At 67.9% G+C, this 55,534-nt stretch carries 49 protein-coding genes; 17 read left to right on the top strand and 32 right to left on the bottom strand.

All coding sequences use genetic code 11. From position 1 onward, the window contains the following. Positions 1-6: 6 nt before the first annotated feature. The gene (locus L0D17_RS04570) at positions 7-1,326 is read left to right on the top strand and encodes a S41 family peptidase (RefSeq protein WP_243094090.1); all 1,320 of its coding nucleotides are present in this window, start codon (positions 7-9) and stop codon (positions 1,324-1,326) included. A 38-nt stretch (positions 1,327-1,364) separates the two neighbouring features. Here the strand turns inward: L0D17_RS04570 and metG are convergent, their stop codons facing one another. The 4 genes from metG to L0D17_RS04550 form a co-directional block, all read right to left on the bottom strand. After that, the gene (gene metG, locus L0D17_RS04565) at positions 1,365-3,221 is read right to left on the bottom strand and encodes a methionine--tRNA ligase (protein ID WP_243094088.1); all 1,857 of its coding nucleotides are present in this window, start codon (positions 3,219-3,221) and stop codon (positions 1,365-1,367) included. 103 nt (positions 3,222-3,324) lie between these two features. Continuing rightward, positions 3,325-4,008, bottom strand: a complete 684-nt coding sequence (gene rpiA, locus L0D17_RS04560) for a ribose-5-phosphate isomerase RpiA (RefSeq protein ID WP_243094086.1) — start codon at positions 4,006-4,008, stop codon at positions 3,325-3,327. Beyond that, on the bottom strand, positions 4,008-4,481 hold the full coding sequence (gene bcp / locus L0D17_RS04555) for a thioredoxin-dependent thiol peroxidase (RefSeq protein WP_081995758.1): 474 nt from the start codon (positions 4,479-4,481) through the stop codon (positions 4,008-4,010). Before bcp ends, rpiA begins: the two co-directional genes overlap by 1 nt. Continuing rightward, a complete protein-coding gene (locus L0D17_RS04550; protein ID WP_243094085.1) occupies positions 4,481-4,966 on the bottom strand; it encodes an adenosine diphosphatase in 486 nt (161 codons plus the stop codon). The genes bcp and L0D17_RS04550 overlap by 1 nt, the downstream gene beginning before the upstream one ends. 55 nt (positions 4,967-5,021) lie before the next feature. Between L0D17_RS04550 and mqnC the strand changes: the two genes are divergently transcribed. Next, on the top strand, positions 5,022-6,164 hold the full coding sequence (gene mqnC / locus L0D17_RS04545; RefSeq protein WP_243094084.1) for a cyclic dehypoxanthinyl futalosine synthase: 1,143 nt from the start codon (positions 5,022-5,024) through the stop codon (positions 6,162-6,164). Here mqnC and L0D17_RS04540 read toward each other — a convergent pair. The 4 genes from L0D17_RS04540 to trpB all read right to left on the bottom strand — a co-directional run bounded on the left by L0D17_RS04540 (position 6,161) and on the right by trpB (position 9,856). After that, on the bottom strand, positions 6,161-6,988 hold the full coding sequence (locus L0D17_RS04540; RefSeq protein WP_243094083.1) for an ABC transporter permease: 828 nt from the start codon (positions 6,986-6,988) through the stop codon (positions 6,161-6,163). The genes mqnC and L0D17_RS04540 overlap by 4 nt on opposite strands. Next, complete coding sequence (locus tag L0D17_RS04535; protein WP_341474675.1) at positions 6,978-7,796, bottom strand: ABC transporter ATP-binding protein; 819 nt, start codon at positions 7,794-7,796, stop codon at positions 6,978-6,980. The genes L0D17_RS04540 and L0D17_RS04535 overlap by 11 nt, the downstream gene beginning before the upstream one ends. Before the next feature lie 66 nt (positions 7,797-7,862). Continuing rightward, positions 7,863-8,642: a tryptophan synthase subunit alpha gene (gene trpA, locus L0D17_RS04530; protein WP_243094081.1), complete on the bottom strand. Its 780-nt coding sequence runs from the start codon at positions 8,640-8,642 to the stop codon at positions 7,863-7,865. After that, positions 8,639-9,856 (bottom strand): tryptophan synthase subunit beta, encoded by a 1,218-nt coding sequence (gene trpB / locus L0D17_RS04525; protein WP_243094079.1) that lies wholly within the window; start codon positions 9,854-9,856, stop codon positions 8,639-8,641. Before trpB ends, trpA begins: the two co-directional genes overlap by 4 nt. Before the next feature lie 178 nt (positions 9,857-10,034). On the opposite strand from trpB, the gene thyX reads away from it, so the two are divergent. Beyond that, complete coding sequence (gene thyX / locus L0D17_RS04520) at positions 10,035-10,838, top strand: FAD-dependent thymidylate synthase (protein ID WP_039456123.1); 804 nt, start codon at positions 10,035-10,037, stop codon at positions 10,836-10,838. Here the strand turns inward: thyX and ligA are convergent. After that, the gene (gene ligA, locus L0D17_RS04515; RefSeq protein ID WP_039456121.1) at positions 10,835-12,859 is read right to left on the bottom strand and encodes an NAD-dependent DNA ligase LigA; all 2,025 of its coding nucleotides are present in this window, start codon (positions 12,857-12,859) and stop codon (positions 10,835-10,837) included. The two genes, thyX and ligA, sit on opposite strands and share 4 nt — an antisense overlap. Before the next feature lie 60 nt (positions 12,860-12,919). Between ligA and L0D17_RS04510 the strand changes: the two genes are divergently transcribed. Further along, a complete protein-coding gene (locus L0D17_RS04510) occupies positions 12,920-14,044 on the top strand; it encodes a BMP family lipoprotein (RefSeq protein ID WP_039456119.1) in 1,125 nt (374 codons plus the stop codon). A gap of 55 nt (positions 14,045-14,099) precedes the next feature. Continuing rightward, positions 14,100-15,590 (top strand): ABC transporter ATP-binding protein, encoded by a 1,491-nt coding sequence (locus tag L0D17_RS04505; protein WP_243094077.1) that lies wholly within the window; start codon positions 14,100-14,102, stop codon positions 15,588-15,590. Here the strand turns inward: L0D17_RS04505 and L0D17_RS04500 are convergent. Genes L0D17_RS04500 through L0D17_RS04480 form a run of 5 tightly spaced genes read right to left on the bottom strand, consistent with a single transcriptional unit; the run spans position 15,587 to position 19,740 of the window. Beyond that, positions 15,587-16,510 (bottom strand): hypothetical protein, encoded by a 924-nt coding sequence (locus L0D17_RS04500; RefSeq protein ID WP_243094075.1) that lies wholly within the window; start codon positions 16,508-16,510, stop codon positions 15,587-15,589. The genes L0D17_RS04505 and L0D17_RS04500 overlap by 4 nt on opposite strands. Further along, the gene (locus L0D17_RS04495; protein ID WP_243094073.1) at positions 16,510-17,367 is read right to left on the bottom strand and encodes an LptA/OstA family protein; all 858 of its coding nucleotides are present in this window, start codon (positions 17,365-17,367) and stop codon (positions 16,510-16,512) included. Before L0D17_RS04495 ends, L0D17_RS04500 begins: the two co-directional genes overlap by 1 nt. After that, positions 17,364-17,918 (bottom strand): hypothetical protein, encoded by a 555-nt coding sequence (locus tag L0D17_RS04490; protein ID WP_243094072.1) that lies wholly within the window; start codon positions 17,916-17,918, stop codon positions 17,364-17,366. Before L0D17_RS04490 ends, L0D17_RS04495 begins: the two co-directional genes overlap by 4 nt. 46 nt (positions 17,919-17,964) lie before the next feature. Then, positions 17,965-18,987, bottom strand: a complete 1,023-nt coding sequence (locus L0D17_RS04485) for a lipid II:glycine glycyltransferase FemX (protein WP_039456112.1) — start codon at positions 18,985-18,987, stop codon at positions 17,965-17,967. Between the two features lie 3 nt (positions 18,988-18,990). Continuing rightward, positions 18,991-19,740 carry a response regulator gene (locus tag L0D17_RS04480; protein WP_039456110.1) on the bottom strand — a complete coding sequence of 250 codons (750 nt, stop codon included), beginning with the start codon at positions 19,738-19,740 and terminating at the stop codon, positions 18,991-18,993. A gap of 50 nt (positions 19,741-19,790) precedes the next feature. On the opposite strand from L0D17_RS04480, the gene pheA reads away from it, so the two are divergent. Further along, a complete protein-coding gene (gene pheA, locus L0D17_RS04475) occupies positions 19,791-20,612 on the top strand; it encodes a prephenate dehydratase (RefSeq protein WP_039456107.1) in 822 nt (273 codons plus the stop codon). Here the strand turns inward: pheA and L0D17_RS04470 are convergent. Further along, on the bottom strand, positions 20,609-21,241 hold the full coding sequence (locus L0D17_RS04470) for a CBS and ACT domain-containing protein (protein WP_243094071.1): 633 nt from the start codon (positions 21,239-21,241) through the stop codon (positions 20,609-20,611). The genes pheA and L0D17_RS04470 overlap by 4 nt on opposite strands. An 88-nt stretch (positions 21,242-21,329) precedes the next feature. Further along, a complete protein-coding gene (locus L0D17_RS04465) occupies positions 21,330-21,764 on the bottom strand; it encodes a hypothetical protein (protein WP_243094070.1) in 435 nt (144 codons plus the stop codon). A gap of 99 nt (positions 21,765-21,863) precedes the next feature. On the opposite strand from L0D17_RS04465, the gene L0D17_RS04460 reads away from it, so the two are divergent. Continuing rightward, the gene (locus L0D17_RS04460) at positions 21,864-22,355 is read left to right on the top strand and encodes an OmpH family outer membrane protein (protein WP_243094069.1); all 492 of its coding nucleotides are present in this window, start codon (positions 21,864-21,866) and stop codon (positions 22,353-22,355) included. Positions 22,356-22,381: 26 nt separating this feature from the next. Here L0D17_RS04460 and L0D17_RS04455 read toward each other — a convergent pair whose 3' ends face one another. From L0D17_RS04455 to L0D17_RS04405, 11 genes are all read right to left on the bottom strand, one after another. Beyond that, positions 22,382-22,780 (bottom strand): DUF4258 domain-containing protein, encoded by a 399-nt coding sequence (locus L0D17_RS04455; protein ID WP_039456264.1) that lies wholly within the window; start codon positions 22,778-22,780, stop codon positions 22,382-22,384. Between the two features lie 53 nt (positions 22,781-22,833). Further along, entirely contained in the window at positions 22,834-23,448 is a 615-nt protein-coding gene (locus L0D17_RS04450; RefSeq protein WP_243094068.1) for a ComF family protein, read from the bottom strand. After that, positions 23,429-24,421, bottom strand: coding sequence for an S-methyl-5-thioribose-1-phosphate isomerase (gene mtnA, locus L0D17_RS04445; RefSeq protein WP_243094061.1), 993 nt, complete (start codon positions 24,419-24,421; stop codon positions 23,429-23,431). The genes L0D17_RS04450 and mtnA overlap by 20 nt, the downstream gene beginning before the upstream one ends. Positions 24,422-24,430: 9 nt before the next feature. After that, positions 24,431-25,492: a PQQ-dependent sugar dehydrogenase gene (locus L0D17_RS04440; protein ID WP_243094059.1), complete on the bottom strand. Its 1,062-nt coding sequence runs from the start codon at positions 25,490-25,492 to the stop codon at positions 24,431-24,433. Positions 25,493-25,636: 144 nt separating this feature from the next. Beyond that, on the bottom strand, positions 25,637-26,431 hold the full coding sequence (locus L0D17_RS04435; RefSeq protein WP_243094057.1) for a hypothetical protein: 795 nt from the start codon (positions 26,429-26,431) through the stop codon (positions 25,637-25,639). 25 nt (positions 26,432-26,456) lie between these two features. Next, positions 26,457-27,029, bottom strand: a complete 573-nt coding sequence (locus L0D17_RS04430; protein WP_243094055.1) for a hypothetical protein — start codon at positions 27,027-27,029, stop codon at positions 26,457-26,459. A 354-nt stretch (positions 27,030-27,383) separates the two neighbouring features. Beyond that, positions 27,384-29,477, bottom strand: a complete 2,094-nt coding sequence (locus L0D17_RS04425; RefSeq protein ID WP_243094053.1) for a choice-of-anchor U domain-containing protein — start codon at positions 29,475-29,477, stop codon at positions 27,384-27,386. Positions 29,478-29,557: 80 nt separating this feature from the next. Then, positions 29,558-30,850 carry a hypothetical protein gene (locus L0D17_RS04420; protein WP_243094051.1) on the bottom strand — a complete coding sequence of 431 codons (1,293 nt, stop codon included), beginning with the start codon at positions 30,848-30,850 and terminating at the stop codon, positions 29,558-29,560. Next, entirely contained in the window at positions 30,819-33,014 is a 2,196-nt protein-coding gene (locus L0D17_RS04415; RefSeq protein WP_243094048.1) for a COG1470 family protein, read from the bottom strand. Before L0D17_RS04415 ends, L0D17_RS04420 begins: the two co-directional genes overlap by 32 nt. Before the next feature lie 120 nt (positions 33,015-33,134). Continuing rightward, the gene (gene tdh / locus L0D17_RS04410; RefSeq protein WP_243094047.1) at positions 33,135-34,166 is read right to left on the bottom strand and encodes an L-threonine 3-dehydrogenase; all 1,032 of its coding nucleotides are present in this window, start codon (positions 34,164-34,166) and stop codon (positions 33,135-33,137) included. Between the two features lie 12 nt (positions 34,167-34,178). Next, a complete protein-coding gene (locus tag L0D17_RS04405) occupies positions 34,179-42,200 on the bottom strand; it encodes a translocation/assembly module TamB domain-containing protein (RefSeq protein WP_243094045.1) in 8,022 nt (2,673 codons plus the stop codon). Between the two features lie 60 nt (positions 42,201-42,260). On the opposite strand from L0D17_RS04405, the gene L0D17_RS04400 reads away from it, so the two are divergent. Further along, the gene (locus L0D17_RS04400; protein ID WP_039456087.1) at positions 42,261-42,527 is read left to right on the top strand and encodes an acylphosphatase; all 267 of its coding nucleotides are present in this window, start codon (positions 42,261-42,263) and stop codon (positions 42,525-42,527) included. On the opposite strand, the gene hflX is transcribed toward L0D17_RS04400, so the two are convergent. Further along, positions 42,515-44,164 carry a GTPase HflX gene (gene hflX, locus L0D17_RS04395; protein WP_243094043.1) on the bottom strand — a complete coding sequence of 550 codons (1,650 nt, stop codon included), beginning with the start codon at positions 44,162-44,164 and terminating at the stop codon, positions 42,515-42,517. The two genes, L0D17_RS04400 and hflX, sit on opposite strands and share 13 nt — an antisense overlap. A gap of 41 nt (positions 44,165-44,205) precedes the next feature. Between hflX and L0D17_RS04390 the strand changes: the two genes are divergently transcribed. After that, on the top strand, positions 44,206-44,784 hold the full coding sequence (locus tag L0D17_RS04390; protein ID WP_370532205.1) for a YdcF family protein: 579 nt from the start codon (positions 44,206-44,208) through the stop codon (positions 44,782-44,784). On the opposite strand, the gene L0D17_RS04385 is transcribed toward L0D17_RS04390, so the two are convergent. The 3 genes from L0D17_RS04385 to L0D17_RS04375 are packed head-to-tail and all read right to left on the bottom strand — an operon-like array spanning position 44,726 to position 46,638. After that, the gene (locus tag L0D17_RS04385) at positions 44,726-45,178 is read right to left on the bottom strand and encodes a DivIVA domain-containing protein (protein WP_243094038.1); all 453 of its coding nucleotides are present in this window, start codon (positions 45,176-45,178) and stop codon (positions 44,726-44,728) included. The two genes, L0D17_RS04390 and L0D17_RS04385, sit on opposite strands and share 59 nt — an antisense overlap. Positions 45,179-45,184: 6 nt before the next feature. Next, positions 45,185-45,820: a YggS family pyridoxal phosphate-dependent enzyme gene (locus L0D17_RS04380; RefSeq protein ID WP_243094037.1), complete on the bottom strand. Its 636-nt coding sequence runs from the start codon at positions 45,818-45,820 to the stop codon at positions 45,185-45,187. Then, on the bottom strand, positions 45,820-46,638 hold the full coding sequence (locus L0D17_RS04375) for a purine-nucleoside phosphorylase (protein WP_039456257.1): 819 nt from the start codon (positions 46,636-46,638) through the stop codon (positions 45,820-45,822). Before L0D17_RS04375 ends, L0D17_RS04380 begins: the two co-directional genes overlap by 1 nt. Before the next feature lie 54 nt (positions 46,639-46,692). On the opposite strand from L0D17_RS04375, the gene L0D17_RS04370 reads away from it, so the two are divergent. Then, positions 46,693-49,158 (top strand): BamA/OMP85 family outer membrane protein, encoded by a 2,466-nt coding sequence (locus L0D17_RS04370; protein ID WP_243094034.1) that lies wholly within the window; start codon positions 46,693-46,695, stop codon positions 49,156-49,158. Positions 49,159-49,174: 16 nt separating this feature from the next. Continuing rightward, a complete protein-coding gene (locus tag L0D17_RS04365) occupies positions 49,175-49,483 on the top strand; it encodes a DUF503 domain-containing protein (protein WP_039456077.1) in 309 nt (102 codons plus the stop codon). Here the strand turns inward: L0D17_RS04365 and L0D17_RS04360 are convergent. Further along, entirely contained in the window at positions 49,480-50,670 is a 1,191-nt protein-coding gene (locus tag L0D17_RS04360) for a thiolase family protein (RefSeq protein WP_243094032.1), read from the bottom strand. The genes L0D17_RS04365 and L0D17_RS04360 overlap by 4 nt on opposite strands. Positions 50,671-50,735: 65 nt before the next feature. Here L0D17_RS04360 and L0D17_RS04355 point away from each other — a divergent pair, with 65 nt between their 5' ends. The 6 genes from L0D17_RS04355 (at position 50,736) to L0D17_RS13525 (ending at position 55,350) form a co-directional block, all read left to right on the top strand. Further along, positions 50,736-51,206, top strand: coding sequence for a GspH/FimT family protein (locus tag L0D17_RS04355; RefSeq protein ID WP_243094024.1), 471 nt, complete (start codon positions 50,736-50,738; stop codon positions 51,204-51,206). 53 nt (positions 51,207-51,259) lie between these two features. Continuing rightward, entirely contained in the window at positions 51,260-51,733 is a 474-nt protein-coding gene (locus L0D17_RS04350) for a GspH/FimT family pseudopilin (RefSeq protein ID WP_243094023.1), read from the top strand. Then, positions 51,730-52,266 (top strand): type II secretion system protein, encoded by a 537-nt coding sequence (locus tag L0D17_RS04345; RefSeq protein ID WP_279231542.1) that lies wholly within the window; start codon positions 51,730-51,732, stop codon positions 52,264-52,266. Before L0D17_RS04350 ends, L0D17_RS04345 begins: the two co-directional genes overlap by 4 nt. Next, on the top strand, positions 52,263-53,000 hold the full coding sequence (locus L0D17_RS04340; protein WP_243094021.1) for a prepilin-type N-terminal cleavage/methylation domain-containing protein: 738 nt from the start codon (positions 52,263-52,265) through the stop codon (positions 52,998-53,000). The genes L0D17_RS04345 and L0D17_RS04340 overlap by 4 nt, the downstream gene beginning before the upstream one ends. A 9-nt stretch (positions 53,001-53,009) precedes the next feature. Beyond that, positions 53,010-54,761, top strand: coding sequence for a hypothetical protein (locus L0D17_RS04335; protein WP_243094020.1), 1,752 nt, complete (start codon positions 53,010-53,012; stop codon positions 54,759-54,761). A gap of 226 nt (positions 54,762-54,987) precedes the next feature. Beyond that, on the top strand, positions 54,988-55,350 hold the full coding sequence (locus L0D17_RS13525; RefSeq protein WP_279231541.1) for a type II secretion system protein: 363 nt from the start codon (positions 54,988-54,990) through the stop codon (positions 55,348-55,350). Positions 55,351-55,534: the final 184 nt, after the last annotated feature.

The following is a 55,534-nucleotide window of genomic DNA, read 5'->3' as shown; positions in this document are numbered from 1 at the left end:
GAGAAGATGAAACGACGCGCGTGGTTCATCGCCGGGATCGGGGTGCTCCTTGCCCTGGTCTACGCCCAGCTTCCCAGGCCCCAGGCGGAAAGCCTCCTGCAAAACCCCAGCGGCCAGGCCCTCCTGGAGGTCTACCAAAGGATCCAGCAGGACTACCTGGAAACCCTGCCCAAGGAGAAGCTCAACGCCCTCCTGGAGGGGGCCATCGGCGGCATGGTGGCCGCCCTCAAGGACCCCTTCACCAGCTACTCCCCGCCCCAGCGGGCAAGCCTCCGCCAGGAGGACCTCAGGGGCGAGTTCTTCGGCATCGGGGCCACCCTAAGCCCCGCCAACCCCGACGGCACCGGGGCCAAGATTGAAGGGGTCATGAAGGGGCTTCCCGCCCAGCGGGCGGGGATGCGGGCGGGGGATGTGATCCTCGAGGTGGACGGGGAGGATGTGACCGGCCTGCCCCTCCAGGAAGTGGTGGCCAGAATCCGGGGCCGGGAAGGCACCAAGGTCACCATCAAGGTGCGCCGGGAGGGTGTGCCCGCCCCCCTGGTCTTTGAGCTCATCCGGGAAAAGGTGGAGGTCATCTCGGTTTCCACGGGCAGGATCGGGGACGTGGGCTACATCGCCTTGGAAACTTTCGCCAACTTCAAGGTGGAGGACCAGCTGAAGCGGGCCATAGACGAGCTTAAGGCCCAGGGCATAAAGAAGCTCATCTTTGACCTTAGGGATAACGGAGGGGGCCTCCTGGACCAGGGTTGCGCCGTGGCCAGCGCCTTCTTGAAGGAAGGCCCCATCGTCTACACCCGCACCAAGAACCTCACCCGGGTCTGGTGCGAGGCCTCGGGAAGGCCCCTCTGGGACGGCCCCATGGTGGTCCTGGTGAACGGCAACTCCGCCTCGGCCAGCGAGATCGTGGCCGGGGCCCTCCAGGACTACGGCCGGGCCAAGATCATCGGGGAGAAGACCTTTGGCAAGGGCGTGGGCCAGACCCCCTACACCCTGGCCAACGGCGGCGAGCTCACCCTGGTCACCTTTGAGTGGCTCACGCCCAAGCGCCGGGCCATCAACAAGGAGGGCCTGAAGCCCGACATAGAGGTCAAGGACACCCGCTTCCCCACCCCCTTCTCCTTCCAGGGGGCAGGGGCCCCGCCGGGGGCGGAGGTGAGCCTGACCCTAAACGGCAAGACCGTGAAGGTGAAGGCGGACGCCGAGGGGAAGTTCACCTACGCCGAGCCCCAGCGGCAGCGGCCCCTTCCCGAGGAGCGGGGCCAGGCGGTCTTGGACCTGGAAAACGACGCCATCCTCAAGCGGGCCCTGGAGGAGCTAAACCGCTAGGGAAGGCGCAAGGGGGGCCGGGGAGGTTCCCCGGCCCTTTACCGCACCACCGTCCCCGGGGGGATGTCCCCGTCCAACGTCACCAAGGCGAGCTTCTCCCCCTCCTGGGCCGCCAGGATCATGCCCTGGCTTTCCACGCCCCTCAGCCTCGCGGGCTTGAGGTTCGCCACCAGCACCACCTTCTTGCCCACAAGCTCCTCGGGCCGGTACCACTGGGCGATGCCGGACACCACCGTGCGCTCCTCCTTCCCCAGGGAAAGCCGGAGGACCAGGAGCTTGTCGGCATTGGGGTGCTTCTCCGCCGCCACCACCTCCGCCACCCGGAGTTCCACCTTGGCGAAGTCTTCTATACCGATCTGTTCCATCTTCTCCTCGCTTTCCTTGGACGCCTTGGCCTCCTTGGGGAAGAGGACCGGGGCTTCCTCGGGGAGGGGAAGGGGCTCCGCCAAGCCCCACGTTTCCGCCTCCTCCAGGCGCGCCGCCTCCTTCAGGCCCAAGGCCCGCCTGAGCTCCGCCATCTTCTCGGGCATGGCGGGGGTGAGGAGGATGGAGGCGATGCGGAGGCCCTCCACCACCCGGTAGAGCACCGCCTGCGCCGCCTCCTTGTCCTCCTTGTAAAGCTCCCAGGGCCTCTTCTCGTTGATGTAGCGGTTCAGGGCCTTCACGTAGGCCATGACCTCCTCGAGGGCCAGGTGGAACTTGAGCTCCCGCACCAGGCCCCGAAGCCTCCCGGCGAGCTCCGTGCCTTGGGCAAGCTCCTCCCCCGCCACGGGCTTTGGGATGCGCCCCTCGGCGAAGCGGAAGAGCATGGCCCGGGTGCGTTGCACCAGGTTGCCCAGGTCGTCCGCCAGGTCCGCCTGGTACCGGGTCCTGAGGGCCGCCTCGCTCACCGGGGTGTCCTGGCCGTAGGGGATTTCCCGCAGGAGGTAGTAGCGCACCGCGTCCCGCCCGTACCGCTCCGCCAGGGAGAAGGGGTCCACCACGTTCCCCAGGGTCTTGCTCATCTTCCGCCCGTCGGGCCCCAGCAAAAACCCTCCCACGTTCAGGTGGCGGTACATGGGGATGCCCGCCGCCTTGAGCATGGTGGGCCAGAAGACGGCGTGGGGCTTCAGGATGTCCTTGCCGATGAGATGCCAGGCGTGGGGCCAAAAGGTCTTGAAGCGCTCCCCCTCGGGGTAGCCCAGGGCGGACACGTAGTTCAAGAGGGCGTCAAACCACACGTAGGTCACGTGGTCCTCGTCCCAAGGCAAAGGGATACCCCAGGGGACCCGGGCCTTGGGCCGGGAGATGGAAAGGTCCCCGATGGGCTCGGCCAGCATGGCCAGGACCTCGTTCCGGTAGCCCTCGGGGCGGATGAGGTCGGGGTGGTCCTCTAGGTAGCCAAGGAGCCACTCCCGGTACTTCTCCATGCGGAAGAAGTAGTTCCCCTCCTTCCGCCGCTCCACGGGGCGGCCGTGGATGGGGCAAAGCCCCTCGGAAAGCTCCTTTTCCGTGTAAAAGCGCTCGCAGGAAACGCAGTAAAGCCCCTCGTACTCCCCGTAGTAGATGTCCCCGGCCTCGTAGACCTTCTGCAGGACGTACTGCACCACCTTCTTGTGGCGCTCCTCCGTGGTGCGGATGAAGTCGTCGTAGGCGATGCCGAGAAGCGCCCAAGCCCTTCGGAAGCGCTCGGAAACCCGGTCCACGAAGGCCTTGGGGTCCTCCCCCGCCCGCTCCGCCGCCCGGAAGACCGTCTCCCCGTGCTCGTCGGTGCCGGTGAGGAAAAAGGTCTGGTAGCCGTCCAGGCGATGCCAGCGGGCCAGGAAGTCCGCCACCACCGTGGTATAGGCGTGGCCCAGATGGGGCTCGGCGTTCACGTAGTAGATGGGGGTGGTGATGTAAAAGACCTTTTCCATGCCTCCTCCTCCTCAAAAAAAACCGGGGCATGCGCCCCGGGCAGGAGGGGAAACCTCCCACCCTAGGGCCAGGGCATGCCCTTCATCGTAAGGGAGTTTACCCCTAGGGCAAAAGCTCTTCAATCCCCAAGGGCCCCGCCACCAGGGCCCGGGTGGCGAGGCCCAGGAAAAGCCCCGTCTCCACCACCCCGGGGATTTCCAGAAGGGCCCGGTGCAGGCCAAAAGGGTCCCCGATGGGGCCAAAGCGGACGTCGGCGATGAGGTGGCCGCCATCGGTGAAGTAGACCTCCTCCCCGTCCATGCGGAGCTCGGGCTCCCCCCCAAGCTCGGCGATGGCCCGGAGCGTGGCCCGAAAGCCGAAGGGGACGATCTCCACCGGCACCGGTCCCCGGCCCAGCACCGGCACCTTCTTGGTGTGGTCGGCGATGACGATGAACTCCTTGGCCGTGCGCTCCACGATCTTCTCCCGGAGGAGCGCCCCGCCCATGCCCTTGATGAGGAAAAGCCCCGGGGCGATCTCGTCCGCCCCGTCAATGGCCAGGTCCACCCCCTCCGGGGGGAGGTCTATGAGGGGGATCCCCTCCTTGCGGGCGAGCTCCTCCGTGGCCCTCGAGGTGGGCACCCCCACCACCCCCCTAAGCTCCCCTTCCCGCAGGCGGCGGGCGAGCTCCAACACGGCGTAGCGGGCGGTGGAGCCGGTGCCCAGGCCCACCACCATGCCGTCTTGCACATAGGCCACGGCGGCGTGGGCCGCCTCCTTCTTGTAGCTCTCCAAGGGGCGCTCCATCACGCCCCCCTTAGGGCCTGAAGGGCCTCCGCCACCTCGAGGGCGTGCCCCTCGGGGGAAACCTTGCGCCACACCTTGGCGATCCTCCCCTCGGGGTCAATGAGGAAGGTCTGGCGCAAGACCCCTTCCACCTCCTTGCCGTAGAGGTTCCTCTTCCCCCAGGCCCCGTAGAGGGCGATGGCCTTCCGCTCGGGGTCGGCGAGGAGGGGGAAGTTGAGGCCGTACTTCTCGGCGAAGCGCTTGTGGCTTTCCACACTGTCGGCGGAAACGCCCAGGACCACCGCGCCAAAAGCCTTCAGGCTTCCCATGTGGTCGCGGAAGCCGCAGGCCTCCTTGGTGCAGCCCGGGGTGTCGTCCTTGGGGTAGAAGTAGAGGACCACCCACTGGCCGCGGTAGTCGGAAAGGCGGTGGATGCGGCCCTCCTGGTCGGGGAGGGCGAAATCGGGCGCCAAGGTGCCTTCCATGCCGGGCATTATAGCTTGTAGCCAAAGCGGCGGAGGAGGTCCTTGCGCCAGGCCACCTCCGCCTCGTCCTCCACCCCAAGGGGCTTGAACCCGTCCATGACCCCCAGAATGGCCCGCCGCTCCCCTTCCTCCGCCACCACCACCTTGAGGGGGTTGGCGGTGGCGGCGAAGATCCGCACCACCTCGGGGCAGGCCTTCACCGCATGGAGGACGTTGATGGGGTAAAACCCCTCGCCCAGGACGATGAGGAAGGTGTGCCCCGCCGCCAGGTTGAGGAGGTTCTTCACCGCAAGCTCCACCAGTCCCTCGTCCGTGCCCGAGCGGCGGATGAGCCGCTTGCCGCTCGCCTCGGAGAAGGCGAGGCCGAACTTGATGCCGGGCACGGCGGTCACCAGAGCCTCGTGCAGGTCCTCCACCGTCTTGATGAAGTGGGCCTGGCCCAGGATGACGTTGAGGTTCTCCGGCTTCTCAATGGGGATGAGCTTGAGCTCCATGGGGCCATTTTACCCGTGGCGTTGACCCCACTAAAGCAGGGAAGGAAGGTGTAGCATGGGGGGCATGGACGTCCTGGAGAAGGCCGTGGCCGGGGAAAGACTTTCCGAAAAGGAGGTCCTTGCCCTCTTTGACCTCCCCCTCCCCGAGCTCGCCGCCGCCGCCCACGAGGTTAGGCTCAAGAAGACGGACCCCCAGGTGGTCACCTTCCTCATAGACCGCAACATCAACTACACCAACGTCTGCACCGTGGCCTGCGCCTTCTGCGCCTTCTACCGCACCAAGCGGCAGAAGGACGCCTACACCCTGAGCTACGAGGAAATCGCGCGGAAGGTGGAAGAGCTCTACCAAGTGGGGGGGAAGCGCATCCTCATGCAAGGGGGGGTGAACCCCGAGCTTCCCCTGGACTGGTACCTGGACCTCCTCCGCTACCTCAAGGAGCGTTTCCCCGACCTGCGCATAGACGCCTTTAGCCCCGAGGAGATCCTGGGCCTGGAGCGCCTCACGGGCCTTAGGGCCGAGGAAATCCTGGAAAGGCTTAAAGCGGCGGGCCTGGATGGGATGCCGGGGGCGGGGGCGGAGATCCTGGTGGACGAGGTGCGGCAAAAGGCGGCCCCCGCCCGCATCAAGACGGCGGACTGGTACCGCATCGTGGACGCCGCCCAGGCCTTGGGGCTTTACACCCTGGCCAGCATGGTCATCGGCTTCGGGGAAGGCCCCAAGGAGCGCACCGCCCACCTCCTGGGCCTCCGCGCCCAGCAGGATAGGGCCCTGGAGCGCTACGAAAACGGCTTCGCCGCCTTCGCCCTTTGGACCCTCCAGGTGGAGCACACCCGCCTCAAGGGCAAGGCCCCGGGGGCCACGGCCCACGAGTACCTGAAGACCCTAAGCATCGCCCGGCTCGCCCTGGACAACTTCACCCACTTCCAGGCCTCCTGGCCCACCCTGGGGTTCAAGGTGGCCCAGGCCGCCCTCTACTACGGGGCGGACGATTTCGGGAGCACCATGCTGGAGGAAAACGTGGTCTCGGCCGCCGGGGGGCACGGCCGCACCCACGCCACGGTGCGCCAGATCGTGCGCCACATCGTGGACGCCGGCTTTAGGCCGGCGGAGCGGGACCCCCTTTACCGCATCCTCCGCTACCCGGACGCGGAGGCCTTGTTGAAGGAGCCCGAGCCCTTAGAGCTACCCCTGGCCTAGCCCGTGCGCTTGAGCTTTCCGGTGCGCTTGGCCCAGCGCTCCGCCAGGCCGAACACCCAAAGGCCCAAGGGGATGAAGGCGACCCCCATGAGGAGGAGGGTGCCCAGTTCCGGGAGCACCGCTCCCAGGGGGGCCCCCACCAGGTGGCCGGGGACGGAGTCCGGGTGCTGGATGCCCAGGAGCTTGCGGCTGGCCTCGAGGGCATAGGTGGCGGGGGAGATGTAGGCCAAGGGCTGGAGCCAGGCGGGCAGGACGGAAACCGGGTAGTAGATGCCGGAAACCAAGAGCAAGACCCCCTGGAGGATGTTGGTGGCCTGGGCTCCGTTTTCCGGGCTCATCACGGGCAAGATGGCGGCCATGAGCCCCAGGCCCATGAAAGCGAGGCTCCCCACCAAAAGCACCACCAACACCCCCCAAAGGTTGGCCCCGGTGAGGTCCAGGTCCACGAAAAGGGCCAGGCCCAACAGGATCACCCCGGTGCGCACCACGCTGTAGAAGGTAGCGAAGAGGCTCACCCCCAGAAGGTGGACCAGGCGGGACACCGGGGCCATAAAGGTGTACTCCAGGGTGCCCTCCCACCGCTCGTAGGCGATGGAGTTGGCGATCTCCTGGTACATGGCGGAGAGGTAGCTCCAAAGGAGCGCCCCCAGGACCAGGGTGAGGGTGAGGCGGAAATCCCCCTGGGCCACCCCGATGAGGGCGATGGTGGCGGCATTGACGATGGCGTAAAAGGTGAAAACCACCACCCAGGAGAAGTAGCGCCGCGTCAGGTGAAAGTCGCGGAAGACGAAGGCCCACATGGGCAAGAGGTACTTACGAAGCATCGGTGTCCTCCTCGAGGCCCTCGCCCGTCATGCGCAAGAAGGCCTCTTCCAGGCTGCCGGCACCCGCCAGGGCTTTGAGCTCCTCCACCGTTCCCTCCGCCACCAACCTTCCCCGCACCAGGAAGCCCACCCGGTGGGCCAGGCGCTCCGCCTCGGCCATGTCGTGGGTGGTGAGGAGGAGGGTGGTGCCCTCCTCCCGCCTGAGTTCCTCCAAGAACCCCTGCACGTCCCGGCGGCTTCGAGGGTCTAGGCCCGTGGTGGGCTCGTCTAGGAGCAAAAGGGGCGGACGGATGAGGAGGGCGCGGGCGATGGCCACCTTCTGCTGCATGCCCCGGCTCATCTCCTCCAGGGGGTCGTCAAAGCGCCGGGTTTCCAAGCCGAGCCGCTCCAGGATGGCCATGGCCCGCCCTTCCGCCTCCTTGGGAAGTATGCCGTAAAGCTGGGCGGCGAAGAGGAGGTTTTCCCGGGGGGAGAGTTTCTTGTAAAAGGCGGCGTCCACGCTCACCCGGCCAATCCTCTCCCGCACCCGCCGCTCCTCCTGGGGCAAGGAGTAGCCCAGGATGCGCACCCGCCCGGCATCGGGCACAAGCAAGGTGGAAAGGATGCGGATCAAGGTGGACTTGCCGGAGCCGTTAGGCCCCAAGAGGGCGTAGGTCTCCCCCTCCCCCACCCGGAAGGAAACTCCCCTCAGGGCCCACTCCTCCTGCCTGCGGCCGAAGGTGGTCTTGCGGAACACCTTGGAAAGGTTTTCTACTTCAATGGCCCACACGCCCGCCTCCTTACGGCATAACCCCAGGAGCCAGCGCACCAGCGGAGGCTAGCTGCGGATCCGGGTACCCTCCAAGGTACCAGGGCAGGCTCTGGCCCGCAAGCCTCAGACCGGCTCTTTCGGATAAAGCCCTTCCCGGATCTCGGCCAAAAGCGGGCTCAGGGGCTCCTCCCTTTCCAGGGCCCGGATCAGGGCGCTTCCCACCACCACCCCGTCCGCCACCGCCGCCTGGGCCGCGGTGGCCCTGCCGGAAACCCCGAAGCCCACGGCTACGGGCAAGAGGGTCTTGGCCCTGATGCGGCCCACCAGGTCCCGCACCTCCTCGGGCAGGCGCTCCCGCTCCCCCGTGACCCCGGTGACGGACACGGCGTAGACGAAGCCCGTGGCGTAGCGGACCACGGTTTCTATGCGGCGGTCCGTGGAGGTGGGGGCGAGGAGGAAGACCGTTTCCAGGCCGATCTCCTGGGCCAGGCGCACCAGGGCCGGGTCCTCGTCGGGGGGGAGGTCGGGGAGGATGAGCCCCGTGGCCCCCGCCCCCTTGAAGAGGCTAAAGAAGCGCTCTGGCCCCCAGGCCAAAACGGGGTTCAGGTAGGTCATGAGGAAAAGGGGCTTGTCCGTGAGGGCCCGCACCTCCTTCACCAGCTCCAAGACCCCTTGCACGCTCATCCCCTTCCTTAAGGCCACCTCGCTGGCCCGCTGGATCACGGGGCCGTCCCCCAGGGGATCGGAGTAGGGCAGGCCGATCTCCAGGAGGTCGGCGAAGGGGAGGACCTCCTTCACCGCCTCCAAAAAGCCCTCCCGGCTGGGGAAACCGGCGGTGAGGTAGGGGATGAGGGCGGCCCGCCCTTCCTCCTTGGCCTTGGCGAAGGCTTCTTGGGTGGTCATAGCTCCCCCCCAAGGAGGCGCATGGCCTCGGTCACGTCCTTGTCCCCGCGGCCCGAGAGGTTGATGACCACGATCTGGTCCTTCGGCATCTCCGGCACCACCTTGGCGGCGTGGGCGATGGCGTGGGCGGACTCCAGGGCGGGGATGATGCCCTCGAGGCGGGCGAGGAGCTTAAAGCCCTCCAAGGCCTCCTCGTCGGTGACGCTGGCGTACTCGGCGATGCCCGCATCGGCGTAGTAGCTGTGCTCCGGCCCCACCCCCGGGTAGTCCAAGCCGGCGGAGACGGAGTGGGCCGGGGTGATCTGCCCGTCGTGGTCGTAAAGGAGGTACATGTAGCTCCCGTGCAACACCCCCCGCTTCCCCGCCCCGATGCTGGCGGCGTGCCGCCCGGTGGAAAGCCCCTCCCCCGCCGCCTCCACCCCGATGAGCCTAGGCCTTTCCCCTTCGGGCAGGTAGGCGAAGGGGGCGAAAAGCCCGATGGCGTTGGACCCCCCGCCCACGGCGGCGATGAGGGCGTCGGGGTAGCGGCCAAAGAGCTCCAGGCTCTGCCGCTTCACCTCCTCGCCGATGACGCTCTGGAAGTCCCGGACCATCATGGGGTAAGGGTGGGGGCCCACCACCGAGCCCAGGATGTAGAAGGTGGTGCGCACGTGGGTGATCCAGTCGCGGATGGCCTCGTTGGTGGCGTCCTTGAGCGTGCGGCTCCCCGCGGCCACCGGGCGCACCTCGGCCCCCAAGAGCTTCATGCGGAAGACGTTCAGGGCCTGGCGCCTCACGTCCTCCTCCCCCATGTACACCACGCACTCCATGCCGAAGAGGGCGGCCACCGTGGCCACGGAAACCCCGTGCTGCCCCGCCCCCGTTTCCGCGATGACCCGCTTTTTGCCCATGCGCCGGGCGAGGAGGGCCTGGCCCAGGGTGTTGTTGATCTTGTGGGCCCCGGTGTGGAGGAGGTCCTCCCGCTTCAGGTAGACCTGGGCCCCGCCCCAGTAGGCCGAAAGCCTTTTGGCGTGGAAAAGGGGCGTGGGCCGGCCGGCAAAGGTCCTCAGGTAGTGCTCCAGCTCTTCCAGGAAGGCGGGGTCCTTCTTGGCCTCGAGGTAGGCGGCCTCCACCTCCTCCAAGGCGGGGATAAGGGTTTCGGGAACGTACCGCCCCCCGTAGGGGCCAAACCGCCCCCGTCCGTTGGGCAAGGGAAAATCCGGCAAGCGCAGCATCTTCACTCCCAAAAGGCGCCAAGCGCCCAAAGCCTATCTATCCTATCGCCCCAAGCCAAACGGGAAAAGGCCGGGCCCTCGGTAGCGCCCGTGCCTCCGCTTGAAGGCGAAGGGGGTTCGCGCTCGCATAGGCTAAGGGTAGACCGGGGAAGCCCAAGTGGCAAGTAGACTCTAGGGCATGGAGCCCACGCGCGCCATTTCGGTCTTGGACAAGGGCTTCGTGCGCCTGGTGGACGTCATGGGGGACGATGGGGCCATCGTCCAGGCGGCCCGGGTTTCCTACGGGGCGGGAACCAAGACGGTGCGGGAGGACGCCGCCCTCATTGACTACCTCATGCGCCACCGCCACACCAGCCCCTTTGAGATGGTGGAGTTCAAGTTCCACGTGAAGGCCCCCCTCTTCGTGGTGCGCCAGTGGTTCCGCCACCGCACCGCCAGCGTGAACGAGGTCTCGGGCCGCTACTCCGTCTTAAAGGACGAGTTCTACGAGCCCGCCGCCTTCCGCCGCCAGGCCAGGCGGAACAAGCAGGGCTCGGAAGGGGAGCTAGAGGACGAGGAAGCCCGCGCCCTCCTCCAGGAGGCGGAAGAAAAGGCCTACCAGGCCTACGAGAGGCTTTTGGAAAAGGGGGTGGCCCGGGAGATGGCGCGCATGGTCCTCCCCCTCAACCTCTACACCGAGTTCTACTGGAAGCAGGACCTGCACAACCTCTTCCACTTCCTCAAGCTTCGCTTGGCCCCCGAGGCCCAGTGGGAGATCCGGCAGTACGCCCAGGCCATCGCCGAGCTGGTGAAGGCCCACGTGCCCTTGGCCTGGAGGAGTTACGAGGAGCACGTCCTCCATGGGGCGAGCCTCTCCCGCACCGAGCTCGCCGCCCTTAGGGGGCTTATCACCCCGGAGCTTTACGAAAAGGCCCTGGCGAGCCTGGGGCTTTCCGGCTCGCGGCTAAAAGAGGCCCTGGAAAAGCTCTTCGGCCCCGGCTAGGCCAAAAGGGCCTCGGGCGCCTTCCCGGTCCTTTCGGCGATGAGGCGCCAAAGCTCCTCCTCCGTGAGGGTGGGCACGCCCAAGGAGCGGGCCTTTTCCAGCTTGCTCCCCGGGTTGTCCCCCACCACCACGAAGCTCGTCTTGCGGCTCACCGAGTCCGTGACCTTGGCCCCAAGGCGCCGGAGGATGGCCTTCACCTCCTCCCGCGGGCGGGAAAGCTCCCCGGTGATGACGAAGGTGAGGCCCTTTAGGGCCTCCCCGCCCCGCTCCTTGGCCTCCATCTCCACCCCCGCCTCCTTCAGGCGGCGCACCAGACGGCGGAAGGCGGGGTCTTGGAGGGTTTCCCAAATCCCCCGGGCGGTGAGCTCCCCCACCTCCTCCACCTCTAAGAGCTCTTCCAAGGTGGCCTCGAGGAGGCGGTCCATGGTGCCGAAGCGGGCGGCCAGGTTGCGGGCCAACACCTCCCCCACCCCGGGAAGGCCCAGGGCGTAAAGGAGGCGCTCCAGGCCCCGGTGCTTGCTTTCCTCAATCTGGCGGAGAAGGTTTTCTGCGCTTTTCTCCCCCATCCGCTCCAGGCCCACGAGGTCCTCCTTCCGCAAGCGGTAGAGGTCGGCCACGTCCTTCACCAGCCCGTTTTCCAAAAGCTTTTCAATGAGCTTCTCCCCCAGGCCCTGGATGTCCATGGCCTTGCGGGAGGCGTAGTGGCGGATGGCCTCAAAGCGCTTGGCGGGGCACAAGGGGTTGGGGCAGCGGTGGACCTTCCCCTCCTTCACCAGATGGTGGCCGCACTCCGGGCAGTTCTCCGGCCAGACGATGGGCCGCTCCGCCCCGGTGCGCCGCTCCTTTAGCACCCTCAAGACTTCGGGGATGACCCCCCCCGCCTTGTGGACCAAGACCCAGTCCCCGATGCGGATGTCCAGCTCTTCAATGTAGCTTTCGTTGTGCAGGGTGACCCGGGACACCTCGCTCCCCTCTATCAACACGGGCTCCAGGATCCCCACCGGGGTCACCCGCCCCGTGCGCCCCACCTGGAAGACCACGTCCAAAAGCCGGGTCTCCTTCTCCTCCGCCGGGAACTTGTAGGCGATGGCGAAGCGGGGGGCGCGGGCGGTGTAGCCCAGCTCGCGCCACAGGGCGAGCTCGTCCAGCTTCACCACCACCCCATCCGCCTCAAAAGGAAGCTTGCGCCTTTCCTGGAGCCAGGCCTGGTAGACCCGTTCCACCCCTTCCGCCCCCGTGGCGCGGGCAAAGCCGTGCTCCACGGGAAAACCCTTCTCCTTGAGCCACAGGAGGAGCTCGTACTGGGTCTTGAGCCCGCTTTCTTCCAAGCCAAGCCCCAGGGCGTAGAAGGTGGCGCGAAGGCCCCGCTTGGCGGTGATCCTGGGGTCTTTCTGCCGGAGGGAGCCGGCGGCGGCGTTCCTCGGGTTCTTGAAAACCTTCTCCCCCGCCTCCTCCAGCTCCTCGTTGAGGCGCAGGAAGGCCTCAATGGGCATGTAGACCTCCCCCCGGACCTCGAGGCGCTCCGGCACCCCCTTTAGCCGCCTCGGGATGGTGGGAATGGTGAGGAGGTTTTGCGTCACCTCCTCCCCCACCTCCCCGTCCCCCCGGGTGGCCCCAAAGACCAAAATTCCTTCCTCGTAGTAGAGGTTGACGGAAAGCCCGTCCACCTTGTGCTCCACCGTGTAGACGAACGGCCCCTCCCGCCCCAAGGCCCGCTCCACCCGCTCCTCAAAGGCCTTTAGCTCCTGGTGGGTGAAGGCGTTATCCAGGGAGTACATCCGCGTGGGGTGGCGAACCGGGCGAAAGGTGGCCTCCAGGGGCTTCGCCCCCACCTGCTCCGTGGGGGAGTCCGGGCTTTTGAGCTCGGGGAAGCGCTCCTCCAGCTCCTTAAGCTCCCTTAAGAGCCGGTCGTACTCGGCGTCGGAGATCTCGGGGTCGGCCAGGACGTAGTAGCGGTAGTTGTGGTAGCGGATGAGGTCCCTCAGCTCGTTGATCCGCCTCCTCGCTTCCTCCAGGGTCATGCCTTGAGTTTACCGCCGGCCGGTATAATAGCCCCTGGCGAATAGCCGTGGGAGGTGAGCATGAAACGTGTACTGGCGCTTATTGGGGTTCTGGCCCTGGGCCTAAGCCTGGCCCAGGTGCGGGTGGGCATCGCCTTTGACGCCGGCGGCAAGTTTGACCGCTCCTTCAACCAGTCCGCCTGGGAAGGGGCGCAAAAGGCGGCCAAGGACTTCGGGGTGAAGCTCTTTGACTTTGAGCCCGCCGACCCCTCCCAGGTGGGGCAGGGCATCCGCACCTTCGCCGAGGAGGGCTTTGACCTGGTGATCGGCGTGGGCTTCGCCAACGAGCCCGCCATCACCGCCACGGCCAAGGAGTTCCCCAACGTCAGGTTCGCCGTGATTGACGCCGTGCCGGGCGAGGGGAAGCTGGCCAACGCTGTGGGCCTGGTGTTCCGGGAGCACGAGGGTAGCTTCCTGGTGGGCTACATCGCCGGCAAGATGAGCCGCACCGGGGTGGTGGGCTTCATCGGCGGCATGGACATCCCCCTCATCCACAAGTTTGAGGCGGGCTTCCGCGCCGGGGCAGAGTACGCCTTCAAGGAGGACAAGATCCAGGGCAAGGTCCTGGTGGGCTACGTGGGCAACACCCCCGCCGCCTGGAACGACCCCGCCAAGGCCAAGGAGATCGCCGCTGCCCAGGTGCGCCAGGGCGCCGACATCATCTACGCCGCCGCCGGTGGCTCGGGCCTGGGGCTCATTGACTACGTGAAGCAGACCAAGTGCCTGAAGGAGGGCGGCAACATCCGCTTCGTGCGCAAGGCGGACCCCTACGCCAAGGTGCCCAAGTACGCCGACTACACCCGCGCTTGCGGCACCGACGGCACCAAGGCCACGCCCCTCTTCTTCATCGGCGTGGACGCCAACCAGAACTACCTGGGCGACACGGACAACAACCCCGCCACCCTCAACCACGGCCTCACCTCCATGATGAAGCGGGTGGACGTGGCCACCTACGAGGTGATCAAGAGCGTGGTGCAGAAGGCCTTCAAGGGCGGGGTGCGGGAGTTCGGCCTGAGCAACAACGGGGTGGGCTACGCCCTGGACCAGTACAACAAGGCCTTGATCCCGGCGGCCGTGGTGAGCAAGCTGGAGGTCCTCAAGCAGCAGATCATCAAGGGCCAGATCAAGGTGCCCGAGTCCCGCTAAGGGGCATCGCCGGAGGGGCCGGAGGCGTTCCGGCCCCTCTTGTATACTTGCGGGCGTGGAGAAGGCCCTGGTCCTGAAGGACATCACCAAGCGCTTCCCCCTGGTCCTCGCCAACGACCACATCTCCTTGGACCTGAACTGGGGCGAAGTCTTGGCCCTGGTGGGGGAAAACGGTGCCGGGAAATCCACCCTCATGAAGATCGTCTACGGCCTCCAGCCCCCGGACAAGGGGGAGATGTGGGTGGACGGCAAGCCCTACCGGCCCAGAAGCCCCCTGGACGCCATCGCCGCTGGCATCGGCATGGTGCACCAGCACTTCATGTTGGTGGAGCCCTTCACGGTGCTGGAGAACCTGGTCTTGGGCTTGGAGCCGGGAAGCCCCTTGTACCTGGACCTCGAGGCCGCCCGGAAGCGGGCCCAAGGCCTCATGGAGGAGCTCGGCTTCCAGGTTCCCCTGGACGAGCGCATTGAAAACCTCCCCGTGGGGCTCCAGCAGCGGGTGGAGATCCTGAAGGCCCTCTACCGCAAGGCCAGGATCCTCATTCTGGACGAGCCCACCGCCGTCCTCACCCCCCAGGAGGCGGAGGAGCTTTTTCGCTTCCTAAGGGCCTACGTGGCCCAGGGCAACGCCGCCATCTTCATCAGCCACAAGCTCAAGGAGGTGCTTGCCGTTTCCGACCGGGTCACGGTGATCCGGGATGGGAAGGTGGTGGGCACGGTGCGCACCCAAGAGACCTCCTTGGAGGAGCTCGCCCGGATGATGGTGGGCCGGGAGGTGGTCCTAAGGGTGCAAAAGGGCCCGGCTAGGCCTGGGGAGGTGGTTTTGGAACTGGAGGACTTCGCCGCCCCGCCCCGGCTTAAGGGGGTAAGCTTTGCGGTGCGCGCCGGGGAGATCGTGGGCATCGCCGGGGTGGAGGGGAACGGGCAAACGGAGCTGGTGGAGGCCCTCACCGGCCTGCGCCGCCACCAGGGGGTGGCCCGGTACCTGGGCAAACCCCTCCCCCCCTTGGCCCGGGCGGTGCGGGAGCTCGGGGTGAGCCACGTTCCCGAGGACCGGCACGCCCGGGGCCTCGTCCTGGACTTTTCCGTGCGGGAAAACGCCATCCTGGGCGACCAGCACAGGCCCCCCTTCCGCGGCTTCCTGGGCTTCTTGGATGGCGAGGCGGTGGAGCGCCACGCCCGGGCCCTGGTGGAGGCCTTTGACGTGCGGCCCCGGTCCACGGAGCTTTCCGCAAGGCGCTTCTCCGGGGGTAACCAGCAGAAGATCGTGGTGGGAAGGGAACTCCTAAGGAAGCCCCGCCTCCTCATCGCCGCCCAGCCCACCCGGGGGGTGGACGTGGGGGCCATTGAGTTCATCCACCAGCGCCTCATTGAGGCCCGGGACCAGGGGATGGCCGTCCTTTTGGTCTCCGCCGACCTCAGCGAGGTCTTGAGCCTTTCCGACCGCATCCTCGTCATGTACGAGGGAAGGATCGTGGGGGAACTCAGCCCGGAGGAGGCCACGGAGGAGCGGCTCGGCCTCCTGATGGCGGGGATTTCCGCTTAGGGCTCCCTAAACTCCCCCGCCACCCGCCCGAGGAGAACCACCTCGCCCCTTTCCAGGGCGTAGCGCACCCGTTCTCCCCGCACGAAGCCCTTCTCGTCCCGGCTTTCCACGTTGCCGAAGAGGTAGGCGAAGCCCTCCTTCTCCCGCACCAGGGCCCTTTCCGCCTTGGTGGTGCGTCCGACTTGGGTGAACTCCACCCCCAAAAGCCAAAGCGCCTCCTCGTCCAGAAGGTAGCGGAGGCTGTTCGCCTTGCCCAAAAGGGGCTTTTCCCCTTCCCGCCTCACCTCCAAGGGGCCTTCCAAAAGGGCTTCCCCGGTATCGTTCTGGTAGCGAAGCCGCCTCCCCTTCACCCGGGTCGCCCCCTCCTCCACCGCCACCTCCCCCGGGGCCTGGCGCACCTCGAGGCGGCCCTCCTCCTCCAGGTACCGGGCGCTTCCCCCGGAGAGGAAAAGGGTCTCCTCGCTCCCCCGCTCCACCACCGCCAAGGGCCCTGTGGCCCGCACCTCGCTTCCCAAGCGCACCTCCACCCCCTTGGGGTCAAAGAGGACCAGGCGCAGGTACCGTTCCCCCTTCCCCGCCCCCGCCCGGCGCAGGCGCAGGAGGTGGGGAAGGCCCTCCCGGGTGAAGTCAGGGTTGTAGGCAGCCTCCACCATGTCCCCGGGCTTCAGGCCCTCGTCCACCGCGCTCCCCGCGTCCAGGAAAAAGGCCTTTTCTCCCACCACCGCCTTGTCCTGGCCCAGCTCCTTGAGCTCGCCCAGGTAAAGGTCGCCGTAGTCGGCGTAGAAGAGGCTATCCTCCTCCCCGCTCACCCAGGCCACCACCTTCTTGTCCTTGCGGACCAGCTCCACCTCGGGGCGGAAGGCCTCCTGGGCCAAGGCGCAAAGGAGCAGGAGGCCCAAGCCCAGGAGGAAAGGGCGCATCACTTCTCCCCGAGCTTCTTAAACTCCTCCACGGGCAGGCGGAAGGCGCGGCCGTAGACCCGCACCTGGTGGCGGTTCACGTTGTGGAGGAGGGTGCTCCCCGAAAGCCTAAAGCCTTCCTTCTTGTTCTCGCTCACCGCCGGCTTCCCCAAGACGATGGCCTCCCCGGTGGTGTCGTCGTAGTAGAGGCTTTCCCCGGTGGTCACCAGGTCCCCGTCCACGAGGCGCACCCCCCCGGTGGCGATGAGGCGCTTGGGGCCGGTGAGGCTCCGCACCTCCTTAGCCCGGATCACCAGGTCCCCGTCCTTGCGCTTGCGGGTGAGGACCACCTCCTTGGCGTCGCTGAAGACGGCGAGGCCCCGTTCCTCCTCGTAGTAGACGAAGCCCGCCCGCCCCTCCTGGTTGCCGCTTTTGAGGAGGGCGTTTTCGCTGGTGGAGGTGTCGGTGTCCACCTGGAAGGTCATGCGGCTCGCCTCCACCTCCACGGGATCCTCCCCGGGCTTGGGCTCTTGGCGCATGCGGGCCGGGCCCAAGAGCTCCCCTTCCCCCGTGGTTTCCCGGTAGACCAGGACGGGGCCCCGGGCCTCCACCCGGCCCCGGCGCACCACCACGCCCCCCTCAAAGCGGGCCTCCCGTTCCCCTTCCGCCTCCTGCATGGTCTTGCCCTTGGGGGCGGTGAGGGTGGCCTTGGGGGCTTGGATGGAGAGGTCCTTGACCCGGCCCCTCACCTCCCCCTCAAAGGTCCAGGGGCCGTAGCGCAGGTCCCCGGAAAGCCTGCCCCCTTCCACTTGGATCACCCGCACGCCGGAAGCCGCCAAGGCCAGTCCCAACACCGAAAAAAGCACGAGTCTTCTCACGAGCTACCTCCTTCCACGGTGCACGGGCCAAAACTTCCCCCAGCGGGAAAGGAAAAGCGGGGGTTTTGCGCCTCGAGGCGCTCCAGGGCGAAATCCGAGCGGAAGGCCTCCGCCTCGCCCCTGAGGTTCGGCGCTTCTATCCGCACCCATGGGGCGAAGAAGCCCTCCTTCTGCCGGATGAGGACCTCCCCCTTCCCGGGGGCGGAAAGGGCGAGCCGGTAGCACCCCTTAAGGATCTCCACCTCGGCGTAAGGGGCCCGCAGGTTGTCCCCGGGCTCCACCACCACCTCAGGAGCCCTAAGCCGCAGGTCCAGGCGCCCCTTCACGTACCGCTCCCCGGTAAGCCCCCCCCGGATGCGGAACACCCCCCCCTCTTCCACCATCTCCTCCGCGGCGAAGCGCCACTCCACCCCCTCCTCCTCGGGGAAGAGCCAAAACTCCACCCCCAGAAGGCGCACCCCCGGGGCTGGGGCCGGAGATCGGGAAGGCCCCGGACGGAGCCAAGGGAGGAGGAAAAGCAAGAGGGCGAGGGGGAGGAGAAACCGCACCACGCCCCTCACCTTACGGGAAAGCGCTTGAGAAAGATGACAAGGCCCTTTACCCCAGCACATCCCGCGGGTTTCCCCGCACCCTGAGGTTCACCCAGGTCTTGCGCAGGCGGAGGAGGGCCTTCAGGGGGCGGTAGAGGGGGGAAAGGGGCAGGGTGTAGGCGGGAAACTGCACCCGTCTGCCGCCAAACCCCTCCTTGAAGCGCCAGATCCCCTCGGCGTGGCTCCCTTCGGGGGTGCGGGGAACGCCCCAAAGGTCGTAGATCCGGTAGCCCCGGGCCATGCCGTGGCGGATGGCCATGAGGTGCATCCCCATGGGAGCCTTGGCCTCGGGGTGGTGGCGGCTGCTACCCCCGTAGAGGTAGTCCACCTTCCCGGCGAAGGCCACGAAAAGCCCCGCCGCCAAAGCCTCCCCGTCCTTGGCGGCTAAGGTGATGAAGGCCTCGCCCAAGGGCTGGTTCATCTCCTTTAGGACGGCCCGGTAGTATTCCTCCGAGTGTTGCAGGAGCTTGGCCCGGCGGTTCGTCTCCTCAAAAAGGCGGAAGAACTCGGGGAAGGCCTCCTCTCCCGCCACGAGGAGCTCCGTGCGCTTCTGCGCCAGGCGGGCGTTGCGGCGGTGCATCTCCTTCATGCCCTTCAGGAGCGCCTCCTCCCCTTGGGTGAGGTCCAGCCACAGGGAGTGGCCGGGCTGGATGGGCTCCTCCGGCAAGAGGCCGGGGAAGTGGGGGGGCGCTTCCTCCGCCGCAAGACCCGCCTCCGGCTCCACCACCAGGTGGGTGCCCTTTACCCCCTGGGCCAAGGCCTGGGCCACCTGGGGGAGGTCCTCCAGGCGGAAAAGGGCTGGGCCCCTTGGGGCGTAGACCAGGCTAAGCCCCCCGGGGAGGCGTTTCAGGAGGACCTGGGCGGCCCCCAAAAGCCTATCCCCCTGGTACACGGCAAAGCGCTTGGGCTCCCAGCCGGAAAGCCGCTTCACCTCCCCCCAGCCAAAGGACTGAAGGGCGCTGGTGATGGGGAAGCCGGAAACCAACCGGTTCCAGGCCTCAGGTTCGTGAACCTCCAAAAGCTCGGCCATCCCCTAAGCGTAAAGGGTCTCCGCAAGCTCTTCCAGGAGGCCGTCCCCTTCCAGGGGAAGCCGCCTGGCCTCCAGGTACTCCTGGAGAAGGGGAGCGAAGCGGGCGTCCTCCGCCCGAGCCGCCCGCTCCTTGAGGGGAAGGAGGGGCCAGCCGTAGGCCAAATGGCCCAGGATATCGTACAGGTCGTACTCCCCCGGCACCAGGCGGCGCAGGAGGGCCTCGGTCCAGCCCTTGGCCACCAGGTTGGCGAGGAGGGCGCGGCGGCTTTGCGTTCTTCGCCAGAGGAGGCGGAAGCGCTCCTCCTCCGGCAGGGCCTGCCGGAGCCTTCCCCCCACCTCCGCCAAGGTGCTCACCCGCTCACCCCCCGGGAGGAGGTAGCCCTCCCGAGCCAAGAGGCTTTCCACCGCCTGCTTGAGCCGGCGCCCGCTGATGGGTTTTTCCAGGAAAAGGTCGGCCCCCAAAGCCCGGCTTGGACCCTCCAGCTCCTGCCCCCCGCCGGTGAACATGATGACGGGCACCCGGCTCAGGCGGCGCACCGCCCGAATGCGGCCTAAGAGGGTGAGGCCATCCATGTCCGGCATCATGATGTCCAGGAGGATCAGGTCGGGGGTTTCCTTGCGCAGGTACTCCAAGGCCGCCTTGGCGGAGTCCGCCAAGACCACCTCGTGGCCGGAGCCGGAAAGGACCACCTCGAGGAGGTGGCGGATGCGGGGGTCATCGTCCACCACGAGAAGCCGCGCCACGAAGGCCATGCTACGCCAGCCCTTTTTCCCCTGTCCAGGGTGCTTGTACCATGGAGGGCATGAGGATCGCCTTCCAGGGCACCGAAGGGGCGTACAGCGAAGAGGCCCTCCTCAAGGCCTTCCCCGGCGCTACCCCCGTGGGCTTCCCCACCTTTCACCAGGTGTTTGAGGCGGTGGAAACGGGGGAGGCGGAGCTTGGGGTGGTGCCCGTGGAGAACACCACCGCCGGCAGCATCAACCAGACCTACGACCTCCTCCTGGAAAGCGACCTGCACGTGGTGGGGGAGATCGTCCACCGGGTGGAGCACTGCCTTCTGGCACCCCGGGGCGTGGAGCTTAAGGAGCTCAAGGCGGTGAAGAGCCACCCCCAGGCCCTGGCCCAGTGCGACGGCTTCTTAGCCCGGCTTCGCCTCACCCCCATCCCCGTGTACGACACCGCCGGGGCCGCCCGGGCCTTGGCGGAAAACCCCGAGCCCGGGGTGGGGGCCATCGCCTCGAGGCGGGCGGCGGAGCTCTATGGCCTTGCCGTCCTGGCGGAAAACATTGAGGACTACCCCCACAACTACACCCGCTTCTTCGTCATCGGCCGCGAGGAGGCAAGGAAGGGGGAAGGCCCCCACAAGACCAGCATCGTCTTCGCCGTGCGCCACCGCCCCGGGGGGCTTTTGGAGGCCCTGCAGGTCTTCGCCGAGGCCGGGGTGAACCTCACCAAGCTGGAGTCTAGGCCGCGGCGGGACAAGCCGTTTAGCTACCTCTTTTACCTGGACTTAGAGGGCCACCTGGAGGAGCCGGGACCCGCCCAAGCCCTTCTGGGCCTTTTGCGGCGGGCGGCCTTTTTAAAGGTCCTGGGCTCCTACCCCGCCTACCGGAACGGCACCTAGCCCGGGCGGACCTCCACCACCCTTTCCCCGGCGGCCTCCAGGCGCTTCGGCACCCCTTCCACATCCTCCCCCACCACCCGCATCACCAGGCGCTGGTAGCCCTCGAGGTGGGCGGCGGTGGCGATGGAGACGATATTGGCCGGGGGGACCGCCTGGGCCATCTGGGCCAGGGCCCCGGGGACGTCGGGAATGTCCACGGTGATGCGAAGGCCTCCGAGCTTTAGGCCCAAGACCTCAATAAAGGCCCGGAGCACGTCGGTCACGGTGATGATGCCCACGAGCCGATCCCCCTCCATCACCGGCAGGCCCCCGATCTTCCGCTCCTCCATGAGGAGGGCCGCCTTTTCCAAGGGCTCCTCCGCCCCCACGGTGACCACGGGCTTGGCCATGACCTCCTCCACGGTGAGCTTGGAGAGGAGGTAGTTCATCTCCCACACCGAGAGGGTGGTGGCCTTGGAGGGCATGGCGTCCTTGAGGTCCTTGTCCGTCACCAGGCCCACCAGCTTGCCGTCTTTCACCACAGGCAAGCGCCGGAAGCCCTTTTGCTTCAACAGGTTGATGGCCTCCAATACCGGGGTGTCGGGGCTCACGGTGAGGGGGTCCTTGGTCATCCAGTCCCGGACCAGCATCTTTAACCTCCTTTCACGATTATCTTATCCCAAGGCGAAGGGGAAAAATGTCCCCGCCCAGAGGGCGGGCAAGGTCGCAACCCTTTTTTTACCGCAGGGCTGCTCCAAGCACTACACGGCTAGAGCTCCCACCCCCAAAGGGGTAGAAGTACTCCCCATCCAGAAAGATCCCCGTCCTGGGGTCCAGCAGCACCTCCACCCCTAAGGAAAGGTGAAGGCCGAGGTCGCTGCTTTGGGCGAACCGCCCAGCAAGCCCCCCGCCGAAATAGGGCCTAATCCCCCTGAGGTCCCGGTCCAGCTGGCCCAAATCCGGCTTGAAGAGGAGCTCGCCTCCCACCAGGAAGCTTGGGCCGCTGGGGAAGAGGTCGGCGAAGCCCCGGAAGGCCAGGTTTCGCTCCAAGGGCGCCTCCAGGCCCAAACCGAGCCCCGCGGGGGGCAAGGAAAGCCGGAAGGAAACCGCCCGCTGGGCGAAGGCCAGGGAACCCAAGGCCAAAAGCGCCAACAACCAAAGCGTCTTACGCATACCCTTCACCTCCAAAGCGCATCCTAACCCCCCTCGCTTCAAGGGGAAAGGGAGCTTTCTCTCACCCTGGACTAACCCGGAGCAGCTAGGCTTAGGCCCATGAAACGGCTTCCCCTTACGGCTCTTTTCCTGGCCCTCGGCGCCCTCCTCACCCCCATGCTGGCCCAGAACAAGAACGTGGCCACCCGCATCGGCTTCGTGGACGCCGACGCCCTGGTCCAGGCCCACCCCGACTACAAAAAGGTCCAGGACGTGCAGGCCCAGGCCAAGAAGGAGCTTTCCCCCCTGGAGGAGAAGCTCAAGCCCCTGGACCAAAAGGTGCGGGCTGGCCAAGCCAGCGCCAAGGAGCGCCAGGACTACGACGCCCTCCTCAAGACCTACCAGGACACCCTGAAGAAGTGGCAAGAGCGGCAGAACCAGGTCCTGAAGCCCATCCTCGAGGATGTGGACGCGGCCATCGCCAAGGTGGCCAAGGCCCAGGGCTTCGCCGTGGTCATGAGCCGGCAGGTGGCGGCCCAGTCCGGCCTGGTGGTCTATGCCGACGAGGACACCGACCTCACCCAGGCGGTGATCCGGGAACTCAAGCGCTAAAGCCCAGGCCTCCTGCCCCGCTTGGCCTACTCCCAGGCGGGGTAGGCCTCTTTGGGCAGGCTCCAACGCACCTCCTCCAAGGCCCCGTCAAAGCGGAGGATGGCGGCGAGGCGCTTCCTGGAATACACCCGGTAAGGCTCTTTAGGGATGAAGGCGGTGACGATGTCCACGTGCCGCGGCTTGGCGTACTCCAGGACCACGTGCAAGGGCAGGCGCAGGCGAGGCGGGAAGACCATATAGCCCAAAACCAGCATCCGCTGGTCCTCAGGGTAGATGCAAAGCTCCCTGCCCCATTCCAGGGCCCTGAGGATGTCCAGCTCGGTGAAGCCTTCCTGGAGCATGTGCTTGGCCACGTGGGGGCCCAAGCGGTAGCGACCTTCCCTAAGGTGGGGGAGGAGGTCCGGAAGGCGGCGAAGCTTCTTCACGTCCACCCCCTTTCCCCCCAGTCTAGGACGAAACGCCCAAGGAAGTGTGGCCTTCACCGGTAAGGCCCTAAGGCCGCGGGGTCCCGCACCGCCAGGAAAGCCCCATAGACCCTCTCCGCCCCCGCCTGGAGTAGGGCCTCCTTGGCCCGGAGGAAGGTGGCCCCGCTCGTGAGGACATCGTCCACTAAAAGCCAAGCCCCCACCACCCGGGCCTTGGGGAGGAAGAGCCTCGAGGGGAGCTTGGTCCTCTCCCGCCCCCGGGTGGGCTGGCCTGGGGTGTAGCGCACCCGCACCAAAACCCGCCGGTAGGGAAGGTGGAGGAGGCGGGCAAGCTCCTTGGCCAAAAGCTCAGGCGGGCTATACCCCCTTTGGAGAAGCCGGGGAAGAAGGGTGGGCACCGCCGTCACCCCTGAAAGGGCCCAACCCTGGGCCAGGACCCCTTCCGCCAAGGGGCGGGCGAGAAGGGGGGCTAGGCCAGCGCAGCGCCCGTACTTCAGGGCCCGAGCCAGGCCCCCCACCCGGCCATAAAGCCCCAGGTAGACCACCTCCCCCGTCCCCTGGGCCTTAAGGGCCCGGCGGCAGGCGGCGCAGAGGAGGGGCCCATCCAGCGGGCCCCCGCACCCGGGGCAGGCGTGGCCCAAAAGCGCCTCAAGAAAGCCCCAAAGCATCCCTTAGCGCCTCGTCAAAGGGCGGGTAGAGCACCCCCTTTTCCGTGATGATCCCCGTGAGGTAACGGTGGGGGGTGAGGTCAAAGGCGGGGTGATAGGCGGGAAAGCCTTCAGGAGCCAGGCGCACCCCTTGGAGGGTGAGGACCTCCTCCGGGGAGCGCTCCTCTATGGGGATGCCTTCCCCACTTGCCAGGCCAGGGTCCACGGAGGAAAGGGGCAAGGCGGCGTAGAAGGGAACCCCGTGGTGGTGGGCCAAAACCGCCAGGGTGTAGGTGCCGATCTTGTTGGCGAAGTCGCCGTTTAGGGCCATGCGGTCCACCCCCACGATGACGGCGTCCACCAATCCCCGTTGCATGAGGAAGCCCGCCATGTTGTCGGCGATGAGCGTGGCGGGAACGCCCGCCTTTTTTAGCTCAAAGGCGGTGAGCCGGGCCCCTTGCAGGTAGGGCCGGGTCTCATCCACCCAGACATGGCGCACCCGCTCCTGGCGGTGGGCCTCGAGGATGGCCCCAAGCGCCGTCCCATACCCCCCCGTGGCCAGGGGCCCGGTGTTGCAGTGGGTGAGAACCTGGCCCTTGAGGACCTTGGCCCCGTGCTGGCTAATGGCCCTTTCCGTCTCCTCCACCTCCCGCCAGAGGGCCTTGGCCTCCTCTAGGCTTCCCTTTAAGTCCCCGAAGTGGGGCCGCATCCGGTCCAGGGCGTGGAAGAGGTTCACCGCCGTGGGGCGGCTTTGCCGCAAGAGGCGGTCCGCCTCCTCGAGGTCCTCCCCCGCCATGTGGGCCAGGACCATGCCGAAGGCAGCGGAAACCCCGATGGCCGGGGCCCCCCGCACCACCATGTCCCGGATGGCCTGGGCCATCTCCCGGGGGGTGCGCACGGGCACCCAGACCTCCTCCTGGGGAAGGCGCCTCTGGTCCAGAAGCCAGAAGACCCCTTCCTCCTCGTCAAAACGGAACGGCTGAAGGCGCTCCACGCCCCAAGCTTAAGCCAGGCGAAGCACCTTGTCGTCCCCGGACCTTGGCCTTCCCCGCCCGTCCCGGTTGGAGGTGGTGACGTAGAGGGCCCCGTCCAGCCCCACCTGGACCTCCCGCAGGCGGCCAAAACCGGAAAGCACCGTCTCCACCCCCGCCACCCGCCAGCGCCCCCTTTCCCCCTCGAGGTCCAGGCGCAAAAGGGCCTCCCCCCTAAGCCCGGCCAGGTAAAGCCCGCCCCGGAAGAAGGCCAGGTTCCCCGGGGGGAAGCCCTGGGGCCAGAAGTAGAGGGGGTCCCGGTACCGGGGGTCGTTCCCCCTCCCCACCACCCTCGGCCAGCCGTAGTTCCCCCCGGGGACGACCACGTTCACCTCGTCGTGGCCATAGCCTTGCTCCCCGCTGGGCCCGTGCTCGCTCAGGAAGAGCTCCCCCGTCACGGGGTGCCAGGCCAGGCCCTGGGGGTTCCGGTGGCCCAGGCTGTAAATCTCGGGCCTGGCTCCCTTCTGGCCCAGGAAGGGGTTCCCCGGGGCGGGCTCCCCTTCCGGGGTGAGGCGGAGGACCTTCCCCCCCAAGGAGGCCAGGTCCTGGGCCAGCTCCCGCTCGTAGACCTCCCCCGTGGTCACGTAAAGCATCCCATCCGGCCCGAAGGCGATCCGGCCTCCCGAGTGGAGGCCGTGGGGCCTGGCGGGGATCCCGTCCAGAATGACCCGCTCCAAGACCCCCCTCTCCCCCAGGTGGCGGAGGCGCACCACCTGGTTCCTCAGGCCCCCCGCCTCTACCGTGCGGTAGGCGTAGACGTAGGGCGCCTCGGGAAAGCGGGGGTGGAGGGCCAGGCCCAGAAGCCCCGACTCCCCCCGGGCGTAAACGGGAAGCTCGGCGTAGGTGGAAAGCCGCCCGCCCCGGAAGAGCCGGATCCTCCCCGGCCTTTCCGAGATCAGCATCCCCCCACCGGGGAGGAAGGCCAAGGCCCAGGGGACCTCGAGGGCCCCCACCACCTCCTCGGCCCTCAGCCCCTGGGCCCGGGAAAGCCTTAGGCCCAAAAGCCCCGCAAGAAGCCGCCTGCGGCTCAGCATGACCCCTAGAGGCTACCCCAAAGCCAGGCCCCGCCCCAAGGGGGCGGGGCACACTCCACCGAATCCGGCTGGGGACGGGAGCCCGAATAAGGCTATTCCACGCTCTTTCTCACTCTGCCGCCAGGGCGGGTAATCTGGCGGGACCTACCAACCCCCTCCCAGCTCCGGCTGCACCTCAGGCTCGGGTAGGGGCACCACCCTAAGCGGACCAAGCGACTGCACCTGGACTCCCTGACTGAGAGCAGAGGAGATATTGAACTGGGGGTCCAGCTGGGCCGCCTGTCCGGGGCGCAGGAGCAGGGTGAAGTCCAAGGGGAAGGCGAAGACCCGAGCCCGGTAGGTGCCCGGGGACAGACTAATCCCGGCGTTCTGCGTGAACTGCACCTGGGTGTCCTTGGTGTACCAGCCCAGCTTGAAGGTCTTAAGCTGCCCGTTCTGGTCCACCTCCCAAAGCTGCGCGTAATACGACCTCGCTCCCGGCACGGGAGACCAGGAGAAGGTGGCTGTGTTGGCCGTGACCTGGACGGTGACGTTTTGGGGCTGGGGCAGCGTGGCGCTGGCGTTCAGCTTGAGGGTGCGGTTGAGGGTCTGGTTAGGGCTAGGGCTCGCGGTGATGGTGTGGTCGCCGGAAACGGGCACAGCTCCAAAGGGGAACCATAGGTAGATGGCTCTTGCGAAGTCCGATTTAACGGGCCCGAAAGGATTGGGTGACGAAAGGCTGGGACCAGTAATCGTCCCTTGGAAGCCCTCCGGGCTGGTGGGGGCCTGAAGGTCCGCCCAGAAGATGAAGGCCAAACCCAGGTTCTGCCCCCCGTAATTCCAGGTACCAAGGGAAGCGTTTATGGTGCGGGTATCTGCACCGCCCTGCCCCCCGCACCCCGCGAGAAGCAGGATCAACGAGGCGAGAACCGCCAAGACAAACCCGTATTTCCTGCTCATGAAATCCCTCCCATCTTTCCTCGCTCTAAGGCCTCACCGTCCCCGAAAGCCTCAAGAGGAACCGCTCGGTGCGGTAGCGCACCGTGGCCTCCTGGGCGCTGGTGGCATTCCCGGAGATTCTGGCCCCCACGTAGAAGGTGCCGCTCTGCAAAGCCTGGACCTGGGCCGCCGTGGCCTGGGCCTGCCCCTCCACGCACACAGCCCCCGTGGAGAGGCCCGAGACATCCTTTGTGCCCTCGGCCAGCTTGTTGGCGTCCTGGAAGAGCGTCCCCGCGTCCCCGCCCAGGTAGGCGGTGTAGCTCAAGTTCCCCTGGAAGCTCGCCCCCGGGGTCTCCGAGGTGAAGCACACCTTGTAGTCCAGGGCGGCCCCCGTGAGGTTCACCCGGCTGTCGGGGGTGTAGCGGATCTCCACGGGGCCCACCGTCTTGGGGTTGGGGCTGATCCCCCCCTGACCCACCGTGAAGGTTCCCGAGAGGTCCGTAAAGTTCAGGACGTTGACCTCGTAGTTGAAGGGCACGCTGCAGGCGGCAAGGCCCAGAAAGAGCCCTGCCCAGAGCCAGCCTCTAACGAGAAGCCCGTACCCCTTGCCCTTACGCATACTGCCTCCTTTCCGGGACCCCTGGGGTCCCTACTCCCATCCTCCTCAGGGGGGCTTACAAAAGCCTTAACGGGGATCGTGGGGCCGATCTCGGCGAAGGAGGGGGCCAGGCCGCTGGTGCGCCCGGTGCCTTTGGAGGGGGGGTGCCCATGGAGAGCGACCCGGCGGGGCTGAATGTGGCCTGGGCGGACCTTTCGGAAACTTCAGCGGCTTTGCCTACACCCTGCCCTAAAGGCGGTGTAGGGGCGCCAGGGGACCCTTTTGGGCCCCCTGCGCCGCCTCCCAACCTAGCCCTGTGAGGGCCGAGGAGCCCCGCTCCCCGGAACGGGGAGTCCCCACCGGTCTACTTCGGCGCTAGGGGGACGTGCAGGGCGCTCCCGCCGAGGTGTGGGCGAAGATGCCGCCACCGAAGGCTACGGACATGGCACTAGCACCGCAATTGGTGTCTACGATCCTCCAGTTCTGGTCGTCGGTGGAAACGAGTACCTTAGGACCACTCCAGCTTCCCGCCACTACCGCCCCGTTGCCGTAGGCCAGACCCGTGAGGTGGCCCACGTCTTGGTTGTAGTCGTAGGGATTGTAGAAGTTCCGGAAGTCCCAGTTCATCCCATCGGGGGAGGTGCCCAAGAGTCCCAAGCCGCCCACCATCACGAACGTGTCCCAGTCGGGGACGTAGAGGACATCACTAGGGGTGCCCGCGCCCCAGGGGGTTTGGGGAGTAGTAAAGGGGGTTACATTCCAGTTGCTGCCGTCGGTGGAAGTGGCAAGCATGGGGTAGGCCCTGCTACCGCTATCAAACAGCACCCCCACCGCCACGTACTTGCCCTGGCCGAAGGTAAGGCCCTTGATCTGGAGGTTTACGTAGCCCTGCGGAATGGGGAGGGGGACGAAATTCCAATTGTAGCCCCCGTCCTGGGAGAAGTAGAGGCGTTGACTGTTCCAGGCTTCGCTCCAGGCCCAGAGGCGGTCGTTGACGTAGCGTACTCTATGAAGAGGCATGCCGTCCCCGTACTGAGCAGAGCAGGAAGGATAATCTGGGTTCCTGGCCCCGTAGACGATTTGCCAGGTCTGGGCGTTGTCCGCAGAGACCATGATGAGGCCGGAAAGGTACCCCACCACTACCCAAGTTTGGTGGTCAGGATCGTAAGCCACGTCCCTGGGCCAGCCACAAAGGGTGTTGTCCTCAAAGGTCTTGTTGAAGCTATCGTCCTGTGGGTTGTGGACATAAACACGTGAATAGCCAGTGTAGCCGTCTGCCCCCGCCACCACGAAGATCCCGTTGCCGTAGGCCACCCGGGCGAAGTTGAGGTCGGCTACCCCGACCCCGGTCCACACGTCCACGGTGAGGGGCTGCTCCCGCACGAGGTTTCCCGAACGCGCCCGCACCCGCACCGGGTAGCCCTTGCCCGCGCCGGAGAGGGGAAGGGTGTCGTCCGCCAGGACGTAGACGTAGAAACCCTGCCCGTTCCCGGTCACATTCAGGCTCGTGGGCGAGAGGCTGAGGCCTTGCACCGGGTTTCCCCCCTCGTCCACCAGGGAGAGGTCCACCTGCCCCTGGAACCCGTTCTGGGTGGTGAAGGTAAGGTGGATGCGGTTGTTGCCCTGGTAGTTGGGGTCCTGCCTGGTGACCACCGAGGAGCGGTCCAGGGAGAAGTCAAAGCTCGGTTGAGGTTGCACCCGGAGGGTCAGGGTCGCCGTCTGGTCCTGAAGCCCCTGGGCCTGGCCCCGCACGGTGAGAGCGTAGTCCCCGGCGGTCACGCTCTGGCCCACCTGCAGGGTGAGGGTGGCCTGGTCCCCTGTGGCAGGGTTGGGGGAGAAGCTCCAGGCGATCTTGTCCGGGGCGGGGCTCGTGGCGAGGGGAGCGTTGCCCTCCAGGGAGAGGGTCACGTCCCCGGTGAAGTTCTGCCGGGCCAGGCTCACGGTCACCTGCCCCTGGCCTCCTTGCTGGACGGTGAGGCTGGTGGGGGAGAGGGAGAGGGTATAGGAGGGCGCCGGGGTGAGGAGGGCCACCGGGTCCACCACCTGGCCGTTCTGCTGTCCGTCCCCGTCCAGGGGGCCGCCGTCTTGGACCTGGTAGGTGGCGGTGTTCCCGGAGAGCTGGGCCCCGGGGACGTCCTGCCAGGCGTTGTTCAGGTACTTCTTCAGGACCGCCCCCTGGGGAATCGGGCTCGGGAAGGTCAGGGTCACCGTGAGCGTCCCTCCCTGGGGCACCTGCGCCGTGAAGGCGATGGCCCCGTAGGGGGCCTGGAATCCCTGGGGCGGGGTTACACCCTGGGCCACCGTGGGCCCCTGGGTGAAGGTGCCGCCCTGGAGGGCCGCCTGCACCTGGCCCCCGGGGGTGCTCACCGAACCGGTGCTCCCCCCACCGCCGGAGTTCTGCCCACCGCAGGCCGCGAGGAGGAGGGCGAGGCCCGCGAGGAGTCCCATGGCCGCCGTCTTCCGAAGCATGCTCTGCCTCCTTCCGGGATCCTTGGGGTCCCTACTCCCATCCTCCTCAGGGGGACTTACAAAAACCTTAACCGCCCCCCTCAACGCCGGGCCGGCTGGTCCTTCGGTCCCCCCTGGTCTCCCCTTTCGTCCCCATCCCCCTGGGGCTTCCCCTTGTCCTGGTCCTCCTGCTTCAGGGCCTGTTCCTCCAGCCTCTCCGTGAGTCCCTTCAGCAGGCGCTCCGAGAACCCCAGGGCCACCAGGAGCCCGTAGGCGGCGGGCGGGCTGAGGAGGGGCTTTAGCCCCTTCCCAAGGACCTCTGCCTCCACCAGGGCCCAGAAGACCAGGTACCCCCCCACCGCCCCCAAGGCCCCCAGCACCGGGGCCAGGAAGAGGGGAACCCAGTAGGCCCCGTAGTCGGTGGGAAGCTCTTTCGTGGCCACCACCCGGAAGAGCCGGGAAAGGAGCCCCCCGAGGAAGCCCAGAAGAAGCGCCGTCCCCAGGCTTAGCCCGTTGGGAAGCCCGGGAACGAAGGACCCCAGGGCCACCGCCAGGCCAAGCCCCACCAGGAGGAGCCAGGCCGCCTTGTTGTGCAGGGTGAGGAGCCGGGCGTAGTACGTGTCCCGGGCGTCGTAGAGGGCGGCCAGAAACTCCCCCAGAAGGGCCCTTTGCGCCTTGGGGTCCGGTTTTGGGCAACACTTGGGGTCCGGTTTTGGGCAACAAGGGGAGCTCGGTCCCACTTGGCCGGAATCCTTGGTGTCCGGGGAGGACGGAAGCGTCCCTGCAGGGAGCACCTGATAGGAGGTCCCGTTCCGGGACGGGGGCCCTGGTTGCGCGTCCTGACCCATCCCCAGGGCGCATCTCAGCCGTCCCTCCCAAAACGCCCTTTCTCCCTTGGGGAAAACCCCGAGCTCCCCCAGGCCCCGCACGAGGCGGGCCCTCACCTCCTCGTCCCCCATCAGGGCCGCCGCCCGTCGCTCGGCCCGGTGCATCAGGGCCCAGGCGGCCATCTCCCGCTTGCCGTTCCAGAGGAGGAGAGAAAGCAGGGCTCCAACCCGGCCCAAGAGACCCCGCCCTTCCAGGAGATCCCGGACCTTTTGGAGGCACTCTCTGATGTCCTCCCGGGCGTCCCGCTTCTCCTGATCCCCTTCCTGCCTCTGACCCTCTTCCCGCCCCTCCACGTGCTCCGCCCGGAGCCCCAGGAGCTGGGCCCGGGCCAAGGCCCGGGAGGGGCAGGCGATGAGGTAGGTGCGGGCGAGGAGGAAGAGGAGGAGGTAGCCCAGGGCGAGTAGAGAAAGGGGAAGCCCCGGGGCTCCCCCGGGAGGGGCAGGCTCCTGGAGGAGGTCCTGGGCCAAGGCCAGGCTAGCGCAGGCGGACCACCAGGCCGCGGTCATCGGTACCCTGCCCATAGGCGTACACCCGCCCTTCGGCGTCCTTGAAGACAGAGCCTAAAGCATTGCTCCCCTCCAGGTTCAGGGCGTAGGGCCCCTCCGTGCCCCCGGGGTAAGCCCGCAAGCGGTTCCCCTCGGTGTAGGTGAGGCGCACCAGCCCCTCCGGGAAGCCCGGCAGGAAGAGGAGGAGCCGCTTGTCCCCGCCCGGCACCTGCACCACCCCGCCGTCCTCCTTGCGCAGGGCATCGGCACCGGTAAAGGAGGCGTAGAGGAGGTCCGGGCCCAGGTCAAAGCTCCGAGGGGCGTACCAGAAGGCGGGGGCAGGAGGCGCCGCCGGAGACAATATAAACCGCCCCAGGGCGTTCCAGGAGGAGTCGCAATCCCTGCTCCAGGTGGGCTCTCCGCCGGCCCCCTGGCGGAAAGGCCTGTTGAGCCAGTCCCGGGCGAAGGTGGCCCCGTCCAGGCGCAGGAAGCCCACGCAACGGGTGGTGGCGACGAAGGAGGGTGTGGTGAAGAACCCCACCTCAAAGGCGGCGTAGACCTTGCCCCCCTCCAGGCGCAGGGCGGGGGTGGAGGAGAAGTTGTAAATGCTGTAGTCGTCCCCCGGGCCGGTGCAGCCGTTCGGCGAGGTGATCTCCTGCAGGTCCCCCGGGGTGGGGTCGTGCTGGGCCTGGAGGGTCAGGCTAGAAGCTCCCAGCGCGTACTTGGCGAAGCGCACCCGGAGGATGGGCCGGGTGGTAGCCCCGCAGGGGGCCTGGACCCAACGGGAGCCCCCCAAGTAGAGGAGGCTCCCCTCCACCGCCAGGGCCGTCACCGTGGTGAACTCGGGGAGGTCGTACTGGGCCAGAAGCCCCCCATCCCGCAAGACGGCTACTTTGCCGGTGCCGCGGGCTTGGGCGAAGTCAAGGTCGGCATCCCCGCCCACGTACACGCTGCCGTCCGCGGCCACGAAGACCTCCCGCGGGTAAAAATTGAGCTGAGCGCTCCAGGCCAGGGCCCCGGTCTCGGGGCTGAGGCAGTAGACCGTTTTAACCGAGTACCCGCAGGCCAGGCCGCCCCCGGCGGAGAGCTCCACAACCGGTCTGCTGGGGTCCAGGGAGGTCGCCCAGAGGGGGCGGAAGCGCTGGAGGAGGAGCTCCGGGCTCTGGGCGAGCACCCGGTCCCCCGCCACGAGCCTGGCCCGCACCCCCTTGCCCAGCTCGTCCAGGCCCACCGGGAGCTCCAGACCCGGCAGGGTGGCGGTGATCTGGCCCCCTTGCACCTGCACCTGCCCCGCCTCCTGCCAGGGGCCCCAGTCCCCGCCCTTGGGCCGGTAGCTCACCTGGAGTTTGAGGGGAGCCGAGGGAGTCCCCTCCAGGGTACCGGTGAAGGCGATGGGGCCGTCCTGCCCGTCGGGCCCCGCGGCCTGCACCAGGGGGGACCAGTCCAGGGTGGCCTGCAGGGGGGCGGTCACGGTCAGGGTGAGGTCCGCCTCCCGGGTGAGGCTCCCCGAGGTGCCCCGCACCTTGAGGCGGTAGGTGCCCGTAGGGGTGGAGGCGGAGGCGGAGAGGGTGAGGGTCTGGTTCACGGGGCTAGACCCGGTGACCTGCACGCTCTGGGGGGAGAGGGAAAGCCCCTGGGGCACCCCGTCTTGGCCCGCCACCAGGGAGAGGGAGACCGTCCCCGTGAAGCCGTTCTGGGGGGTGAGGGTCAGGGCGGTCTGGGCGCTGTCCCCCTGCTGGACGGAGAGGCTGGTGGGGTTCAGAGAGAGGGCGAAGGAGGGGGGTGGGTTCACCGTGAGGGTGAGGTCCCGCTCCGCCGTCTTGTCCCCGTAGGTGGCCCGGAGCTTCAGGGCGTGGGGTCCGGTGGGGGCGTTCCCCGCCACCTGGAGCTGGAGGGTCTCCTGGGCCTGGCCCCCCTTGGGGACGTTGAGGCTCTTGCTGGCAGGGGACAGGGTGAGCCAGGAGGGCTCCTGGCCGTCCTTGGTGACGCTCAAGGACACCGTCCCCTGGAAGCCGTTCTGGGAGGTGAAGGTGAGGGTGAGGGTGACGCTCTGCCCCTGGACCACGCTGGGGCTATTTGGGCTCACCCCGGAGAGGGTGAGGTCCTGGGGGGGCGCCCCCCCGCCGCAGGCCGCGAGGAGGAGGGCGAGGCCTGCCAAGGGCCAAAGCCGCTTGATTCCAACCATCGCTGTCTCCTTTCCGGGACCCCTGGGGTCCCTACCTCCATCCTCCTCAGGGGGGCTTACAAAAACCTTAACGGGGGAGGGGGGCCACGCCCCCTCTCCCCTGACCCGAAAAAGGTGACCTCAGGCCCTGGGGTCCAGGATCACCTTCACCGCCTGGCCCGAGGCGAGGAGGCCGAAGGCCTCCCGGTAGCGGCTCAAGGGGAGGCGGTGGGTGATGAGGGGGCTTAGGTCCACCCTACCCGAGTAGACCAAGGCGGTGCCCTGCATCCAGGTCTGCCAGAGCCTCCGCCCGGCGATGCCGAAGGCGGTGATCCCCCGCATCACGAGCTCCCCGGCGAGGTCAAAGCGGATGGGATCCGAAGGGATCCCCAAGATCCTCGCCTCCCCCCCGGGGATGAGGGCCTTGAGGCCCTGGTGGATGGCGGCCTCGTTCCCAGAAAACTCCAAAAGCACCTCCACCCCGCTTCCCGTCACCCGGCGCACCACCTCCAGGAGGTCCTCCTCCAAGGGGTTCACCAGCCGGTCGGCGTAGGGCCTGGCGAAGGCCAGGCGGTAGGGGTTGGGGTCGGAGACCAAAATGGGCCCCGCCCCGCTCGCCCGGGCCACCATAGCCGCCATGAGGCCGATGGGCCCCGCCCCGGTGATGAGGACGCTCTTCCCCGAGACCCCGCTTCCGGCATACACCGTGTGCACAGCGTTGCCGAAGGGCTCCAGGATGGCCGCCACCTCAAAGGGAAGGTCCTTGGGGTTCACCCAGGCGTTCTCCGCCGGCACCACCACGTACTCGGCGAACCCCCCGTCCCGGTCCACCCCCAGGATCTCCGTGTTCAGGCAGACGTGGTAGTTGCCCGTGCGGCAGGCGGGGCAGGCGTGGCAGACGATGTGGCTTTCCAGGCTCACGTGGTCCCCCACCTGGGGCCGCTTCACCCCGGGACCCACCGCCTCCACCACGCCGCTGAACTCGTGCCCGGTGATGAGGGGAGGCCGGACCCTGCCCCGGGACCAGGCGTCCCACCTCCAGATGTGGAGGTCGGTGCCGCAGATGCTGGCGGCCTCCACCCGCACCAGGATCTCCCCAGGCCCCGGCTCGGGGCGGGAGCGTTCCACTAGGGTTAGGCCCTCTTCGGGGGCCAGCTTGGCCAAAGCGCGCATACCGGGGCCATGCTACCACCGGTAAAGGGCGCCCACGCTGAAGCGGGTGGTGTCGGCGGCCTCGAGGCTCACGCTCACGCCCAAAGCCTCGGTGAAGTCGTAGCCCAGGGCGAAGGCGAAGCGGGAAAGCCGCCCGTCCCCCGCCTGGAAGGAGGAGGAAATCCCCAGGGTGAGCCCGTCGCGGCGGTACTGGGCGGAAAGGGTCTGCGCCCCCCGCAGGTCCACCTCGTAGCCCAAGAAGAGCTCGGGGCTCAGGTACTTGCCGATGGAAAAGCGGGTTTCCTCCAAGGACCCGCCCTGGAAGAGGGGGGTCTGGACCTGGAACCGGTCCAGCCCCAGGCTGCGGGCCAGCTCCCGCTCCAGCTGCCCCAGCACCAGGTTTTCCAAGGCGGCCCCCAGGGCCACCTGGGGCAGGGTTTCCGTAAGCCCCGCCAGGTCCGGGGTGCCCAAGGTCAACAGGGCGTAGATCTCGGGTTCGCTCAAGGGGGGCTCCGAGGCGAAGCTGGGCTCTAGGCGCACCTTTACCCGGCCATTTTCCCTTAAGAACTCCCCGGTGGCGGCGAGGAACACCTTGTACCCCCGCACCTGGGCCTCCGCCTTCAGGGAAAACTCCGGAAGGATGCCCCGGTCGGGGCGGAAGCGGAGGAAGCTTTGCGCCGGGTCCAGGGAAAACACAGAGTCCCAGAGGCGGAAGTTCCCCCACAAGGCCCCCACCTCCCCCGCCAGGTAAGGGTCTTGGTATGTCCCCCCCAGGTAGACCTCCCCCTTAAGCTCCCCCTGAACCAGGCTTTCCTGCACCAGGATGCCCCGCTCGGCCTGAAGCCTCACCCCCTCAAAGACCAAGGGTATCGGAGCGGGCTTGGCCCCCACCTCCACCCCTTCCCGGGAAAGCTCCCGGGCCCGGGCCTCGGGGAGGGCCAGGCGGGCCCGGAGGACCTCGGCGTTTCCCGTGAGGTGGTAGGTGCCCTTCTCCTCGTAAAGGAAGAAGCTCTTCACGTCCAGGAGGCCTTCTTGCAGGTAGTACTGCGGGTAGTAAAGGGGAAGCCGCCCGTAGCCCGCCAGGCGCAAGGGGAAAAGGGTGCCTTGGGCCTGAGCCTCACCCAGGCGGACCTCCACCAGGCTTGCGGGGTAGCGGAAGACCACCTCCGCCGGGGTGGCCTCCTTGAGCCCGGGGAGGGAAACCTCCCCCTTGGCGCTCACCCGGAAGTCCTCCAAGCGGCCCTCGAGGCCAAGCCTGGCCCGCCCCGGGAAAGGCGCCGTGAGGGTGAGCTCCCCTTCCGCCTTCGCCCCCCCGTCCAAGGAGAGGAGGCCCTCGGGCAAGTACCCCGCCACCGGGCCGAGCCGAAAGCGGAAGTCCTTAAAGCCCACCTGAAAGCCCTCTCCCGTGAGGCGCAGGCTCAGGCTCCCCGAACCCTCGGGCCGGTAGGGCTTCAGGGCGGGCACCACCTGGAGCACGGGGGTGAAGACCGTGTCCTTCAGGTACAGGTAAAGGTCGCTTCCCTCGGGGCTCCAGTACCCCCCGCCCTCCCAGACACCCCGACCCGCCAGGCGCAGGTGGTCCACCTCCACCCGCCCCCGGCTCAAGCGGAAGGCCGCCTGCCCCTTAAGCTCATCCCCCCCGCCCCGGAAGACCAGGCTTTCCCCCACCAAAACCCCTTCCCCCCGCCAGGGGTTGGCCAGGGGCACTCTTAGGCGCACCGCCCCCGTCCAGTAGGCCTCCCCCTCCAAGGGCCCCGCCACCGCCGCCAAGAGGAGGTGGAGGGGGAAGCCCCGGGGGCTTGCCACGAGGTCCAGCCTTCCCCCCTCCAAGGCTACCTGGAAGGGGGTTTCCCCCAGGCGCCCCTCCCCGGCGAAACCCGCCCCTCCAAGGCGCCCCTTTAGGCCTAACGGAAGGCGCGTCCCCGCCACCTCCACCGCCCCCGAAACCGCCCCTTCCGCCCCGCCTCCCCTCAAGGCCAGGCTTCCGGAAACCCGTCCCCTGAGGTAGGGGGCGTAGCGGCCCAGGAAGTTCTCGAGGGCCGCCTCCTTCAGGGTGAGGTCCAAGGCCAGGGGGAGGAGGGTCCCCTTGGCCTCCACCCGGCCCACACCCCCCGTCAACGCCCCTTCCACCCTGTACCCCTCTCCCAAAACCCGGCCCTGGAAGCGGCTTTCCAAGGGGGTAAGGGGAAGGTCCACCCTGAGTTCCCCCTTGGGCGGGTAGGCCAGGGTTCCCTCCAGGTAGGGCCCCGTGGCGGTGAGCTCGGCGGAAAGGAGGCGGCCCTCTAGGCGCACCGCCTGCTCCCCCGCCCGGTAGTCCAGGCGGTAGGCCCCGTCCAGTCCCACCTCCCCCATGAGGCGCCCCGCCCCCGCCGCCCACCATGGCCATGCGGGGTGTTCCCCTTCCACCCCCACCTTGGCCCCTTCCCCCTGGAGGCGAAGGGCCACGCCCCCCACCTCCAGGGCCAGGCTCCCCGAAACCTTGCCCTCGGCGTAGCGCAAGGCGCCCGTGCCCTGAGGGCTCGTGAGGGTTAGGGCGAGGCTTTCCAAGTCCAGCTCCCCCTCCAGGGGAAGCCCCGCCCCCGGCACCCGGTAGGCCAAGAGGACCTTCCTACCTTCCCCCCGGGCGGCCAAGCCGCCTGGGACGAGGCCCCGGAGAAGGGTAGCCTCTCCCTGGGCTTCCCGCGCCAAAAGGTCCAGATGGAGGCCCCCCAGGGCCAGCTCAGGCCAGACCAGGGCCACCTCCTCCCCCAGGACCTCCCCCCGAAGCCGGGGAAGCCCTTCCCCCTCCAGGGCAAGCCGCCCCTCGCGGAAGGCCACCTCCCCCCGCCAGGCCCCATCCCAGGCCACCTCCCCCTCGAGGTCCCCCTTGAGGGAAAGGCGCAAGGCCCCTTCCCCGTACACCCCCTCCGCCTCCGCTTCCCGGCCCAAGGCAGCGAGGCGAAGCTTTAGGGCCACCCGCCGCCAGGGGCCTCCCATCTCCCCCGAGAGGCGCACGGGGCCGTAGGCAAAGTCCGAAAGGGCTAGGGCAACCCCCTCGAGCCCCACCTCCCCCTTCACCCCTTCCCCCTGGAGGGCCACCCGGAAGCCCGAAAGGCCCTCCAGGGCAAGGTCCACCTCCCCATAGGCGTACCGCCCCGATAGCCACTTCCCGGGGTAGGTGCCCTCGGCCTCGAGGACGCCAAGCCCCCGGGGCAAGGGGCCCCGGTAGTGGTAGGCCAGGCGGAAGGGCACAAGGTCCAGCCTCGCCGTGAGGGGAAGCCCCTCCCCCACGAGGTCAAACCCCCCCTCCCGCCCCAAAAGCCGCGCCCGGCCGTAGGGGCTTTCCACCACCCCCTCCCCAGCCCACACCCCCAGGTAGCCCTCCTCCGCCCGGTAGCGGTAAGCCCCCCGGAAGGAAAAGTTCCGGTAGCCCAGCGCCAAGGCCAGATCGCCCTCGAGGCCCGCGCACGCCCCCAAGGGCCGGGGCAGGCAGAAGGTGCCCTCCCCCTGCCCCCTAACCGCCCCCTCTCCCCGAAGGGCAAGCCGCCCCGCCCCCAGGTCCACCTCCGCTAAAAGGGCCCCATCGGAAAGGGGATAGCGGGCCCGAAGAAGCCCCGAGAGCCCTTTCCCGTACCGCACCTCCCCCACCACCTTGGGCCCCTGGAAGCGGAGGGAAAGCCCCTCCGCCCCGTACGCCCCGCGGAAGGCCTCCCCATAGGCCTCCCCCCGGAACTCCGCCCGCAAGGGGGAAAGCCAAAGCCGCCCCCCCGCCTCCCCCTCCGGCCGGAGGAGCCGGAAGGCCAAGGGCCCTTGCCAAGGGCCCTCCCCCTCCGCCTGGAGCCGGGTGGGGAGGCCAAAGGGGGTTAGGTCCAGGTCGGCCTTCAGGGAAAGCCTCCCCCCTTCCAGGCGGAGCCTTAGGCCTGGGGCCTCGGCATAGACCCCAAGCCCCAACAGGGAAATCCCCTCCTGGGCGAAGCGGAAGGGCAGCGCCGCTCCCTCCCCCGCCAAAACCCCCTCCCCCGCAAGCCGGGGCGCAAGGAGGGTGCCCCCAAGCCGGGCCTGGGCGGCAAGGCGCGCCTTCCCCACCCCCAGGGCGTAGCGGGCATCCCCGGAAAGCCCAAGCCCCGAAACCTCCCCCTCCGCCTGCAGGCTTCCGGGAAGCTCCTCCCCCTGGAGGCGGAAGCGCAAGGCGCCCTCCCCTTGGGCGAGGAGGGCAAGGCCCCTCCCGGAGGCCCGGAGCCACCCCACGTACCCTTCCTTCCCGTAGCGCAGATCCGCCTCCAGGGAAAAGCCCGCCACCTCGCCCCTTCCCCGGGCGAAGAGGCTCAGCCCCTCCCCGTAGGCCACCCCCAGGGCTAAGGGGGCCTGCCAGCGGGCCTCCACCTTCCCCCCTTCCCCCATAAGCCGCACGGGACCTTCCTGGGTCAGGTACTGGAGGCTCCTTAGCGAGCCCTCCCCCCAGTACCTCGCCCCCTCCCAGAAAAGGGCCACTTCCCCTTCGGCGTACGGGGAGGCGTGGCGCACCCTTCCTTCCCCCTTAAGCCCCAGGAGGTCCAAGGTGGCCTTTAGGTCCGTCTCCCCCAGGGCCTCCCCCCGGTAAACCCCCCGCACCTCTAGGGCGCTGTAGGGGCCCTTAAGGCTCACCTCCAGGCCCCGCTGGCGGAAGGAAGCCTCCACCCCCTCTCGGTCCAGCCTCCCCCCGCCCTCCAGGTCCCCGAGGCCCCGAAGCGCCCCCGCCCGGGCCTCCCAGGCGAGGCCCACCCCCCGCCGGGGAAGCCACAGGCTAAGCTCCCCGTCCCGGTAGGCCAGGGCCAAGGGCTCTTCCCCATAGGCCAAGCGCGCCTCCGCCCTCCCCCTTCCCTCCAGGTCCACCTCCCCCTCCACCCGCCCCGCCAGGGCCACGCCCAGGGCCTGCGCCAAGGGGGCCACCTCCTTTAGGGCTAGCCGCAACCGCTCCCCCTCCCAGGCCACCTCCCCCCCGGCGTAGCGCAGGGCGAGGGCAAGGCCCTCCCCGTACCGCCCCTCCCAGGTGAAGGGAAGCCCGGCGAAGCGCCCTTCCCCCTGCAGGCGCAGGCGAAGCCCTTCCCCTTGGAAGCTTCCCCGCACCTCTCCCTCCCGCCCCAGAACGCGGAAGGGCAGGGCCAGGCTTCCCCGGTAGGCGAGGCCCTCCCCCACCAGGCGCACGGGGCCCTCGAGGGCGTAGCGCAAAGCCCCTTCCCGCCACACCCGGCCCCGGAAGGGCAAGGGGTCCAGGTAGGGAAGCCTTGCCTCCCCCAAGACCTCCAGGGCCAAGGCCTCCCAAGGGCCCTCCCCCCTGGCCTCCCCCAGGACCTCCACCCCGCCTTGGCGGTAGTGGGCCTTTAGGGTAAGGCGGTAGCCCGAGGGGGAAACTTCCCCTTCGCCCTCCAGATAGGGCCCAAGGAGGCGCACCTTCGCCTGAAGGAGCGCTTCCCCCTGCAAAAGGGCCTCCCCGTAAGGGCTTTCCAGGCGGAGCCTCCCCCCTTGGGCGCCCCAGGTGCCCGTGGCCCGGAGGGGAAGGCCCCAAGGGGAGAGGTCCAACCCCTCCGCCTGCATGAGGAGGCGAAGCCCCCCTTCGTACCCGCCCAGGAGCCTAAGCCCCGGGGCTCTCCCAGAGAGGCGAAAGCCCGCCCCCCGCCCCGAGAGGCTCAGGCTAAGCCCCCCCTTGGGGAAGAAGGCCTCCCCCCGGTAGGCCAGGGCCAGGAGGTCCACCTGCCCCCCTAGCCTCCCCTCCCCCAAAAAGGGCGCCTCCCCTTGGCCCCAAAGGCGCACCGCCCGCCAGGGGCCTTTCCCCTCCAGGGTCCCGTAGGGGGTGGCGAGGCGCACCGCGCCCCCTTCCAAGTCCCCCTCGGCCCAAAGCCGGCCCTCCACTTCCCGGTAGCGGAAGGGAAGGTCCAGGCGGAAGGGGTAGCGCCCCCCAAGCCCAACCTCCCCCACCCCCGCCACCCGGAGGGCCCCCCGGTCCAGGGTGAAGGCGAGGGGCGGAAGGCGAAGCCCCTCGGGCAGGGGGGGCGCAAGCCTTCCCTTTAGCCGGGGCTCAGGGTAGACCTCCCCTTCCCCCTCCACATAGCCCCCAAGGCGGAGGAAAAGCCGCTTCCCCGCCCCCACAAGCCTCCCCTCCACCCCGTAGGGGGTCTTCACCTCGGCGAAGCCGGCAAAGCCCCCGTCGTAGGCCAGGTCCGCCCGCAGGGCCAAGGGGCCTAGGGCCGCCTCCCCCTTAAGGCGCAGGGCCTTTCGGTAGGCCAGGGTGAGGTCCCCAGCCTTCAGCCTCAGGCCCGGCCCCGGGTCGTACGCCCCGGCGAAGGGAAGCTCCCCTAAGGGCGTCTTCAGCCTGCCGGCAAGCTCCACCCCCAGCCGGCGCAAGGAGGCCTCCGCCTCGAGGTAGCGCCCCTCGGCCCGAAGCCTTCCCCCCAAGGCCCCTTCCCGGTAGAAGGCCTCGCCATAGAGGCGCACCTCGTCCAGGGCCCGCACGGGCAGGCCAAGGAGGCGGAGGGCCAAGACCCCCTTTCGGTACGTCCCCTCCCCGTAGGGGCTTTGGAAGCGGAAGCCGGAGGCCTCCTGCACCACCGCCACGGGGAAGGCGGCGTAGGGGGAGGCGTAGCGGAGCGCGGCGGAAAGCCTCCCCCCCCGCAGGCGGCCTTCCCCCTCCAGGCTCCCCACGGCCAAGGGGGTGGGGGAAAGGAGCAGAGCGAGGTCGCCCCAGGTCCCGGAAAGGGCCAAGGGCCCAAGCCGCCCGTAGACCCGCCCCCCCTCCCCCCGCACCTCCCCGGAGAGGTCCAAGGGGGCGAAAAGGGGAAGCGCCACGCTGGGGCTTCGCACCTCCGCCCGGTAGCGGCCCCCCTCCAACAGGAAGGCCACCTCCGCCTTCCCCTCCAGGGGCTTGGGCCAGGCCGCAACCCCGCTTCCCTCCAACCGCTTCCCCTCCCCCTTCAGGACGAGCCGGCTCCCCAAGGTATCGGTGAAGGCCGCCCGGTAGCCGCCTCCCTCCAGGGCGAAACCCAGGCGGTAGGCCCGGTCAAAAAGCCGCCCCTCCGCCTCCGCCGCCAGGGAGAAGACCCGGTTAAACCCAAGCCGCCCCCGGTGGCGGAAGGGCTCCCCCAAAAACCGCCCCTCCCCCTGGAACGCGCCCGTGAGCTTAAGCGCCGCCCAGCCTTCCCCCGCCAGGGTGAGGACCCCATCCCCCTCCACGGGCAGGGAAAGGCCGAAGTGCCGGGCCAAGGCGGCAAGCCTGGGCCTGCCCACCACCCGGAAGCGGTAGCGCTCCCCCTTGAGGTCCACCTCCGCCTCCGCCTGGAGGGGCCCCTCGAGGCCCACACCCTCTAGGCGCGCCGTCACTCGCTCACCCTGTAGGCGGATGGGACCTTCCACCCGGGTGAGGGAGAAGCCCACGAGCTCCACCACCCCTCCCACCACCTGCGCTTCCCCCTCCATCCCCCCGGGGCCGAGCCGAAGGACCCCCGAAACCCTCCCCCCCTTAAGCCCGGGGTAGAAGAAGGAAAGCCCGGAAACCTCCCCCCCATAGCGCACCTCCCAGGCGGAAAGGTCCGCCGCCAAGGCCCGCGCCTCCCCCTGGAAGCTCCCCCCGGGAAGCCTCGCCAGGAAGCGGTAAGGGTTTTCCCCCGTGAGGGTGAGGCGCAAGGGGGGGAGGAAAAGCCTTTTCCCCCGGGGAAGCTCCACCTCGGCATCCCGAAGGACCAGGCTCCGGAAGACCACCTTAAGCGCGGGCGGGGGGCCTGGCTTCCCCGGGACCAAGGCTTCCCAGGTGGGCTTGAGCCGGGCCCCCTTTAGCGTGAGGCTTAGGGGAAGCTCCCGGCGCAAAAGCCCGAGGAGCTCGTAGCGGATGGCCACCTCCTCCGCCTCCAAAAAGAGCCCCTCCCCCTGAAGCCGCACCCCCCGCAGGGTGAGGCTCAAAAGAAGGTGCCCCCGCACCTCCCCCACCTGCCCCGAAAACCCCGCCAGGGCCAGGCCCCGGAGCACCGCCCCCTTCAGAAGGGGCGGCCAGGCGAGGAGGGCAAGGAGGGCCAGGAGGAAGAGAAGGAGGAAAGGCCCCCGCCGCATCTACCTAAGCATAGGGAAAGGATATGAAAGCCGCGTGGCAGGGCGGGTTAAAATGCCCTCATGCCGCGCCTGGTGGCCTTGGTGAAGGGAAGGGTGCAAGGGGTGGGGTATAGGGCCTTCGCCCAGAAGAAGGCCCTGGAACTGGGGCTTTCCGGCTACGCCGAAAACCTCCCGGACGGCCGGGTGGAGGTGGTGGCGGAAGGCCCCGAGGAGGACCTTAAAGCCTTCTTGCACCACCTCAAGCAAGGCCCCCGCCTCGCCCGGGTGGACGAGGTGGAGGTGCAGTGGGCCGAGGAAACCGGGCTAAAGGGGTTTTACGTGTACTGAGCCCAGGCCTGGGGCTTGGCCCCGGCGCGGAGGAGGGCCTCGGCCAAGGCCCCCTTGAGCTCGGGAAGCCCCGCGCCCTTTAAGGCGGAAACCGGAACCCCGCCCAGCCGCTCCCGCAGGTAGTAGACGTCGTAAGGGGCGGCCCGGTCCGCCTTGGAAAGGGCCAGGACCCGGGGGGCCTCCACGCCGAGCTCCTGGAGGAGGGCCTCCACCACCCGGTGCCGCTCCAAGGCCCCCTCCTCGGAAGCGTCCAGGACGTGGACCAAGAGGTCCGCCTCCCGCACCTCCTCGAGGGTGGCCCGGAAGGCGGTGAGGAGTTCCTCCGGCATCTTCCGGATGAAGCCCACGGTGTCGGTGAAAAGCACCTCCCCCACCCCCGGCAAGAAGCCCCGGCGGGTGAGGGGCCTCAGGGTGGCGAAGAGCTTGTCCTCCCCCGGCTCCCCGCCCCGGGCCAGGGCCTGGAGGAGGGTGGTTTTGCCGGCGTTGGTGTACCCCACCACGGCGATGAGGGGCACCCCCCGGCGCTTCCTTTGCCTCCGCGCCTCCTCCCGCCTTTTGGCGTACTCCTCCAGCTTGCGGCTTAGGTGGGCGATGCGCTCCTGAAGCCGCCTCCGGTCCACCTCCAGCTTGGTTTCGCCGGGGCCCCGGGTGCCGATGCCACCCCCAAGGCGGCTAAGTTCCTTCCCCTTCCCCACCAGGCGGGGGAGGAGGTACTTGAGCTGGGCCAGCTCCACCTGGGCCTGGGCCTCCGGGGTCTTGGCGTGCAGGGCGAAGATGTCCAGGATGAGCTGGGTGCGGTCCAGGACCTTAAGCCCCGTGGCCCGCTCTATCTCCCGGGCCTGGGCGGGGGAAAGCTCCAGGCCGAAGATGAGGGTGGAGGCGTTTTCGTGGTAGGCGAGGCTTTTTAGCTCCTCCAGCTTGCCGAGGCCCACCAGGTACCGGGGGTCCAGGCTCTTGCGGAAGACGAGGAGGCGCTTCACCGGCACCCCCCCGGCGGTGCGGGTGAGCTCGGCGAGCTCCTTGAGGGCGGCCTCCGCCTCTGGGCCTTCCCCCAGGTCCACCCCCACCAGGATGGCCCTTTCCCCGCTCCCGTCCTGGAGTTCCCGCACCCGGGCCTGCCGGGCCAGCTCCTCCTCCAGGGCCTCCACCTCCTTGCGGTGGTCCAGGTCCAGGTACTGGAAGTAGGGCCTGGGGGGCAGGATGCGCCAGTCCTCCTCCAGGGCCTTGGGCGGGGAGAGGAAGGCCAGGTGGAGCGTGGTGGGCCTCCCGTCCGCCACCTCGAGGGCGGCCAGGCTGTCCAGGCGGTGCAGGAAGAGCACGGAAAGGTCGGGCCGGGAAAGCCCCCCGGGGGAAAGGTGGGTGTGGAGGAGGCGGAAGCCGGAAAGCCTGCGCTCCGCCCTCGCCCCCTCGGGGATGGGAAGCTCCTTGGCGTCCCCCACCCCCACCCGCACCACCCGGCCCTCCCGGTCCAAGAGCAGGCTCAAGGGCCTTCCCACCTCCGCGGAGAGCTGGGCCAGGGCCTGGGCCAGCTCGGGGGTGATGACCCGCTCCGGGGGCACCCGGCGGCGGTAGAGGTTGGAAAGCTTCTTTAGCTCGCTCTTCTTGAGCCCTTCCGTCCTGCCGAAGATCTTCTCCAATGCCCCTCTAGTATAGCAAAACCTGGCCCTTCGGGCGTAGAGTGGGGCCCGTGCGCTGGCTCTGGCTCGCCCTCTTCCTCCTCCCCGCCTTCGCCCAAGGGGGCTACGCCTGGATCGTGGTCCTGGGGGCGGCCCAGTACGGGGGCAGGCCCTCCCCCGCCCTGGAGCGCCGCCTTCAGGCCGCCCTCGCCCTCTACCAGAAGGGCCTCGCCCCCCGGATCGCCGTGGCCGGGGGAAAGGCCCCGGGGGACGCCTGGACCGAGGGGGAGGTGGGATGCCGCTACCTGGCCCGGCGAGGGGTGCCGCGGGAGGCCCTCCTCTGCGAAACGCTAAGCCAAAACACCTACGAGAACCTCCTTTTCTTAAAGCCCCACCTCCAGGGCCCCATCCTCCTCGTCACCGACGCCCCCCACCTCCCCCGGGCCCTCTTCCTGGCCCGGCTCCTGGGGCTGGAGGCGGGGGGCTACCCCGTCCCCGGGCCCTACCCCTTGAGCTACTGGGTGCGGGAAGCCCTTTACCGCCTTTGGCTCTACCTGGGCCTAAGGCCCCTCCCCGGCGGGCTTAAGCCCCCTCCTCCAAGCGCTTCAAGGACTCCAGGTAGCCCTCCAAAAGCCCCCTGAACTGGGCCAGGAAAAGGGCCTTCTCCTGCCTAGCCCGCTCAATCTCCCCGCGGATGCGCTTAAGCTCCTCCGCCGCTTCCCGCACAACCTGCTCCTTGGCCGCCTGGGCCTCCTTGCGGATGAGCTCCGCCTCCTTCTCCGCCTGGGCCTTGAGCTCGCGGGCGATCTTCTCCGCCGCCACCACCGCCCGCCTCAGCTCCCCTTCCGCCTCCTTAAGCCGGAGGGCCTCCTCCTCCAGGGAGCGCACCTTTTCCCTCAGGGCCTCGTTCTCCTGGATGAGGGCCTCCATCACCTCCGCCACCCGGGCCAAGTAGCCCCGCACCGCCTCCTTCCGGTAGCCGCGAAGCCCCGTGGGGAACTCTTGGTAGCGCACGTCCAAAGGGGTTAGGTCCATGTGCCCTCAGTCTACAAAAAGGGCCCGCCCGATCCGCACCAGGGTGGCCCCCTCCTCCACCGCCCACTCGTAATCGTCGGACATGCCCATGGAGCGTTCACGAAGGCCGTAGCGGTCGGCGAGCTCCGAAAGCCTCTTGAAGATGGGGCGGACCACCCCTTCAGGGCCCACGGGGGGCACGGTCATGAGGCCCAGGACCTCGAGGTGCCCCATCTCCCGCACCCGGGCGAGGAGTTCCGGGAGCTCCTCCTCCAAAACCCCGTGCTTCTGCGGCTCCCGGCCCAGGTTCACCTCCACCAGCACCCGAAGCCTTAGCCCCGCCTTGGCCCCCACCCCCTCGAGGGCCTCGGCCAGGCGCAGGGAGTCCAGGGAGTGGATGAGGGCGAAGCGGGGGGCGAACTTGGCCTTGTTGCGCTGCAGGTGGCCCACCAGGTGCCACTCCGCCCTTAGGGCCTCCATCTTCTTCAAGGCCTCCTGCACCCGGCTCTCCCCCAAGGGGAAGTCCCCGTAGCAGAGGACCTTCTCCCGGATCTCCTCCGGGGTGCGCCCCTTGGTCACCGCCACCAGGCGCACCTCTCCTGGGTTCCGCCCCGCCCTTTGGCAGGCGGCGGCGATGCGCTCCAGGACCTCGGGAAGCCCCATTAGAGCGCCGCCAAAATGCCCCGCACGTAGCGGCGGAAGATGGGCCCCGTCTCCGCCGCCACCCTCAAGACCTCCTCCTCCGTGGCGTGGTGCTCCCGCTCGGGCACCGCCATGTCCGTGATGGTGGAAAGGCCCAACACCCTAGCCCCCAGGTGCCTCAGGGCGATCACCTCGGGCACCGTGGACATGCCGATGGCGTCCGCCCCGAGCTCCCGGAGCATCCTAAGCTCCGCCCGGCTGGCGAAGCTCGGCCCCATGAACCAGGCGTAGACCCCCTCAAAGAGGTGGAGGTCCTGCTTGCGGGCCACCTTGCGGGCCAGGGCGATGAGCTCAGGGTCGTAGGCCTCAAACATCACGGGGAAGCGGGGGCCCAGGCGCTCGTCGTTCGGGCCCCTTAGGGGGTTGGCCCCGGCGAAGTTGATGTAGTCCAGGTGGAGCATGATGCCCCCGGCGCGGAAGCGGGGGTTTAGCCCCCCAGCGGCGGAGGTGAGGAGGAAGGTCTTGGCCCCGAGGAAGTAGCCCACCCGCACGGGGAAGACCACCTCGCTGGCGCTATAGCCCTCGTAGTAGTGGACCCGGCCTTGGTAGACCAGGACCTTTTTGCCCTCGAGGTGCCCAAGCACGAGCCGCCCGGCGTGCCCGGGGGCGGTAGAAAGGGGGAAGTGGGGGATCTCGCCGTAGGGGACCTCCGCCACCTTCTCCACCTCCTCCGCCAAGGGCCCAAGCCCCGAGCCCAGCACCACCCCCACCTCGGGGGTAAAGTCCGTCTTGGACTGGATGTAGCGAACCGCCTCCTGGATCTGCTCGTAGACCCCCATGACCGCCATTCTACTCTCACCGCCCCTTCACCGCCTTCCGGTATGCTCTTCGCCATGAAGCGGCTTTTCGCCTTAGCCCTCTTGGGGCTTCTCGCCCTGGCCGCCCCCCTTAAGGACGTGGTGGTGGAAGGGGGCGACCCCGTCCTCCAGGCCCTGGCCCGGGCCGCTTTGCCCTTCGGCGCGGGGGACGAGCCGGGAGACCTGGAGGAGGCCAAGAAGGCCATCCTGGCCACGGGCTACTTCCAAAGGGTGGAGGTGCGCCTGGAAGGGGACGTGCTAAAGGTCCTCCTCACCCCCTACCCCCCCATCCAAGAGGTCAAGGTGGAGGGGAAGGCCTTTCCCCAAGAAAGCCTCCTCCGCTTCCTGGAGCAGAACTTCGCCATCGGCAAGGAGGCCACCTTTAACCCCCTGAGGGCCCAGGAGGCGGCCAAGGCCCTGGCGGAGGCCTACCGGCAAAACGGCTTCCCCTTCACCCCTAAGGTCCAGGTGGAAACCAAGGAGCAAGGGGGCGGCATCCTTCTCACCTTCCGGGTGGAGGAAAGCCCCGAGGTGAAGGAGGTGCGCCTGGAAGGGGTTTCCCTCCTGCCCGAAGCCGAGCTCCTCAAGCTCTTGGAACCCCTCAAGGGGCCCTTTGACTTCGCCAAGTACCAGGAAGCCCTAAAGAGCATCGCCCAGCGCTACGAGCGGGCGGGCTACCGCTTTAGCGGGCCCGACCCTCAGGCGAGCCGCCTAGAAGACGGGGTCCTCACCGTGCGGGTGCGGGAGCTCAAGGTGGCCCGGGTGGAAGGGGAAGGGCTGGACCTCACGGGCTTCCCCCTAAAGCCCGGGGACTACCTGAACTACAACGCCCTTCTGGAAGGGGTACAGGCCCTTTCCAAGAAGCTTTCCCGGGTGGTGAACTTCAACCTGGTGCCCGAGGGGGATGAGGTGGTGGTGCAGCTCGCCCCGGGCCCCGAGGGCGGGGTGATAGAGAAGGTGGAGCTCAAGGGGAACACCGCCTTCCCCACGGAAACCCTCCTCGCCCTCCTCCGCCTCAAACCGGGGGAGGTCTACACCCCCGCCTTGGCCCAGGAGGACGCCCGGCGCATCGCCAGCTTCTACCAGGAAAAGGGCTACGAGGTGGCGGACGTGCGCTACCGCTTCCAGGAGGGCACCTTCCAGCTGGAGGTCCTGGAGCTCAAGATCGGGGGCTACCGCCTGGAGTGGCAGGGGGACCACCGCACCCGGGAGGAGGTGATCCTCAGGGAGCTCCCCGAGCCGGGAAGCCTCTTCTCCGTCCAGGCCCTGCGCCAAGGCATCGCCCGCCTCATGGCCACGGGGCTCCTCGCCGAGCCGCCCGGGGTGCGCCTTCTGCCTGGGGGAAAGGAAGACGAGGTCATCGTAGCCCTCTCCCTAAAGGAGGCCCGCACCGGGCTCTTCCAACCCGCCATCGGCTGGAGCTCCTTGGAAGGCTGGTCGGGAAGCCTGAGCTTCAAGGAAACCAACCTCTTCGGCCTGGCCCACCAGGCCTCGGTGGACCTGGCCTTCCTGCAAAACGAGGCCAAGGACAACCTTTCCTTCTCCGCCAGCTACAGCGTGCCCTGGCTCTACCTGGACTACCTGGACCTCAAGCGGGTGCGCACCGGCTTTTCCCTAAGCCTCTTCTCCACCCCGGTGGGCAACAACAAGCTCCTAGACGGGACCACGGACACCGGCTGGGAGTACACCGAAAGGCGCACGGGCCTCGCCTTCAGCCTCTCCCGTCCCTTCTCCGCCGAGCTCGCCAACCTTCGCCTCTCCTTGGGCCTTTCCGGGCGGCGCTCCACCTACGCCCTGGAAATCTACGACCCCTACGCCCCCTGCGACCCCAGCGTGAGCAACCCCGCTGACCCCAAGTACTGCGACGGCACTGGCTACAAGAACGTGGGTTTGGCCCAGTCCCTCCTCCCCACCCCCGGCTGGACCTTCCGCCTGGACACGGGCCTCGCCTACCTGGACGTGGACGACCCCCGCTTCCGCACCCGGGGGTACGAGGCGAGCCTGGCCACGGGCCTCGGCCTTTCCCTCCCCGACACCGGGGGGCGGAGCTTCTTCGTGCCCCTGGTGGCCACGGGCAAGACCTACTTTGGCCTGGACCAGGAGGGGCGGCAGGCCCTGGCCTTCCGCCTCTCGGCGGGCACCCTCCTGGGCTTCCCCCCGGAAAGCGAGCGCTTCTACCTCTCGGGGGGCGGGGCCGAGGCCTTCCTCCTGCGCGGCTACGACGACCGCAAGTACGGGGGGCTTTCCTTCGCCACCTCCAGTCTGGAGTACCGCTACAACTTCAACCTCTCCCCCCAGGGGGGCACCAACCTTTACGGCATCCTCTTCGCCGACCTGGGGGTAGCGGACAACACCGCCGGGCCCAAATGGGGGGTGGGGATCGGCTTCCAGCTGGACCTGGACGTCTTGGGGGCCCTCCTCCCCTCCTTGCGGCTGGACTACGCCTTCAGCCCGGAGAAGCCCACGGGCATCCTCCACTTCCGCATCGGGCCCATGTTCTAAGCTGGTCTTAAGGCCCATGAAGGCTTACCTGGGTCTTTACACGGCGAGGCTGGAAACCCCCGCCCGGAGCCTAAAGGAGAAGCGGGCCCTCATCAAGCCGGCCCTGGAGCGGCTCAAGGCCCGCTTCCCCGTCTCCGCCGCCCGGCTTTACGGCTTGGACGCCTGGGGGTACGAGGTGGTGGGGTTCAGCCTCTTGGGGAACGACCCCGCCTGGGTGGAGCAAACCCTGCGGGAGGCCGCCCGCTTCCTGGCGCAAAACGGGGCCTTCCAGGTGGCCCTCGAGGAGTTCCGCCTCGAGGCCTTTGAGCTGGACGGCCTCCTCTAAACGAGCTCCAGGGCGAAGGCCACCGACCCCCCGGTGCCGTGGCAGATGGCGGCGAGGCCCCTTTCCTCCCCCTTTACCCTGAGGGCGTTCAGGAGGGTGACCAGGATCCTGGCCCCGCTCGCCCCGATGGGGTGGCCTAAGGCCACCGCCCCCCCGAAGACGTTAAGCCGTTCGTAGGGCACCTTGAGGAGGCGGCTGAAGAGGACGTTGTTCAGGGCGAAGGCCTCGTTGTTCTCAAAGAGGCCAAAGTCCTCCACCCGCATCCCCAACCGGTCCAGAAGCCGCTTGGCCGCGGGGATGGGAGCCTCGGGGAAGCGCCAGGGCTCCCCGGCGGCCCACGCCCCCCCCAGGACCTTGGCGATGGGCTTAAGGCCGTGGGCCTTCACCGCCTCCTCCGAGGCGAGGAGGACCGCCGCCGCCCCGTCGGAGATCTGGCTGCTGTTCCCGGCGGTGAGGACCCCGTCCTTGCGGAAGGCGGGCTTTAGGGCCGCCAAGGACTCCAGGGTGGTCTCGGGCCGGATGCCCTCGTCCTTGTCCACTACCAGCGTCCCCTTCTTCCCCGGAAACTCCATGGGGGCGATTTCCCAGGCGAAAAAGCCCCTCTCCGTGGCCTCGGCGGCCCGCCGGTGGGAGAGGTAGGCGGCCTCGTCCATCTCCGCCCGGCCCACCCCGTAGTCCTGGGCCAGGCGCTCCGCCTGCTCCCCCATGGCCTCCCCGGTGAAGGGGTCGGAAAGCCCGTCCCTAAGGAGGATGTCCTGGAGGCTTTCCGGCGCGCCCAGGAGGAACTTGTACCCCCACCTGGCCCGGTGGGAGAGGTAAAACCCCGCCTGGCTCATGGACTCCATCCCCCCCGCCAGGACCAGGTGGGCTTCCCCGGTGCGGATAAACTGCACCGCGTTCAGCGCCGCCATCATCCCCGAGGCGCAGACCATGTCCACCTGGTAGCCGTCCACCTCCTTGGGGATGCCCGCCTTGAGGGCCGCCTGGCGGGGTAGGAGTTGCCCGTGCCCCGCCCTCAGGACGTTCCCAAAGACGTAAAGGTCCAGGTCCTTCCCCTCCACCCCGGCCCGCTCCAGGGCCGCCTTCATGGCGTGGGCCCCGAGCTCCGCCGGGCTTAGGTCCTTGAGCGCCCCCCCGAACTTGCCGATGGGGGTGCGGGCGGCGGAAACGAGGTAAACCGGCTTCATGGGCCCATGATACCAGGACCAAACGCCCCCGCTAACCCCATCCTCCCCGCTATACTGCTAGGCAAATGGGCAAGGGGGGTCTTAGCCTGCTGGAGCTCCTGGGGGTTCTTGCGGTCTTGGCGGTGCTCCTCGCCTTGGGCCTGCCCTGGCTCTCGCCAAACGGCCTGGCCCTGGACCAGGCGGCCCAGACCCTGGCGGCCCAGGTCACCCGGGCCCGCCTGGAAGCCATCCGCCGCAACGCCTTCGTGGGGCTGGATGTCCTCCGCCAGGGTGCCGGGGGGTACCTCCTCTTTGTGGACGAAAACGGGAACCGCCGCCCCGACCCCGGCGAAGCCTTCCAGGAGGTGCGCTTTGGCGAAGGGCCCTGGGCCAGGGTGCGCCTGGACCTCGCCCAAAGCCACCTGGGCAACCTTCCCCTCCTCTTTGACCCCCGGGGCACCCCCTATGGGCTCACCACCGCCACCTTTGCCCTCTCCTCGGGGAGCGCCAGCCGCAAGGTGGTGGTAAGCCAGCAGGGCCGAGCCCGGGTGGAGTGACCCCCCTTTTGGGGGATGTGCCAAGCGTAACCCCAGCATACCCTGGGAAGCGGATGAGAACGCCAAGCGGCCTGGCCCTTATTGAGCTTGTTATCGTGGTGGCGATCCTGGGCATCCTCTTCGCCCTGGGAACGGGGTACCTGCGCTCCGACCGCATCGCCGTGAACCAAGCGGCCCAGACCCTGGCGGCCCAAGTCACCCGGGCCCGCCTGGAAGCCATCCGCCGCAACGCCTTCGTGGGGCTGGCGTTCAACGCCGCCGGGGCCGGGAGCTACCGCCTATTCGTGGACGAAAACCGCAACGGAAGCTACGACGGCGGGGAAACGGTGATCCAAAGCGTCACCTTCGGCCAAGGGGACTGGGGGCGGGTGCGGCTTCAGAGCGTTTCCGGAGCCAGCACCTTGGTGTTTGACCCCCGGGGCATCCCGCACGACCTCAATGCCACCTCGGTGACCCTGAGCAACTGGGCGGGCACCTACAGCAAGCAGGTGCAGGTTACTCCGCAAGGGAGGGCAAGCGTCCAATGAGAGGGAAAGGGCTTACCATCGTGGAGGTACTCATCGCCTTGGCCATCTTGGGCGTGGCCTTTGGCGCGCTTCTCCTGAACCAGCTTTCCAGCCTGCGCACTTCCACCCGCATGCGCCTGGTAACGGAGATCAAGTCCACCCTAAGCCAGGTCCTCGAGGCCCAGGCCGCCAGCATCGTGGCCAAAAACGGGGCCAGCGTGGCCCCCTTCAACTTCTACGACTACTACTGGGGCTGCCCCTCCCCGGTGGCCAACGCCCAAAGCATCGTGGGCCGGCCCCTTAACAGCGTGGCCTGCACCGGCTCCACCACCCTTGGCCGGGTGCGGGTGGCGTGGACCATCTCGGGGGAAGGGGGTATCCCGGGCGAAGGGGTGATCCTCCTCCAAGCCGCCGCCTCCATCCCCTCCCTCGCCAACTCCCCCCGCGTCACCCTCGTTAAGCGGGTTTCCTGCTACGACGTCTACCCCTCCCCCACGAAGGACGCCCCCGCTCCTTGCCCCACACCCACCGCTAGCGGAGGAGGCCGTCCATGAAACGGCATGGCTTTACCCTGCTGGAACTGCTCCTCGCCACCGCCATCCTGGTGGTCCTGGGGGCGTTGGTGGCCCGGGCCCTCTTGGACCAAGCGGACCTGGCCCGCCGCACCCAGGCCCGCAATGAGGTGCAGGACCGGGCCCGCATGGTCCTAGAGCTGGTGAAGCAGGACCTTCTGCTGGCCGGAAGCAGCCGTTACGTGTCCTTCAACAGCGGCGCCTCCTTTATCCCTGTGGTTTCCACGGCAGCCTGGAGCGGCCAGGCGTGCTCCGCCAGCAACCCCTGCCTCCAGGCCGATGCTGCCAACGCCACCGCCGTGCGCGACCGCTTCAGCGTCCGCTACGTGACCAGCCTGCGCCCCAGCAGCGCCGCCTGCCGCAAGGTGGCGTACAGCTTTAGCGGCACCACCCTCCAGCGCTCCGACGTGGCCTGCGGCAGTAGCGACAGCCCCCAGCCCCTCGCCGACAACATCCTCGCCCTGAATGTGGTCTTTGAATGCGCCAACGGCACCACAGCGCACGGGGGCACCCCCCTTTGCAGCGGCAGCTACCCTCGGGCGGCCAAGGTGACCGTGGTGGCCTCCTCCCTCCGCCAAGCCCCGGGCAACCCTCCCGAGGCCACCAGCTTCACCGTGGAAACCGCAAGCGGCAACTCCACCATATCCTGCCCCCCAGGCTACATCTGCTACGCCCTCACCGAGCGGGTGGAGCTTCCCAGCCTAAAGGACCAGTAAGGAGGAACCATGCACCGCAAAGGAATCGCCCTCGTAGCCACCCTGGCCGTCTTGGTGGTGCTCGCCATCCTGGCCTTCGGCACCTTCTTCACCACCCAGCTGGAAATATGGACCACGCGGAACGATGTGACCGCCAACCAGGCCTACGCCGCGGCCCATGCGGGCATCCAGAAGTACAAGACCGCGGCCTTCCAAGCCTTCCGCTACTACTTGGCCAACCCCTCCCTGTACGCCACGGGCCTGGCCGCCTACTCCCAGTGCGGCAACCTCCTTTCCATCGGGCTAGACCTCAACCGGGACGGGGACGTAAACGACCCGGAAGACCTGCCCGTGGGTGGCCAGAAGACGGAAACCGTGCCCTTCCCCGATGGCACCACGGGTACCTACACCATCTCCTTGGGCATTAACGGCAAGTACCTGGTCCTGCGTTCCGTGGGCACCTACCGGGGCGCCCAGGCCACCGTGACCGCCGTGGCCGAGGTGGCTTCCGCCGGCCTCTTCTCCAACGCTGTGGCCGCCGGCTACACCGGGGGCGCCGCCGGCCCCAGCATCGCCGGAAACGCCTCCATCTGGGGGGGGATTTACATCAACGCCAGCGGGACCAGCGTCAACGACTTTGTGCTGGGCTCGGCTGGGGATGTGGAGGTCCATAACTTTTACACCCGAAGCCAACTGGCCGACTTCTTCGGAAACCAGTGGAGCGAAACGCAAATCAGCCAGTTCCTCAAGCTCCAGGCCATGGAGCAACGGGACATGTGCGCCGCCATCCGGGTTACCGGCGGGAAGATCAAGCTCTGGGGGAACACCACCATCGGCGACCAAAGCCTGCCCCAGGGGCTGAGCAGCGACGGCGGATGGAACCGGCTGGTGGACGGGATTTACGTGGGGAGTGGGACCACGGGGGGTCAAAATTGCAACAACTATTCCAACAACTCCCCAGACGTCTGCGTTGGGGGCAACGCGACCCTCTACACCCAACGGGGGATCAACGCCTTTGACCTGCAAAACCCCCCCAGCATCCCGCGCCTGGACGGACCCTGCACCACCCCGGGCAAGACCTGGCGGGAATGCCTGCGGGAAAGCGCGGCAAACAGCGGCTTAGTGGTTCAAAAACAGGGTTCAACCCTGACCCTTGACCCTAGCGTAACGTGCAACCTCACCACCCTCCTCTCCGGCAACACGCTCACCTTTGGGCAAACGCCCATCGCCTGTCTCACGGCCACAAACCCCCCTCGAGGCTTCATCTACACCTACGATCCAGCCACCCGCAAAGGCCAGCTCCAGGTGTACGGCGTGGTGAACTTCCGGGGCCTGAACGTGGTCTTCGCCGAGGACGTGGAGGTGCGCTACACCAATAAGGCCACCTTGTTCGTGGAAAAGCTGAACAACCAGGGAGGCAACGTCACCCTGGACGGGCACCTGCTCCCGGGGAACAGCTTCCCTGACCAAGATGTGCTGGGCATCATCGCCGAGGAAAACCTCACCATCACCGGCGACACCCAGAACATCACCGGCTCCCCCCAGCGCCAGGTGGTCATCGGCCTCTTCTATGCCGGCAACACCCTCAACGCCGGCGTGAACGCCACCGTGTTCGGCACGGCCATAGGGAAGCAGGTCTGCGTCAACAACTGCAACCCAGGGGGCGGAAGCGCCCGCTTCATCCAGGTGCCTGGCCTCGAGTTCAACCTTCCTCCCGGGTTTAGCCTCATCCCCAACGCCACCAGCGCCACCTTCAGCCAGCTCACCTACGAGCGCCGCTAGCTTTCACAGCGTTTTCACAGGTGAGGCGCAGGCTAAGGATGGGCCCCAAGGTGGGACCCCTTGACAAACCCACGGGGCCCAGGTAAGAGTGGAAGCCAAGGGGGTGAGAAACTGGTTAAAGATACGGGTCGGTGATGGTTGGTTCACGTAAGGCAGGCTTTTCGGCAACAGGCACTCATGGCCGCGCGATACATGAAGGCGCGGAAAGGCTGAAGGAGAAAAAAGCATGCGGAACGCAAAAGGCTTTACCCTGATTGAGCTCCTAATCGTCATCGCCATCATCGGCATCCTGGCCGCGGTGCTGGTGCCCAACCTGCTCCAGGCCCGGCGGACGGCCCAGGTTCGCGCTGAGCAAGCTTACGCCCAAAATGTCTACAAGGTTGCCAATGCTTACATCGCTGAAAACCCCAACGTGACGAGTATACCTACTGACTGTAATGGGGCTAGCGGTTACTCTGCGGACTCCTATTCCACGGGCAGCAAACCTAGTACCATCACAAGTTGCTCCGTGAGCTTTGACAGCACCACCCAATCCGTCAAGGTCACTTGGAGCGGCGCCGCTGGGAACAGCCTGACGGTCGGCCAGTAACAATCCATAGGCGTCGTTCCGCCAAGCAAAGGGGGAGCTAACCCCTTTGCTTTTGATTACTTCAGAGACAGGCCTTCTTGTGGGAAAAGACGCAGAAAAAGTCTGGGTCCGACATTCCGCACCCCTCTCCCTTGGCCTTAGGATTTTGGGATGGAAACCACACCCAACCTACAGGTGTACGACC

Origin of the sequence: Thermus thalpophilus, assembly GCF_022760915.1 — a bacterium.
GTDB classification, from domain to species: domain Bacteria; phylum Deinococcota; class Deinococci; order Deinococcales; family Thermaceae; genus Thermus; species Thermus thalpophilus.
The sequence above is the reverse complement of the archived record's forward strand: the minus strand, read 5'-3'. Positions and strand labels throughout refer to the sequence as shown.

Coding starts and splice junctions, on each gene's coding strand:
- L0D17_RS04570 (WP_243094090.1), top strand. CDS start 7: ATGAAACGACGCGCGTGGTTCATCGCCGGGATCGGGGTGCTCCTTGCC.
- metG (WP_243094088.1), bottom strand. CDS start 3,221: ATGGAAAAGGTCTTTTACATCACCACCCCCATCTACTACGTGAACGCC.
- rpiA (WP_243094086.1), bottom strand. CDS start 4,008: ATGGAGCGCCCCTTGGAGAGCTACAAGAAGGAGGCGGCCCACGCCGCC.
- bcp (WP_081995758.1), bottom strand. CDS start 4,481: ATGCCCGGCATGGAAGGCACCTTGGCGCCCGATTTCGCCCTCCCCGAC.
- L0D17_RS04550 (WP_243094085.1), bottom strand. CDS start 4,966: ATGGAGCTCAAGCTCATCCCCATTGAGAAGCCGGAGAACCTCAACGTC.
- mqnC (WP_243094084.1), top strand. CDS start 5,022: ATGGGGGGCATGGACGTCCTGGAGAAGGCCGTGGCCGGGGAAAGACTT.
- L0D17_RS04540 (WP_243094083.1), bottom strand. CDS start 6,988: ATGCTTCGTAAGTACCTCTTGCCCATGTGGGCCTTCGTCTTCCGCGAC.
- trpA (WP_243094081.1), bottom strand. CDS start 8,642: ATGACCACCCAAGAAGCCTTCGCCAAGGCCAAGGAGGAAGGGCGGGCC.
- trpB (WP_243094079.1), bottom strand. CDS start 9,856: ATGCTGCGCTTGCCGGATTTTCCCTTGCCCAACGGACGGGGGCGGTTT.
- thyX (WP_039456123.1), top strand. CDS start 10,035: ATGGAGCCCACGCGCGCCATTTCGGTCTTGGACAAGGGCTTCGTGCGC.
- ligA (WP_039456121.1), bottom strand. CDS start 12,859: ATGACCCTGGAGGAAGCGAGGAGGCGGATCAACGAGCTGAGGGACCTC.
- L0D17_RS04510 (WP_039456119.1), top strand. CDS start 12,920: ATGAAACGTGTACTGGCGCTTATTGGGGTTCTGGCCCTGGGCCTAAGC.
- L0D17_RS04500 (WP_243094075.1), bottom strand. CDS start 16,510: ATGCGCCCTTTCCTCCTGGGCTTGGGCCTCCTGCTCCTTTGCGCCTTG.
- L0D17_RS04485 (WP_039456112.1), bottom strand. CDS start 18,987: ATGGCCGAGCTTTTGGAGGTTCACGAACCTGAGGCCTGGAACCGGTTG.
- L0D17_RS04480 (WP_039456110.1), bottom strand. CDS start 19,740: ATGGCCTTCGTGGCGCGGCTTCTCGTGGTGGACGATGACCCCCGCATC.
- pheA (WP_039456107.1), top strand. CDS start 19,791: ATGAGGATCGCCTTCCAGGGCACCGAAGGGGCGTACAGCGAAGAGGCC.
- L0D17_RS04470 (WP_243094071.1), bottom strand. CDS start 21,241: ATGCTGGTCCGGGACTGGATGACCAAGGACCCCCTCACCGTGAGCCCC.
- L0D17_RS04465 (WP_243094070.1), bottom strand. CDS start 21,764: ATGCGTAAGACGCTTTGGTTGTTGGCGCTTTTGGCCTTGGGTTCCCTG.
- L0D17_RS04460 (WP_243094069.1), top strand. CDS start 21,864: ATGAAACGGCTTCCCCTTACGGCTCTTTTCCTGGCCCTCGGCGCCCTC.
- L0D17_RS04450 (WP_243094068.1), bottom strand. CDS start 23,448: ATGCTTTGGGGCTTTCTTGAGGCGCTTTTGGGCCACGCCTGCCCCGGG.
- L0D17_RS04440 (WP_243094059.1), bottom strand. CDS start 25,492: ATGCTGAGCCGCAGGCGGCTTCTTGCGGGGCTTTTGGGCCTAAGGCTT.
- L0D17_RS04435 (WP_243094057.1), bottom strand. CDS start 26,431: ATGAGCAGGAAATACGGGTTTGTCTTGGCGGTTCTCGCCTCGTTGATC.
- L0D17_RS04430 (WP_243094055.1), bottom strand. CDS start 27,029: ATGCGTAAGGGCAAGGGGTACGGGCTTCTCGTTAGAGGCTGGCTCTGG.
- L0D17_RS04425 (WP_243094053.1), bottom strand. CDS start 29,477: ATGCTTCGGAAGACGGCGGCCATGGGACTCCTCGCGGGCCTCGCCCTC.
- L0D17_RS04420 (WP_243094051.1), bottom strand. CDS start 30,850: ATGACCGCGGCCTGGTGGTCCGCCTGCGCTAGCCTGGCCTTGGCCCAG.
- L0D17_RS04415 (WP_243094048.1), bottom strand. CDS start 33,014: ATGGTTGGAATCAAGCGGCTTTGGCCCTTGGCAGGCCTCGCCCTCCTC.
- tdh (WP_243094047.1), bottom strand. CDS start 34,166: ATGCGCGCTTTGGCCAAGCTGGCCCCCGAAGAGGGCCTAACCCTAGTG.
- L0D17_RS04405 (WP_243094045.1), bottom strand. CDS start 42,200: ATGCGGCGGGGGCCTTTCCTCCTTCTCTTCCTCCTGGCCCTCCTTGCC.
- L0D17_RS04400 (WP_039456087.1), top strand. CDS start 42,261: ATGCCGCGCCTGGTGGCCTTGGTGAAGGGAAGGGTGCAAGGGGTGGGG.
- L0D17_RS04385 (WP_243094038.1), bottom strand. CDS start 45,178: ATGGACCTAACCCCTTTGGACGTGCGCTACCAAGAGTTCCCCACGGGG.
- L0D17_RS04380 (WP_243094037.1), bottom strand. CDS start 45,820: ATGGGGCTTCCCGAGGTCCTGGAGCGCATCGCCGCCGCCTGCCAAAGG.
- L0D17_RS04375 (WP_039456257.1), bottom strand. CDS start 46,638: ATGGGGGTCTACGAGCAGATCCAGGAGGCGGTTCGCTACATCCAGTCC.
- L0D17_RS04370 (WP_243094034.1), top strand. CDS start 46,693: ATGAAGCGGCTTTTCGCCTTAGCCCTCTTGGGGCTTCTCGCCCTGGCC.
- L0D17_RS04365 (WP_039456077.1), top strand. CDS start 49,175: ATGAAGGCTTACCTGGGTCTTTACACGGCGAGGCTGGAAACCCCCGCC.
- L0D17_RS04360 (WP_243094032.1), bottom strand. CDS start 50,670: ATGAAGCCGGTTTACCTCGTTTCCGCCGCCCGCACCCCCATCGGCAAG.
- L0D17_RS04355 (WP_243094024.1), top strand. CDS start 50,736: ATGGGCAAGGGGGGTCTTAGCCTGCTGGAGCTCCTGGGGGTTCTTGCG.
- L0D17_RS04350 (WP_243094023.1), top strand. CDS start 51,260: ATGAGAACGCCAAGCGGCCTGGCCCTTATTGAGCTTGTTATCGTGGTG.
- L0D17_RS04345 (WP_279231542.1), top strand. CDS start 51,730: ATGAGAGGGAAAGGGCTTACCATCGTGGAGGTACTCATCGCCTTGGCC.
- L0D17_RS04340 (WP_243094021.1), top strand. CDS start 52,263: ATGAAACGGCATGGCTTTACCCTGCTGGAACTGCTCCTCGCCACCGCC.
- L0D17_RS04335 (WP_243094020.1), top strand. CDS start 53,010: ATGCACCGCAAAGGAATCGCCCTCGTAGCCACCCTGGCCGTCTTGGTG.
- L0D17_RS13525 (WP_279231541.1), top strand. CDS start 54,988: ATGCGGAACGCAAAAGGCTTTACCCTGATTGAGCTCCTAATCGTCATC.